Origin of the sequence: Paenibacillus agri (assembly GCF_013359945.1) — a bacterium.
Classification (GTDB): Bacteria; Bacillota; Bacilli; order Paenibacillales; family Paenibacillaceae; genus Paenibacillus_AQ; species Paenibacillus_AQ agri.
In genome coordinates, this window is record NZ_JABWCS010000187.1 from 1 (window position 1) to 57,671 (window position 57,671).

Here is a 57,671-nt window from a genome sequence, read left to right on the forward strand (position 1 = left end):
AATCAAAATGGCCCAGGGAGGCGTGCGGGGCAAAATGGTTGAGGGTACTAAATTATTGATGTCCGCCACGATTCTCCCGGCGATATACAAAAATAAAAGTGGATGGAGCCAGGCAAGAGGCGTGCCCAGCCAACGGCCAAATTGCTTCGGAAAGCATTCAACATAGGTAAGCCCCGGATTTAATTTAGTGACACTGACATAAATCAAGACAACACCTGTACCCAAAATAGTGGATATCAAAACAGCCAACCAGGAATCTCTCCCTGCGCCAGCCGCGAAACCAAATATGATGGTCGTTCCAATTTGATAAATAATCGAAATAGTAAGCAATTGGTGCCGTGAGATGGTTTCCATACGGTTGTCCCTATTCCTTAGTTAAATTTAATACAGCTATTTGTCTAATTTCTTTTCATCCCAGAACATGGAGTCGTTCACACGCCCTGTTCCGACGATTTTAAAATGAGCTTTCGTCTGGATCGCAACCTTTGGAAATTCCTCTTGCCATTGCTTGGAATACTTCTCATTCCATACTTTCTTATTGGCTCTATGCAAGAGGATCCCCAGTCCAATAACATCAGATTTATACTGCTTCTTTAACTTTTCTACAGTGCTCGTGACTCTTTTTTCAATCTCTTGCTCCAGCGCATGTTGCACTTTATTTAAACTTTGAACCTCTGTGAAGTTAAGTTTGGTGGAATTCTCAAATATTTCGCCTGTGATATGAACATTAATCTCAAAGCTTATGTTATCCCCTTGAATTTTGGGTTTAATGTTGGTTTTGGCTTTATAGAGCTGAGCACTTATTTTTCCGGATATCCTTTCATTGGGTGCCTTTTCATCGGGCATAGTGACGGTAATCGCAGTGTTTTTCACTTTACCCTTTATCCATAATAAAGTCTCAGCATCTCGCCGCTTCATCCATCCGATCAATTTATCATTATTGAAAATGCCTACACCCACCATACCGAATCCTGAGGGGTCGTTCTGGGATTGAGAGCTATCAAGGCCGTTTAGGGGCACAACTTGTACTTGTGTGCTCAACGGCTCGATCCCTTGTTCAAGCAGTCGAAAGATAAAATCCCGAACAGTGGCGCTCTCCATCAGCAAAGCCTTCTCCTCTTCCCTGATCTCCTCGACCGTAAAGATTTCAAAATTGGGAGGTGTCATTAATAAATCCTTCGCCTTCCCTTGAGTTGTAAGTAAAAAGTTACTTCCCCGGGCTTCCCTGTGTCTGCTGAAAAATTCCAGCGCAGGTGTAATCCCCGAGCGTGCGAATTTATCGCCCACAATGACCACACGATTATGAGAGAAAATCACAACGCGAGAAAGCTTTTTCTGAAGAAGATGATAGGCATCTAAGATCGTCTCCCCCGTCTCGGAGACGACGAGCGTCGCGCTATCACTTGCACCTCCTTTTTCACTGATTCCTTTGGTCATTTTCACCTTCAAAATTTGCAAGCTTAGTTGCAGCTTGTCGTCCTCGGCAAGGTCTATCGCAGTCCCGGTGACAATAGCCACGTCGTTCAACTCCACTCTGCTCCAGCAGCCCGATAGCGATATAGAGATTAGCAATGTGAGTATCAGAATCAGCGTTTTTCTCATTAGGACCTCTTGTGCGAGTTTATTATTCGCTTGTACGAGACGAATTTTTAAATCTTCGGAGCCGGTTGGCACGAACAATGACATCTTTAATTCCGCGGAAGCGCAGAGGTGCCAGAGGAGCCATGTAAGGATGACCGAAAGACTGGAGATTCAACATATGAAGCAGGAGCATCAAAAGCAGCATCAAAATTCCATAGAGCCCCAGTGTTGCTGCCGCAATCATCATAGGGAAACGAAGCAGGCGGAAGGAGAGCCCTAATTGAAAGCTTGGAAAAATAAAAGAAGCAATACCGGTCATGGACACAATAATAACCAGTGGTGAAGATACAATACCGGCCGCTACAGCAGCCTGTCCAATGACCAAAGCTCCAACGATACTTACGGCTTGTCCGACTGGCCTCGGAAGACGCACCCCCGCCTCCCGCAAGCCCTCGAATGAAACTTCCATCAGCAAAGCTTCCACAAATGCGGGGAAGGGAACGGTTTCCCGGGAAGAAGCTATACTGACCAATAGCATAGTCGGTATCATTTCGTGATGATAGGTCGTCAAGGCAATATAAAGCGAGGGCAAAAGTAGTGAGGAAGCAACGGCCAGCAGACGCAAAAAACGAATAAACGTAGAAACGAGATACCTCTGATAATAATCCTCGGGCGATTGCAGCAATTGAAAAAATGTTCCGGGTACAATGATTGCAAACGGCGTATTGTCAATCAGTATCCCTACCTTCCCTTCGAGCAGGTTGCCGACTACCCGATCCGGTCGTTCGGTAATCACCACTTGGGGAAAGGGCGATAACGAATTATCCTCAATCAGCTCTTCAATATACCCGCTTTCCAGAATTGCATTGATGCGAATACTGCCCACCCTTTTTTTCACTTCAGCAATTAAGTCATCCTTCGCCACGCCTTCCAGATAAGTAATGGCTATATTCGTATTGGACAACTGACCGAGCACAACCATCTCCATTTTAAGCTGTACGGTCTTTAGTCTTCTGCGAACGAGGCTGATATTTGTGCTCAGATCTTCTTGAAAGCCTTCCCTGGGGCCCCGAATCACCGCTTCGGTAGCGGGTTCTTCGATCGCTCTTTTCTCCCAGCCTTTTGCATTCATAATTAGAACCTGATTCCACCCGTCCATCAGTAACGCCAAATCGCCAGATAAAATATATCCAACCGCTTCTTGAAAATCATTCGCCCAGCTTACTTGAGAAATGAAGCTCAGCTTAGACTGGATCGTATGCTTGATATCATCCGTTAGCTTGACGAAATCCCCTGTAATACTGGACTCCATGAACTGTCTCATGATGTCCAAATCAATGGATTTGGTGTCGACCATTCCGCTCAAGTAAATAAGTGACCCTTTTTGCTCAACATTGATCTCAAAAGGACGATATTGAATATCCGCACACTTATCAAAAATAGCCAGAAATTGCTGGAGATTCTCATTCAAATCCCTGCTCAAGGTGTAATTGTGGGTATACGTGTCTGCTGGTGGTAAGTTGGGGGCCATTTCAGACTCATTCCTTTTTTTGGACAACTAATTTTTGTTAATATAACCAACCTGCTTTTTAATATGCAAGCGAATAGTTGTCTAGCGATGCTCACGGATACACAAAGAGTTATACCTTCAGCAACCGCCCAATACGCTCCACTTCCAGACTGAATTTTTTAGCAAGCCTTGCTTTGCCAAGATTGGATTTTACGATCTTTTGTATTCGTTTGTCCTCTGACCCGGCAAATTTGGCCAACAGTGCGAAACCAGCTTCAGGGGCCCGCTCTACAAATAGGCTGACCGCATACTCCAATCCTTTGGATAATACCCGGTAATCTTCTGTATTGTGGTTCATTTGGCCGGCAGTAATCTCCTCTAGAATTTGTTCTGATAATTGCAAGGCATACAGTACGTGGGAGGATTCTTTCAGAAGAGGCGGGTGGGCCAATGCCGCCACAAAGGCACGTTTCTCCAGCGGATTGGCCTGAGGACCGATTGAATTAAACAGAGATTGGATGACATTGAATTCTCTTACCCCGATCCGCTGGAGCGCCATAGCTGCCGCTTCGCGCATTCGCCATCTGGCATCATTCATAGCCGCTTGGCATTTTTCGAGGATGATCTGCTTTCTAGAAAGCTCTGCATAATAGTAATAGGCCCCCATCGCCTGCAGCGCACAGAAAGGTAGATATTCACAGGGATTATTGGTAGGCGCATCAGTAGCAGTGATGTTCACCCACTTCAAGATAAGGGTCCAAGCGTCGCTTGTGACCACACAAGATTCAAAAGCATTCGCAAACGTAGCAGCGATCTCCAGATTCGCACGTGGTCCCGGCAAATTGGATTCGCCCAACAACATCTCTTCAAGTTCAGTGAATTTGTTGGCATCCTGAAGATCATCATAAAATCTATTCTTTGTCTCTTTACTGTTCATACTACCCCTCCCGCATTGTAAAATAGCCTATTTCATCCAATATATATCCTATTCTATAGGAATCATTAGCATGGGAAAGGAGGTTTCTCATAGTCTCTCCACGATAAAAGTGTTCAAAAACCCAGCTATTTAGCCAAGGTTCATGAACACTTTTTAGCATTACATTTTCAATTCAATTTACAAGCGACACCCCCCGCCATCCACCATCAACGTCTGACCCGTAATATAATTGGAATCATCGCTGGCAAAGAAAACAACAGCGCGTCCGATATCGTCCTCTACATCTCCCACTCTTCGCATCGGGATCTTGGATAACGTTTCTTCAAAATGCTCCGGCATATGCTGCGCCCACTGTTGAACACCTGGAGAATTAGCAAATGGACAGATCACGTTGACTTTGATGCCGTGTGGTCCAAATTCATTGGCTACGACACGGGACAATCCCCGAACAGCTTCTTTGGAGGCGGCATAGGCAGCTTGGTTCAAGTCTCCATTAATTCCCGCTCCGGAAGCAAAGTTAATGATGTGCCCTTGAGTTTCCTTTAAATAAGGAAAGGCTTGCTGCATGAGAAAGAACGTAGGGAAGAATCCGGTTTTGAACGGCAGCTCCAGATCAGCTGGAGTGATCTCCATGAAAGGCTTCACGCGCGAAGCTTGGGCATTGTTAACCAGGATATCCAGCTGTCCAAAGACATCAATCGTCCGACTGACAATTTTCGAATGTGTACTGAAATCCGCCAGATCGGCATGAATAAAAATAGACTCCGGCCCAATCAGCTTCAGTTCCTCAATAGCTTGATTACCAGTCTCTTCGTTGTAGTCCACGATTACAACCTTTGCCCCTTCTTTTACAAAAGCTTTGGCAATTCCATTCCCTACGCCTGACGCCCCGCCCGTAATAATCGCTACCTTACTCTCTAGTTTTCTCATGTTATCACCTCAGGTTTTATTGTTATTGCTTGATGCATAGACAAAGTATAGTGGTAACCATTGACTGGAAAAAAGAGCGGATAATTTGTCGATTAACAAGCGTAACGGTATAATTCCATAATAAGCGTACAGAACCAGCACACAAGGAGATCATATTATGGAGCTTCAGCAGCTTAAATACTTTGTCGAGGTAGCCAATCAATTGCATTTTGGGCGTGCTGCCGAACGATTGCATGCTTCTCAGCAGTCCGTCAGCCATCAAATCGCACAGTTGGAAAGCGAGCTAGGCGTTCAACTCTTTAAGCGTACAACGCGTAAGGTGGAGCTGACACAATCCGGGGAAGCGCTGCTTGAGCAGGTTCATCTTGTCTTCAAGCATTTACAGCGAGGGATAGACGAAGCCGTACGGGCAGAGCATGGCCGCAGAGGCCGGCTTACGATCGGTTATTTTGGCATTATGCTCTACAGCATTTTACCAAGCGCCGTTCGGCTGTACCGGGAACGTTATCCCGAGGTTGAGATTGTTATGCAGGAGCTACCCTCTCACCAATTGGAGGAGAAGCTTCTTCAAGGCGAAATTGATGTCGGTTTTTCTGTGTATCTTAACGATAAGCATAGCGAGCTGAGTATGAATTGGCTTCCCTTTTCAACAGAGTCCATTGTCTTTGCCCTGCCGAAGCATCATCCCTTAGCCACGAAAAAAGAGCTTTCCCTGGCCGATTTAGAAAAAGAGCCCTTTGTTATGCTGAACCGGAACGATTCACCCGTGTTGTTCGATATTTTCGTCCTCTTCTGCCGTCAGACCGGCTTCAGTCCGAATATAGTACAGGAAGCTGCCAGTGATCAGGCAGTTATTGGGTTAGTAGCCGCTGGTGTGGGTACTGCTCTGGTGCTGGGCTGTATGAGCAGGCTGTTCGAAAATGATATTACTTATGTTCCGATGGCGGAGTCGATGTTTAACATTCAGCTCGCGATTTGTTGGCTCCATAGCAACGAGACGGCACAGGTAGAACAATTCGCAGAAGTCGTAAAAAGCTTTATTCCTTGAATGCTGATCATAGAAAAGCAAACAAAAAAGAATCCCGCCGATTCCACGAATGGCTGGGATTCTTTCTTATTTATGCCGCAATCATTTTCTTAAGCGCTGCTTCTTATCCATTGGATGCCATCTCTTCCGGCGCCTTCGTCCGTTTAACAAAAAGACCTAGCACGAGTGCAACGAGACAGATGTAAAAAGCAACCTGGAAGGCACCCTGCATACCTGATACCAATCCCTTAGTGGCTTCCTCAAGTCCTGTTGGATTGGCGGACGACTCCAAATACCGCTTGGTTCCATTTGAGAAAATACTGATGAACAGCGCTGTCCCGATGGCACCTGACACCTGCTGCAGTGTATTCATAATAGCCGTTCCGTGTGGATATAAATTTCTTGGCAGCTGATTCAGTCCTGTCGTCTGCGCCGGCATCATGATCATGGAAATACCAATCATCAGAATGACATGCAGCGTGATTAATGTTCCTTTGGACGTCTCTAAATCCATGCCTGTAATGAGAAAGAGTGAAATTGCCGTGATGATTAGACCCGGTACGATAAGCACTTTTGGGCCAAATTTATCAAAGAGCTTGCCGGAGATCGGCGACATAATCCCGTTGACAATACCGCCCGGAATGAGTGTCAACCCAGCGGCGAATGCTGTCATTAGCAATGCTTTTTGCATGTATAGCGGTAATATGATCGTCGTTGAGAATAAGGTCATCGTCATCACAAGCATGAGCACAGTCGTTAGCGCGAACATCGGATATTTGAATACCCGCATGTCCATCATCGGCTCTTTGACGACCAGTTGACGCCAGACGAACAGCAAGATGGACACCCCGCCTGCGGCAATGGTCCAGATCACCTCATGCTCTGACCAGGAGATCTCTCCCGCCTTGCTAAAGCCATACACAATCCCGCCGAAGCCTATGGTAGACAGCAGAATAGACAAGAAATCTACTTTCGGCTTGGTAATATCCGATACATTCTTCAAATAAATAAAGCCAAAAACAAGCGATACTACGACTAACGGAATGACCAGGAAAAATAACCAATGCCAAGACAAAGAGTCAATAATGAGTCCGGATAAAGTGGGACCGATAGCTGGCCCAAACATAAGCACGAGCCCGATCATCCCCATAGCCGCTCCCCGATTATCTGGAGGATAAATAATCAGGATAGTATTCATCATCACCGGGATTAAGAGTCCTGTACCCGCAGCCTGCACAATTCGCCCAATGAGGAGAAGTTCAAAGGAACCCGAGAATCCACAGATTATAGTGCCGACCAGAAAAAGCATCATGGCAGATAAGAACATCTGGCGCGTGCTAAACCATTGCTGCAGCAATGCCGTTACGGGCACCAAAATGCCAATAACCAACATATAGACCGTAGACAGCCACTGTATGGTCGAGGTTTCTACGCTGAACTGCTTCATTAAATCCGGAAAAGCGATGCCGATTAGCGTCTCATTCAAAATCGCTACAAAAGCACCGATGATCAGAGCCGTAATGATCGGTCCACGTTTAATCGTGCTTAAATCTACTTTGGATGATGTGTTACTTCCTGTGATCATCTTTTTGCCCCCTTACACTGTATTTGTTGGGATTACATACAAAGTATAAGGAGTATCATTAACTTGAAAAAGAATGTATATTTTGTTGATTAACAATTTAAATTGTATAATCCAAAGAATCTGCTCACCTGATTTCCGTAAAAATGTACATCACCGCACGAAAAAAAGCCGCGATATACGCGGCTTTAAGCTCATTCCCTTTTGCATCTTATCACAGTTCAATTACTTTAGTGGCAATATTGTTGCAGAACTCACTATCATGCTCTACAAAAAGAATCGTCGGTGCGTATTCATGCAGTAGCTCTTCAATCTGCATCCGGGAAATCACATCAATAAAATTAAGCGGCTCGTCCCAAATATGCAGATGGACCTTCTCACATAGACTTTTGGCAATCAGCACTTTTTTCTTTTGTCCGCCGCTATAATCCTCAATGTTCTTTTCGAATTGCACTCTGGAGAAATCCAATTTTCTAAGAATCGCTTTGAACAGGCTCTCATCTATGTCATTTCGCCTCGCGTAATCTGTCAAATTACCTTCTAGATGTGAGGTATCCTGGGATACATAGGAAATCTTAAGCTGGCTTCCTTTTCTAAAAGTACCGGTATAACTAAGCTCCTCCCCGCAAATCAATTTGATAATGCTCGATTTGCCGGAACCGTTCTTCCCTGAAAGCGCGATCCGTTCGCCCTGCTCAATGGTGAAACTGACATCCTCACACACCGTCTTCTCCCCATATTGGATCGAGACTCCAATCAGCTCGGCAAGCTGGTTTTTGTGATAGGTCAGCTGTGAGATCTTCAGATTTTCGGAGCTTTCAATATTTTTGAGCAGCTTGGAACGATCGTCAATGGACGTTTGCTGTCTTTGCTCAATGCCTTTAGAGCGTTTCATCATTTTGGCCGCCTTATGGCCCACATACCCTTTATCTAATTTGGAGCCGGAATTCCGGGTACCATTTTTCGATTTTTCCACTTTATCCGACCAATCACTAGTTCGTTTAGCTGCTTCCGACAAACGCCTAATATCTTTCCGCAGATGCTCGTTCTCAGCCAGCTCCGATTGATCCTGGCGCTGTTTGTTCTCCCACCAATCCGAGAAATTTCCTTTTTGAATCTCGATGTTGGTCTTGTTGATTGAGAGAATGTGATCCACGCAGTGATCCAGAAAGGACCGGTCGTGCGACACGAGGATAAATCCGCTTTTGCTGTTCAGATAGTGACTAACGAGCCGTCTTGCCTTCATATCCAAATGGTTGGTTGGCTCGTCAATGAGCAGGAAGCTATCCTCTTTGAGGAATAAAGCAGCCAGCAACACCTTGGTTTGTTCTCCATTCGATAAGGAATCAAAAGGCCGGTATAATATATCCTCGGACACCTCCAGCAATGAAAGCTCACGCATCAGCTCCCAATGCTGATAATCCGGGTAAATCTCCTCTACGACATCAATCGTATGGTACTCCTTGTGCTCAACGTGGAACGGAAAATAATCAAAGCTGACTTTAGCAGAAATCTTACCGCTATATTCGTATTTACCGAGCAAGAGGTTCATAAAGGTGGTCTTCCCTCTGCCGTTCCTGCCTGTAAAACCTAACTTCCAATCGGTATCGAGCTGAAAGCTTACATTCTCAAATATATTATCGTAGCTGCCCTCATGGGCAAACGTGAGGTTAGTAACATTAATCAATGACATACAACCATCTCCTTGTGTAAAAAATAAGAGCTACAAGAAAGTTACTTTCTCGTAGCTCAAATAAACACAACAAATCTAACCCCTTGAGGGCATAGATAAGAAGATATTGTTTGAGTGAAAAGAATACGTAACTTTCTTGCATCACAAATAAAACATGCGAAAAATCATCGCTTTTTTTGTTTTATCGCTTCGCAAGAATCCTACATATTCCTTTCAACCCCTGTCATCAATAATTAGGGCAATTTTAACATGCGTGTCGTTAAATTTCAACTTTTAAATCCGTTTCCTCTCCAACCTTACTCATAGCGATCTTTTTTTCGAAGCTCGGAATTATTTTTGCAGCAATAAAAGCAACAATCGGCACGGTCAGAACAACCCCGAAGCAACCGGCAATCCCCTGAATCACTTCGATCGTCACCATATTCATATTAGCGAGCTGGTTAAACGAAGTTTTGATCGCATACAGGATCATAAGCGAGGCAAGCGTAGTTCCGGTGATCGCCAGGATCAGCGTATTGGCCATCGTCCCCATCATATCCCGGCCAACATTGATTCCGGACTTGAACAGCTCTTTTTGCGAAAGATTAGGGTTCGTACTATAGACCTCATGCACCGATGCCGCAATAGAAATCGCCACGTCAATAATGGCACCAAGTGAGGATATCAAAATCCCTGCAAACAACATCCCGCCAAGCTGTAAGCCTGTCTCATCAGAGATCGTGATTAGTACGTCTACCTCGGCCGTATTATAACCGGAAATATGGACTAGAGAACCGAAAATATAAGCAAGCGCCCCTGAAATTATTACACCGCAAATCGTCCCCAAAATCGCAGCCCAGGACCTGGCGGTCCATCCGTTCAACAGCAATAAAGTGACACAGGTCGTAAGAATGACAATTAGCACAGAAGCGAGAATGGGAGAATAGCCCCTGTACAGCATCGGGATGAACAAATAGATAATGCATGCAAAGGTAAATATAATGCCCAATACTGATTTCAAGCCTTTTTTGCCGCCAATCCACCACAGCACCCCAAAGAACAGCAAGATCATTGCTGCTATATACGGAACTCTATAATAACTGTACACAGAGATTATGTAATAGGTCGCGTCGGCAGAATCGATATTAACGATAACGGTCTGCCCTTCTTTGGCAATCACATTTAGATACACACTGACGTTATTGGTAATCTGGTGGACCTCACCCTGATGTTCTCCAGTCAAAATTTTGATCTCAAGCTCTTGTGAACCGTTGTATAAATCGCCTCGTTCAGAATCTCTGGTTAAATTCTCGCTGATGACGCGTAACACTTTAGCTTTCTCGAATGTTTTGGAAGCAGTACTGCTCCCATGCTCGTTGTGCTTAATTTCGGAGGACTGATTGAACAGATACATGCCTAAAGAGATGCACAGAATAAGCCCGATGAAAAGCGTGACTCTTAATTTCTTTGATGCCAGCATACTCTACCCCCATTTGATGTCCATAAGCAGCGCTCAGATTACACCAATAATCTATCCTATCATTTCAGGATTAACAAGAAATATTTTTCATGCTTTCATTTCATGAGAATTTGATGATAATATGTGTGCGTCGGCGAATCTATCAAAATTGGTTGCGGGAGGACATCAAACTGTATGAAAAAGTGGCTCAGGCTGGTGGTACTATCATTTCTCATTTGTGGAGTTTGGTTAAGCTCAGGCATACCGGTCTCACTAGCCCACGGCAATGTGAGTGTAGCCTACTCGGACATTACACTGGAGCATAACACGATCAAATATGTACTCCAGCTAGATATGTATGACATGATGGCCGAGGTAAATCCAGATGATCCCGACCTTGCCTTGACGACTGCGGAAGTCTTGAATAAATTTTTCAGCAATCATCAGGCAGAGGTGAAGCACCTGCTGCTTACGAAGATACAACTGTATGCGGATGGTCTACCTCTGGAAGGAAAATTGACTCAGTTTCGCTATATAGAAAAAGAGAACGAAATGCAGCCTTTTGCTGAAGCCGTGATTGAGTATCCTGTCAAAAGGAACCCCCAGCAGTTCACGCTCGATTACAATCTCGTCTTTGACCGGGATCAATGGCATGTGAATTATGTCAATCTCACCCTTGGGGAGCTGAAGAAAGAGGCTGTGCTGATTGCACAGATTACGAAGCTGCAAGTCGGCGAGCTGAAGCTGCCCGGTATACTCCAACATTTTCCCCTACTAGGGGTAGAGCAATCTTTCCGCAGCTACGAATCGATTCTTGTGCTGGCCATCCTGATCCTTGGGTTTCAAAGCACCAAACCAGCGCTCCGAACACTCGCTATATTTGCCGCTACTCAGTCCTTAACTTTGCTTCTCAGCGGATTGCATGTCATAGCCCTACCTGATCGCTTGTTGAATGCCCTGATTCCGTTAAGTGTTGTCTTTCTGGCGTTAAGTATTTATTACAATCGGACTATGAAGGAGCTGCCCTGGATTGCAGGCGGACTTGGTATCATTCATGGCTTCAGGTATGCCAGCCCGTTAGTAGGACTTAGAGAAGACGTTGGGCATTTCGCCCTTTCTGTGACTGCTTTTTATGCCGGTCTTGAAGCTTCCGTGCTCCTCATTACATTAAGTTTATTAATTAGCATCAATTATTTTCGGAAGGTAAAATATTCCACAGCCTTTATTCTGGGCGCAGCCGCGCTTGTCGGACTGTTTTCTTTTACGATAAAGGTTTTCTTCTAAATCCTTAAACGGGGAGGCGTAATATAAATTCCGATCCGAGTACTCGCACTTTCACATGGAATTAATAGAGTCGAGCATCACTTTTAACAACTGCAAGTTATATTGGTACAGGTACTCTTACAGAAAACACCGTAAGAGCGTCCAAAATTGTCCAAGGGGTGGTTGTTAGATGTTAAAGAGGTTCAGTCAAAAGCAGCGCCGTGTATACACCGTCAGTATCTTGGCTTTATCCATGCTCCTGATCATCGCATTGTTGCCACCGGGGATCTTAGGCTTTAATACCAAGATCAGCCCACTTAATGTGGCCAGAGCTGCCTCCTTCCCTTACACGATCAGGGATATTGCACTTAACCCCGGGGCAGATGAGAGCAAATTGAACTTTGCTTGGCTAACCCCAGGCCAACCTGCAGCTAGTATAGTGCAAATGGCCAAAAAATCGGATTTGAATGGCAATGCTTTTCCGGAAGCAACCAAGGTAATGACCTTTACAGGTACTGCAATACCCGCCACTACAGTTACTGATTCGGTCTATTATTCCAACAAAGCAACGGCCTCCGGCCTGGCCAACCAAACGGAGTATGTGTACCGTGTTGGAGATGGCAATGAAGATCACTGGAGTCCCACCTACAATTACACCACCCAAGATCCTACGAACTACACCCTCATGTTTGTCGGCGATCCGCAGATCGGCTCCTCAGGCAGCGTAATCAATGATACTTACGGATGGACGAAAACATTAAACCAAGCCGTCAGCAATTTCCCCAACTTTAGCTTTATCATGTCCGCAGGCGATCAGATTGAGAATAAGTCCAGTACGTCTCTTGAAACAGAATATGATGCCTTTGAGAGTCCGGATGTACTCAGAAACCTGCCTATGGCAACTGTCGTCGGTAATCATGATGTCAACGTCAATTACAAATATCATTTCAATGTGCCCAACGAATCGACCCTTGGCATGATGAAGGATAACCGCAATAAAGATGTTCTTACCGATAACACCTATGGCGGTGACTACTACTACACCTACGGTGACACCTTGTTTATGGTACTTGATACCAACAATTCCAATGGTGCTGAGCATGCCAAATTCATGCAGGATACTGTGCAAGCTGTTCCCAATACCAAATGGAGAATCGTTACGTTTCACCACGACATTTATGGCGGCGGACAAGCCCACTCTACAGAGCAAGTAATCCTCAATCTGCGGGCAGCACTCTTCCCTACGCTTGATGCTTTAGATGTGGATATGATATTCATGGGTCATGACCACTCGTATGTCAGAACTTATGTCATGAACGGAGATAATGTTCAGGGCAGACAGTTGGTAGATAGCCAGGGCAGAGACGTCAACCCTAACGGCGCCACTTACGTTACTGCCAACTCGGCAAGCGGAAGTAAATATTACGAATTGAACACAACCCCGGAAAGATATTCTGCCAGCCGGAGCCAGCTCCATACCCCAACGTTCTCCACGATCAAAGTAACACCGTCCAGCATTACTGTAGATACATTCCGTTCAGATACACTGGAGAAACTCGATACTTACAGCTTCGTGAAAGAACCGGAAAGTGTAAAAGTGTATTCCAATACGACACAGCAAACAGATACTTCGGCAGCGATTGATTTCAATTATGCGATCAGCAACGCTAATGCCGTGAAGAATCTTGATACTACGTTTACGTATGACAGTACCAAAATCAAGTTCGATAGTGCTTCAGCAGCCTCAGCAACCCTGGGTACACTGACCATCAACGAAAAGCCGGGTGAGGTTAATATCAAAGCCAATCCCGAAACACCTTTCCGTTCCGAGGCCTATGGCAAGTACGAAGATTTGATCAAACTAAGCTTCAAACTTGTCAATCCGAAAAACCCTGCAGTAGCTAGCGTGAAGCTGAGTGCTTCAGCCCTTACTACGCAAAATAAACACATCGCTGTCCCATCCAACCGGGATGTGGAAACAGCCGCTGTGACAGTGGGTACGCAAGTTAACGGAATTACGCTAAGTAAAGATGCGCTTAACTTAAACGTTGGTGAAACAGCTAATCTGAGTGCAGTTGTCGCACCAGCAGATGCAACGAACCCGGCAATCAGCTGGATCTCCAGCAACGAGTCCATCGCAACCGTTGATGCCAACGGTAAAGTGACTGCCAAGTCGGCTGGAACGGTTGAAATCACTGCAAAAGCAGTTGATGGATCTAATCTTGTCAGTAACATCAGTAAAGTCATCGTAGCTGCACCTTCAGGTGGTGGTACACCTACAACTGCACCGACGACCGCGCCAACAACTGCACCAACTGCTTCACCTACGCCTGCACCAACAGTTGCACCGACAACTGCACCTACTTCTCCACCATCTAACTCGGGCAACTCGGGGCCAAGTACCCCAGCTACAGCAACACCAACGAAGACACCTGCACCTTCGCCAACTGCAACGCCTGCACCAGCAGCAAGCGCTACGGCGGCACCAGTTGTTACACCAGCCCCAGCAAAAGGAAACAGTAAGACCTTCACGGATGTTCCTGCAACCTACTGGGCTGCAGCCGCAATCAATGATCTGGTCTCTAAAGGTATTCTAAATGGAACAACTGCGACTTCCTTTGAGCCAGGTCGTAGCGTAACCCGTGCAGAATTCACGGCAATGCTCGTCAGAGCTCTTGGCCTCACAGACAAAGCGACTGTATCCTTCGCGGATGTTAAAAATGGTGATTGGTATGCGGATGCCATTGCAGCAGCGGTTAAAGCAGGGATTGTGCAAGGTACTAGCCCTTCCCTATTCGGCTCTAAAACAAATATCACCCGTGAAGAAATGGTAACGATGCTGATGCGTGGATACGAGAAGCTGCATGGCAAATCTTCTGTAAGCTCCAGTATTGCCTTCAACGATGAAGCGAAGATTTCAGCGTGGGCTACAGAATTTGTTAAAGAAGCAGCAGCACTTCAACTGATCAACGGTCGTGCCCAGGGTGTGTTCGAGCCTAAGGGAATCACTACTCGCGGAGAAGCGGCTCAAGTCATCTATAACTTGCTCAATAAATAATAAAAGACAACAGGGTTTACGGGAATACCGTTCATATGAACGGTATTTCTGTTACTCTTTACAGGGAGGACGAATCATGATCCGTATCCGTGCCGCACTAAAGTTTTCCTGTTGTCTGGTGTTAGTATTTGTCATTCTTCTAATGCCGTTCGAACGGAAAGTCGATGCTCATGCATACAGTGCTGGTTACACCACCATTACTTTCACTCAGTCAGCGTTGGAAATGACCTATGCGCTTGATGATTTATCGGTAATTGAGCTTATCGGCGGGGATAACAACAAGAATGGCAAGCTTGAGGGTAGTGAATTTACTGCCGTGAGTGACCGTCTGGAGTCTTTACTTAAAGAAAATCTGCTTCTCCTTATTAATAGTGAACCTCAGGAGTGGACTCAAGTTCACAGTTTGACATTGGAACAAGAATCAGGTGCAGAAAAAGCAGTGCTCAAGGTGTCCTTTCCTCCCGTACAAGCTACCCAATCCGTATCATTAACAGATCATCTGTATTCACAGGATTCCGCTGCCAACTACGTTAATTTGTTAACCATTCATTATGGCAGCTCCAATACTACGCAGGCATTATCCGGAAAGTATCGTGATTGGTCCATGCAGCTTAGTGACAAGGATTATGCGGGCTTGCCGCAAAATTTGCAGATTACTTCCGAAGCTTCCGACTCGACAGAAGTCCTCTCTGGATGGTTCTCTTTCTTCAAACTTGGGATGAACCATATTCTGAGCGGGTACGATCATTTACTGTTCCTGTTCTCTCTACTTCTCGCCAGACAGACATTCAAGCAGTATGCCGCTATGATTACCGCCTTTACCATCGCGCACAGCATTACTCTTACGTTGACGGTACTCGGGATCATCAGTCTCTCGCCAAGAATCGTCGAGCCGGCGATTGCGCTGAGCATTTGTTTCGTTGCAATAGATAATATGATTCGCAAAGAAGTCAGCTATCGCTGGGTACTGACGTTTCTATTCGGTCTCATCCATGGGATGGGCTTCGCCGATATTTTAACAGAGATGCAATTGCCAAAAAGTCAGCTGGCTGTCGATTTAGTCAGTTTTAACCTGGGTATCGAGGCTGTTCAAGTGATCCTGATTGCAATTCTGCTTCCTGTACTAGGATTGCTACATAAATGGAGATTCTCCAGGCGTGCGGTGCTCGCAGGTTCGTCGGTTGCTTTTCTATTAGGCGGAGTTTGGCTGCTGCAACGACTAGTTTTTGCCTGATAGCAAGGTTTTGTATACGAGATATTCGTCTTAAAACACAAAAGACCCGCAAGAAGGTCACTTTACTCAAAGTGTCTTTCTTGCGGGTCATTGTTAATGGTACCAAGCTGCTGCTTTCGCTAGAACGGCAGCTGCTTTTTTACGAACCAGCGCCTTTATAACGTCTTACCCCATAGTTCCAGGCCATCAGACCGATGCCCAGGAATACCAATCCAACTACAGGCGTTAATAGCGCCATACTCTTCATTTCGTCACGCTGCAGGAAGAGCGCTGCTGGATAGATTCCTACAAACGCAAACGGGATAATCCAGGTGAGCAGCACCTGAATCGCCCGGTTGTAGATCGTAACTGGATAACGGCCATAGGACTGAATGTTGTACATCAGTGGAAGAATCCCGGTCGGAGCATCCGAGTAGAACGACAGCGAAGTCAAGGCCGTATAGATCCCTGTATAGATCGCTACCGCGCTCAGTGTAAAGAGGATCAGCACCGGTATCGTCCACCACTCAAACGGCAGCCCAAGATTGGAACCGCTGATCGCCATGATGATAAGACCGATGAAAGAGCCCACTAACGCCGGTGGATCTATATTTTCCAGGAAAATCTGAAACAGGTTATGCGCCGGACGCGTCAGAATACGGTCCATCTCACCCTTGACGATATAGCGCTCACTGAAGCCCCACATGTTCACAAAACAGCTGAACACGCCGAAAGGCACCATAAAGAAGCCATAGACGAACACCACTTCGTTCTGATTCCAGCCGCCAAGGCTGTTGGTATGCATGAATATAACAAGAATGAAAATAAAGTTCGTTGCCTGAAACAACAAATCCGATATGACCTCTACCCAAAAGTCGGCTCGATAGGTCAGCCGGGTTTTCATATAATTTTTAAGATACTCTATGACTAATCCAAAGTAATACAAACTTCCTCAACCTCCCTGCACGAACAGACGCTTCCGCGCCGCATGGTATAGCCAGACAATCGGAATGAGCAGCAGCAGGAACCAGAGAACCTGAATCCCTAGCACATTCCATATTCCAACGCCCTGTACCCGTCCCGTGAACACGGAACCCGGCAGGTACGTGATTGCCTGAAACGGCAACACCTCAAGCACGGAGGACATCCAGCCCGGAAAGAGGCTGATCGGTACGATAAGACCCGAGAACAGATCGACGACAACACGTTTCATCCGCATCATGCCCTCATTATTTTCGACGAAGAAGGCCAGCAGACCCGTGATCACGTTAATCTGCGAATTGATCAGGAAGCTGAAGAACAACATGACCAGGAATCCGATCCAAGCAGACGGCTCTGTCGGCAGATTCACCGGGAACAGCAGCATGGCAATGGCCATACCGGGGATCATGAACAGCATAAACCGGAAGAGTCCCTCTCCAAGTCCCTGCATCATTTTAACCAGTACATAGTTATAAGGCCGTATGAATTGGATAGCGATACTACCATCCCGTATATCTGTCGAGATTTCCCTATCCAGATTGTTAAAGTAAAACGCACGCGCCATCCAGGAAACCGCAACATAGGTGGTCATCTGAGCAGCCGTAAAGCCGCCAAGTGCCTGTCCGTCGCCGTAGATTGCTTTCCAGGTAAAATAGTTGACCCCGATATTCAGTGTATAGATCAGGATCCCTGAGTAGTAATTCACCCGGTAAGCCAGCATCGTCAGAAAACGAATCCGAATGAAATCGAAATAGGCACCGAGCAGCAGCTTGCGGCTATTGCCCCCGGAGTCGGGCCTGCGGGTGGAACCACCCGGGGAGGAAGCAGCCACACCGAGCATTTTAGACATGAACAACCTCTTTCCCGTCCTGCTCGGCCCGCGCTTCTTCCGGTTTCTCGGCAGAGCCAGATTGGTAGATGCTGCGTACGATATCGTCCGTGTTCGTCTCAATGATCTTAATATCCGTGATGTCAGCCTGTCCGACCACGCGGCCCAGTACATCAGACACGTTCAAGTCTAGCGGAATCCACGCTTTGGCATTCAGATCGTTCTCCGCCGACCAGGTCACCGGCATGCCGTCCGTCCAATGATTGAGCTGTCCAAGCTTGGTAGCCGATCCGAATTGGAACAGTACTTCCCGGCCGGTCCCCCAGCGCTGCTTCAGCTCTTCCAGTCCTCCGTCATAAATGATCCGTCCGTCATCCAGCATAATGACACGTGAGCATAGTGCTTCAATATCTTGCAAGTCATGTGTTGTGAGGAGAATGGTCGTGCCATGCTCACGGTTCATATCCTTGAGGAAGTCACGAATCTCCGATTTCACAACAATATCCAGTCCAATTGTCGGCTCGTCGAGGAACAAGATCGAAGGGTTGTGCAGCAATGCCGCCACAAGCTCACAGCGCATCCGTTGCCCCAGACTGAGCTTGCGTACCGGACGATTCAACAGTTCTTGGAGCGCAAGCCGTTCCACCAGCTCGTCCAGCCGCTTCTTGTAGTCAGCTTCCGATACACGGTACACCTTGCGCAGCAGCTGAAAGGATTCAATAACGCCGATATCCCACCATAGCTGGCTACGCTGTCCGAATACAACGCCGATATTACGAACGAACTTCTCCCGTTCTTCATACGGCACATAACCACCAACCGAAAGTACGCCGGAGGTCGGCACAAGAATGCCGGTCAGCATCTTGATGGTTGTCGATTTCCCGGCCCCGTTCTCTCCGATGTACCCGCAGATTTCTCCTTCGGGAATCGTGAAAGAGATGTCCTTGACCGCAGTGACTTCGGTGTATTCCCTTTTAAACAAATCAGCGAAGGCCCCTTTGAGGCCCTCGCGGTTTTTCTGGACTTTAAATGTCTTTCTTAAGTCCTGCACTTGAATGGCAGCCATATTATACCTCGCTAAGCTAAGAGTTGAATGAACAGATTAATATTATAATGCACAACGCGGAAAAGCACTAGCCAAAATAAGCGGCTTCCAGTTTGTGTGTGGAAGCCGCTTAAAAGATACAATTATTAAACGATTCTAATATTGTCGCGTAGCTCGCCATTAGTATCATCGTTTAGGTGACCCGAACGGGTAACCTTAGTGCGCAGATACTTCTCATTGAAGGAGGAAACATCGCCCCAAAGCGGTACTCTTTTCACAACATTCATTCCCGCTGTCTTCAAGGCATCAAGCTTTCTAGGGTTGTTGGTAATCAAAGTGACTGGTTTGTGGCGCAGGTGCTGCAGCACGCTGATCGCATCGGAGTAGTTCCGGGAATCATCTGCAAAGCCGAGCTCCAGATTAGCCTCTACCGTATCGTATCCTTCTTCCTGTAAAATATAAGCCATCGCCTTGCTGAACAGGCCAATGCCTCTTCCTTCATGATTGGCGAGATAGAACAAGGCACCTGAGCCATGCTCTACGATCATTTTCATAGATTGATGCAACTGGAAGCCGCAATCGCAACGCTTGCTACCAAAGATATCCCCGGTATGGCAGATGCTGTGCATACGGATCAGCGCATCCTCAGAACCTTCAAAGTCACCGTAGACCAGCACGCTCGACTGTTGACCCTCGGCAAGATTCAGAGATGATAAACGTTTGATCAGGGCTTCTGTAGCTTCCGGACTGTCTTCTTGAAGCAGTTCTTCATCGGTAACTTTCAACCAGTTATACCATTTAAAAGTCACCGTCTCCCCGTCCAGATTGACTGGCAGAGTAATCGGGCCTACCAATATATTGGTGGACTCATCCATTGTAATCTTCTTAATTTTTTTTTGCAGAATAGAAATGATATCAGGTTTAATCATGAGTACACCTTCCTCGAGTTCATTTATAAGGTTATGTTTGTTAAACAGAATATTGCTGCAATTAGGCTGCGCTAAACAAGTAACTATTTGTAAGTTAGTTTATCATTGTAATATAACTTCGTCAAGTTATAATATATATTTTAATATTTATAATTACTTAATGTAAGTTTGTGATATAATGAATGCAGAGGTGATGCCAATGAATGATTTCGACATGTGTCCGCGCTTCGAGAAAGCCGTTGATCTATTGAGCAAACGGTGGGTGGCCCTGATTGCTTTCGTACTCATCCCAGGCCCTCGTCGATTTGGCGAAATTGAGAGCTGTCTTTCGAACCTCAGCGGTAAGGTCTTGTCCGACCGTCTGAAGGAAATGGAGAATGAGGGAATTATCGAACGCAAAGTCTATCCGGAAATGCCGGTACGAATCGAGTATTCGCTTACGGACAAAGGTCATGCGCTAGCCCCGATCCTTGGGGAAATCAGCAACTGGTCTTCAGACTGGATTGAGCTTGGTGTAAAGATTTGATTCCCCGTGGCAAGCAAAAGCGCCCTTTCTGACTTCCCGTCTTTACGGAAGCCAAAAAGGGCTGTTTTTGTTATTGGAGGTATTTCCTGCGCGCATTGCGTGCGCTCACAGATCCTTACGCCCAAATATCCACAGGCCCAGCAGAAATGCCACTATGGTATATCCGGCTCCATACATAACGAAAGTGCCTGAAGGAACATTGGCAAAACTGTTGATGCCGAATGCAGCAGTTTGCAGCGAAACTACACCCCCCAGTTCTTTCAAATTGAATAGCTCGGATAGCATCTTACGCTGCATCCCGTCTACCGGCATGAGCAGTGAAATGACTCCGGTCATATTTTTCAGCGAATTCATAATTTCAGGCTCCAGACCAATCGAGATTGACAGCTTTTCAATCATTCCCCCTAGCCAGCCCGCCCCGTATAGCATGGTCATAAATACACCGTTCCCCAAAGCTGAGAACCAGCCCGATCCCAACATAGATACCGTCACCAGCATGGGAACTGCTGATGCAAACAATAGAAACGACAGGATCCACGCGGTAGGGTCCATTGGTATAGCGGCATGAAATTTCGTGATCAGCATAATGGCAACATACAAGAGGAGAGCATAACCCAGACCCAGCATAATAAACCCCAGCCAGCGACCCAAATACCATTTCCAGCGCGGAAGCGGCCGGGGCAGCAACGCTTGCAGAACCCCTTGCTCCGCTTCTCCGGCTATAGCTGAAAACGAACTGAAAATGGCCAGAAATGCTAGCACAAATGAGCCGAAGAAAAATCCTAGCGTCAATATAATTGTACCATTGGTAAACTTGGCGATCAGCAATTCCGAATTGCCCATTCCCCATCTCCCCTCGGGAATCCCATGTTTACCTAAGCTGGATGCCACAAACCAAAAAGCCAACAAAAAGATGAGGGTCATTAGCAACGTTAATACCATGACTCGCTTACGCAGCATTTCTTTCCATGTCATCCCCATAATGATGCCCATTATCGCTCACCCCGATGGTTCAGCCCCGACAGGGCGTTCACGAACCATTCTTCCAGACGTTCTTTTTTACGGGAAACTTCATATAGGGTCATCCCCTGCTCCATAATCAGCGAATTTAGCCAACCCACCTGCTCCTCACTATCTAGCTCTGCTTCCAGCCATACCACACTGCTGTCTTCTGCTTGTGCTGGTGAAAAGGTGTTTGCGTCTCTCTTCACGTCGATGGCCGCTTTGATGACAAGTCCGGTTCTCTCTTCCAGCCAAGACAGCAAAAAAGGCGAATAACCGCCCACTTTAAAAAGCCAGCTCATTCGCTTATGAAGCACCTCGGATACACTGCCGTGCCGCAGGATAACGCCGTTATTCAGCAGCGCCATCCGGTCGCACAGCATTTCAACATCCTCCAGCAGGTGGGAGTTGAGAAATATAGTCTTTCCTTGATCCTTGAGCCTCTTCAAGATGCTGCGCACTTCACTGCGTCCAATCGGGTCCATGGCCGAGGAAGGCTCGTCCAGAAAGACAATTGCGGGATCAGCCACCAACGCACACGCTAATCCCAGCCGCTGCTGCATCCCCTTGGAATAATGCTTGACCTTGTCCCGGCTTCGGATACCAATCCCGACTTCTTCCAGAACCTCACGAACTCTCCGCTCTATGGAAGAGGACTCCACTCGGCTGAGCCGGGCATGCAGCTTGACCACTTCTTGTCCAGTCAGCCATTCCTGATAGCGGTACAATTCCGGCAAATACCCGATCAGCGACTTGGCTTCCAATGTACCGATTCTCTGTCCCATTAGAGAGGCGCTACCGCTAGTCGGTGAAATCAGCCCCACGAGCATTTTGACAAAGGTGCTCTTGCCCGCCCCGTTGGGGCCGAGGAAGCCGAAGGCTTCCCCTTTCCCTACAGTAATGGTAACATTTTGGCAGCCACGGCCGTTGTCATACGTCTTGCTAAGTCCCTGGGTTTCGATCGCGGCAACACTCATGATTGGATCAACTCCTGCAGTTTAGCCATCAATTTCTCTTTACTATTGAATGTGTTCCCTCCATTAAAGTTGAACAACTGTCCGTCCTTCACCCAAACGGCACTGTAATTCTTATAATCTTTGCCCATAACGATCGTCTGCAGCATAACCGTTACACCAGATACCTGAACTTGTTCGCTATTGTCGTTAACAAATACCGGCATCGGAATTTCACCTGACAAGATTCCTGTTTGCTGCAGACTGCTCTTTAAGCTTTCCGGGAGTAGCGGGAAGTTGATCACGGCTTCCAGCGCTTCCTCTACTTTAATAGAAGGATCTACCGTCAATACCGGTGTCTTCATCTGCTGCAAGCTTGCCCAATCATTTTTACTTTCTGCAAGGTTATAGTTTACAATTTCAGGGATATGCAGCGTAATCGGCTTACCATCCACCGATTCAGGCAGCAGCTTCACCGCTCCTAATCGTTTCATGACTTCGTTTGTTTTTTCAACATTTAGACTAAGCTTAATCTCCTGCGAAGATGAAACAAACAGCTGTGCATGGTTATTCCGGAGTGCAGCGCTCAAGGGAGAATAACCTAACGCCTCCTGTATTTGTGCCGGGGTCATGTCTCCCGAAACCATGCCGGGCGTGCTCTGGAATGATCCAAAATCATTGACAGCTTCATGGATGTTTTCTCTGTCGGTGAGCTTGTAGAACATATTACGCAAGTCATCCTCATTGACAGCTGTAACGGTTTCCATGCGGAACTGGTTCAGGAGCGAGGCCATGGCCGTGTTGCCGACAGGGGTAGCTAATACTACGGCAAGAGCAGCGACACCGGCTGCTGCCACCGCCCATTTACTGCGCCGGGTCATTTTCCGGCGGCGTAATGGCACATTATTGTGAGTAGAGCTATCCGATTCCGTGATTCTCTCCTCTTGCGCGATCTCTTCAGCCGTTATTTCAGGATTCATGCTTATTACAGGCCCCCCTTCTTCTTTCTCTGAAGTCAGTTCCCATTCATTCCAGCGGGGATTTATTGGCTCTCCGGCAAGGGTGGCTTGCAATCTGGCCCATGCCTCATCCGTTGCTTGTTTCTCTCTATCGTTGTTCAGGGGAAGTTTCGTCATCGGTTTCACCCTCCTTAATTTTAAAAAAATTCTTTAATCGATTTGTGGCTGGGATTTGGTTGCCGTCTTCCTCAATCTTGTCGTAGCCCGGTTAAGCAACGTACCAACTACGGGTGCCTTCACCCCTAGCTCACCGGCGATTTCTGCATAACTGTAGCCCGAGTATTTCAGGAGCAGTACCTGCCGGTCACGTTCCGGCAATTCATCCAGCCATTCCCGTACATCCTCCTGGTCCAGCTTTCGGAGCATCACATCTTCACCTGTCGGGGGCGCGGCTTCACTGCCTAAGAACAATTCTTGCTTGTCCTGCAATCGGCGTTCCCTGGCCTTCTTGGTCATGTAGTCATATCCGATCCGCGTAAGCACCCTGTGGAGCCATGCACCAAGGGCTGCAGGATCATCCGGTGGATTGCGGTACAGCCTCAGGAACACATCCTGTGCCAAATCGTCCGCAGCCGCCTCGTCTCTGATCAACGCCACCAATTTACGTCTTACAATGGGATAATGTTCATAAAATATATTTTGAAATATTTCTGATTCCGGAATTTTCATTTTGTTTATACCTCCTTATCCGCTGCAGCTATAAGTAAGACGGCTGTCGGCTATTTTTTGTATCAGAAGGATTAGAAAAAAATCATTTTTATCTTAACACATGCAAAAAGACAGCCCCTTTTAAAGAGCTGTCTTTTACTTTTCCCAGTTTTATGCTGGAATAAGCTAGAAATCTTCACAATTTGCTATTGAATTATCTAGTAAAATATAGTAATTTTAAGTAGGCAAGTAAACCAAATTGAGAGGCGGAATTAAAATGGAAAAAATGTGTATGGAAATGATGATGAGCATGTGTATGGAGGACATGATGGCTAAGATGAACACCATGAAGATGTGCATGGAGAAGATGTCTGAAATGAACATGATGGACATGGATATGGACATGATGATGAAGAAAATGCAAGACTGCGATGAAATGATGACAATGTGCATGACCATGATGCGTGAAGGAATGCAAATGTCTAAGTAATTCCATTGTCTGATTTATTTTTCTTAATCAAGTGAATCCCCAAAATTCACTTTACAAGAAGACCATCAAGTCTTGGCAGAGCAGACAACTGCATGCCATTTTTTTATGTTCACCTATTGCTCTCGTATCTCTTCCTCTGCTATCTAATACCGATATATTTACTCTGAATCCGCTTCGCTAGTCTAATCCGTTCCAGCTTTAGCTCCCAGATCTTCTCTTTCAGCGAATTCTGATCCTCTGTAGGTTCATTCTCACGCAGCTTGTTGAACAACTCCACCAATACTGCATTCACATCGTCAAATTGTACCCACAATTCCCGGACACTTTCTTCTCTTTGCTTCTGAGCGGAAGCTGCGGGAAGGTTCTTCAATCGCTCAATGATGTCAGCCTGCCACTGTCCATCGTTAATCGCTTTGGCGTAATTTAAAAGATCCAGATAATCATCGACTGACATGTGTACCGACTCCTTACTCTCTGTATACCAAGTATTATACTCGGTATTAAGGAAAATGCAATGCCTTATCCATAAAAAATTGTAAAATCTTCTTTTCTACATAAGACGAACTTAAGATCCTAACTTAAGGCTCGGTCGTCACTCCGGTGGAATGTTTGGACTTCCGGCCGCTGTTGTCTCCAGATTTCTTTCCATTGTACCGCTGTTTGCGGTTGAAATCCGAAGACAGCTTAGGCTTCCGACGCGAGCTTTCCTGCGGAAAGCTTTTAGGCGGTCGCTACCGCTCCTACAGTTCCAAACTTCCCCTTTCGTTCCTTCTCACTTTTTGTTTTAATTTCTTTTATTCGTCTTATGTAAAAAAGACCGGCCCCTCCACACGGAAGAAACCGGACCTCACATCAATGAACCTATTACTTTCCTTGTTTATTATGCCAGATTAAGGCATGTAATTGTGGCAATACCCGCACCCGGTTCAATGCAGGATCGGCGATCACCTTGTTGAACAGCCATTCCAGGCGCCTTAGCAGCCTTCCCGAGATGTCGCCAGCCTCCTTAACATCGTCGTTACCCGGCTGCAAGAAGAGCTGTACATCCTCATACCGCCGATGAACCGATTTGGCATACTCCAAATCTTCCTCCCCAAAGACCACGACCTTCAGATTATGTGTCGCGCGTCCATGCTCCTTCATGTTCCTCAGAATATGGTCCAGTACGTCCCAATCGGTCTTCATCCCCGAGCTTGGCGGCTTCGGACTGATGGTTAAGACATCCACATCGTAGAACCAATCCTGCCAACGGCTACCCTGGGTTTCGATAGCTACCTGAATGCTTTTTCTATGAAGAAGATCGATGAAATGCTTCATCCCCTCACCAATCAGCGCCGGGTTGCCCCCAGAAATCGTTACACTGTCAAAATTGCCGTCAGCCAGAGCCATCAGCTCTTCTACAATCGTTTCCGGTTCCAGCAGGCGGAGCTTGTCTTTAGCTGACCCATCCCAGGTAAAAGCCGAGTCGCACCAGCTACAGCGGTAATCACAACCGTAAGTGCGTACGAACATCGTTTTCACCCCAATAACTGCACCCTCGCCCTGAATGGTAGGGCCAAAGATCTCGATGACCGGCAGCTTACTCACAGTCACACCCCCCATAAAGGCGGTAAGACGGACCTTCTATCGGAATATCTTCCGACAATACTTCCGCCCATGACGTTGGTGTTTCCCAGAGCTTCACAGAGTACAACGGCAGCCCGGCTTTCTTCAACTCATAGGCCGCGTAGGATGACAAATTCTCGGCTGTCGTGCGGAATGAGAGTTGTGCAACCTTAGAGCCAGAGCTGTACAGCGACTCAAGTACAGGTTCATTGCCTGTAGCGAGAAAAGCATGATCCAGACGATCAATCAGTACCTCCTGCACCCTCGCCTTGATGTCGCTAAAATCAACGACGAAGCCTTCGTCAGAATGCCCCTCCTGCACGGAAGGAACACCTTTCAGCACAACCTCCAACTTGTAGGTATGGCCGTGAAGATTGCTGCATTTCCCCTTATGACCGATAAGCTGGTGGGCAGCGTCAAAGGTGAAGATTTTGCATACCGAAACCTCGTTCAGCATGAGTCACCCTTCTTTCGCTCCCCTTCGTACTGCGTCAGCCCACGGCTGCGCAAGAGGCACGCGGGACAAGTCCCGCAGCCACTCCCAATGATCCCGTTGTAACAGGTCAGCGTGCGCTCACGAATATAATCAAAGTGGCCCAGATCGTCTGCCATTTTCCAGGTTTCCTTTTTATCCAGCCACATCAGCGGGGTATGAATCACGAATTCGTAGTCCATCGACAGATTTAGCGTCACATTCAGCGATTTCACGAACACATCACGGCAGTCCGGATATCCGCTGAAATCAGTCTGACAGACCCCTGTTACAATATGGTGGTAGCCAAGCTGCTTGGCAAGAATTGCCGCAAACGACAGGAACAACAGATTACGCCCATCCACAAAAGTACTTGGGAGCTCATTCTCTGCTCCTTCTTCAATGGCGATATCTTCCCGTGTCAATGCGTTGGGTGCCAGCTGATTCAGCAGTCCCAGATCAAGGATATGTTGCTTTACTTTAAAATCAGCGGCAATCTGCTGTGCTACTTCAATCTCAGCGGCATGCCGCTGGTTATAGTTGAACGTGACCACTTGGACCTCATCATAGTGTTGAAGTGCCCAGATCAGACAGGTCGTGCTGTCCTGGCCGCCGCTGAAGACGACCAATGCTTTTTTATTCATCTTCGAAATCTCCTTTTTTACAAAATAGGGTTAGCGGTTATCCACTTTCTCCGGGTAGAGATCATGATTCATGAGACGGTGTTCTGCCATTGCCTCATACTTCGTTCCCGGACGTCCCCAATTGCAATAAGGGTCAATCGAAATGCCGCCCCGCGGGGTGAATTTCCCCCATACTTCAATATAACGCGGGTCCATCAGACTGATGAGATCGTTCATAATGATATTGACACAATCCTCATGGAAATCTCCATGGTTGCGGAAACTGAACAAATACAGCTTCAGCGATTTGGATTCCACCATCTTTTGCTCCGGGATGTACGAGATGTACAGTGTGGCAAAATCGGGCTGGCCCGTAACAGGGCACAGACTGGTGAATTCCGGGCAATTGAACTTGACGAAATAATCACGTCCCGGATGCTTGTTATCGAACGATTCCAGCACCTCTGGCGCATAACCAAAATGGTATTGTGTTCCCTGATTGCCCAGCAGTGTAACTTCCTTCATTTCATCTTTCAATCTTCCTTCGGACATGACAAAAAATCCCTCTCTTTTCCTTCGGCCTGCGCCGGAATTGGAAAGAAGAACGAGATTTCGAAAACTTGGCTCTACTAAGAATAAACGAGTTCTGACCTACGGACAGAGTTATCCCGTTTATACGCGGAACATCATTCGCTATGGCATCTGACGTCCCTTAAGGGTCTTAGTTTTTTATAGAGGGAGTTTGCGAACCTCTCCTGCGCACAATGACGCAGACTTCTTCTTTAACTGATATCGTGCGTCTTGAACTATACCATGGGGTATGCGGGATGACAAGTGTAAAAATAATAATTAATAATATTAATCATAAATGTGATAAATTTATTTTTCACCACAAAAATGACGGATTCATTTTTGGCGAACAGGGTAACTTATAGCCTATAGATCATCTTCTAAAGGATGGGATCAGGTTATGGAACAGCAGGTACAACAGCTCTCGGATTGGCTGAATACACAGGTGAACAAGACGATTCTAATTGAGAAGCAAGAGCTTTCGGATACGGACACCATTCATTTCAAGCTGGAAGGCGTCGATTACCGTGATGCGGATGATGTCATTGATGATTATCTGGACAGTGCATTAATTCTTAGAGGCTCGGGAAGCACCCTGAATAGAGATGGCGAATTGGTGCGCTTGCCTCAGGCAAACTACGAAATTGCAGTCAGCGGACTGCGGCTGAATCATTCCGATGCAGAGGCCGCAGAGGTGCAGACAGACCGTGCCCACTACACCTTGTCTAAAGAATGATCCCTCAAGCTGCGCAATCAACTTAGGTTAATCGGTAGCAAGGAACAGGTTCCACGACAATAGGATGACTAAAGAGGCTGCGGATAAAAGCCCGCAGCCTCTTGCCAGTCCATATCTACTACTCTTCACCGATGATCTCCACTTCGGTTTCCAGCTCTACGCCAAATTTATCCATCACGGTTTCTCTGACATGTTGAATCAGACCGATATAGTCGCTAGCCGTGGCATGATCTGCATTTACGATAAATCCAGCGTGTTTACGGGACACCTCGGCACCGCCGATGCGGGTTCCCTGGAGTCCGCTTTCCTGGATTAGCTGCCCGGCAAACCGCCCTGGAGGACGCTTGAAAACACTGCCGCAAGACGGGTATTCCAGTGGCTGTTTCGATTCCCGGAGGAATGTCAATTCATCCATAACGGACTTGATGGCTGCAGCTTCCCCCGGCTTAAGGGCAAACCGTGCCTCCAGAACAACGTATTCACCGCTGGAGAAGATGCTCTTCCGGTATCCCCATTGCATTTGGTCACCTTGAAGCGTTATTAGTTCGCCAGCCTTGTTCAAGACAACGGCGCTGTGGAGTACATCCTTGACCTCACCACCATAGGCTCCTGCGTTCATGTAAAGAGCGCCCCCTACTGTACCAGGGATACCACAAGCAAATTCCAGGCCCGCCAATTCCTGATCCAGCGCATAACGCGATACATCAATGATTTTAGCGCCACACTCTGCATACAACAGTCCATCCCGCACTCCCATGCCCGTCAGGTCTGAGGTTTGTAGCACAATACCGCGTACTCCTCCGTCACGGATAATGACATTGGAGCCATTGCCAAGTACCGTTAGCGGAATACGCTGCTCACTTGCATATGTAACAATTTTTTGAATTTCTTCATAAGTAGCGGGAGCTGCCAGTATATCTGCCCGTCCCCCCATTTTGGTAAATACCCGGTCCTTTAATTCCTCATGACTTTTAACGACGCCTGCTGTGACAATAGCTTGCAGATCGTCCTGAACTTTGCTGATATTCATATTGCATACCCCTTTGATGGAATAGAAATAAACCCGCTTGACGGGAATTAAACATGTAACTATAATGATTACAGGTTAAACATTAAAAATTAATTTTCATTATGGAAAGGAAGTTAACTTATGTCAACTTTAGTTATCGTCGCGCACCCCAACCTCGAACAATCCAAGATCAATAAATACTGGCAGGAATACCTCAAGGCCAACACGGATGTTACCGTGCACAATCTTTATGAGACATACCCTTCAGAGGTTATCGATGTAGAGCGTGAGCAGAAGCTGGTAGAACAGCATGACCGCATCGTGCTTCAATATCCCTTCTATTGGTACAGCACACCGCCACTTTTGAAAAAATGGTTCGATTCCGTGCTTACCTACGGCTGGGCTTATGGCGAGAACGGCAACAAGCTGCATGGCAAGGAATTGCAGATTGCTTTGTCCACCGGCGGTCCTAAGGAAGCTTATACACCAACCGGCTATAACAAATTCAGTCTTGAAGAGCTGCTTAGACCTATTGAAGCTACTTCCAATCTCATTGGCACAAAACTGCAGCCTTACTTCATTCTCAGTGGCGCAATGACCATCACAGATGAAGAAATTCATGCTTCTGCAATACAATATGCCAAGCTTATCACTACCTAAGAATATAGGGTAGATGATCAGGCAACCACAACTTTAACAACGAACAGGCTCCCTTGTCAATGACGGGAGCCTGTTCTTCTATACATATATTGATATTATGGATAATTTTATGACGATATAACCAATTTCCCTTGATGGCTTGCTACAGTCCAACAGCTTTGTAAGCTGCAAGTTCATATGGGAGACACAGCGGCACGCCCGTGCGCGGATCAGGCACGATATCGCACTCGATTCCGAATACTTCACGCAAGACCGGTGTGGTCATTACGTCGGCAGGTGCACCTTCACTAATCACTGTGCCGGACTTGATCGCCACCATATGCTGAGCGTAACGGGAAGCATGGTTCAAGTCATGGACTACCATGATGATAGTACGGCCCTTCTCTTCATTCAGCTTTTGCAGCAATTGCAGCACTTCCAGTTGATGTGCCATATCAAGGAACGTTGTAGGTTCATCCAGGAACAGAATATCCGTCTCTTGCGCCAATGCCATAGCAATCCAGGCACGCTGACGTTGTCCTCCGGAGAGACGGTCAATCGGGCGGTCATGGAAGTCCGACATCCCCGTCTCAGCGATCGCATTAGAGATAATTTGGCGGTCTTCCGGTGTCAATGTACCGAAGCCTTTCTGATGCGGATAACGACCGTAGCTGACCAATTCCGCCACAGTGAGTCCGTCCGGTGCTGTTGGGTTTTGTGGTAAAATCGCCAGCTGGCGGGCCACTTCTTTGGTGGAGAGGTTATGAATGGATTTGCCATCCAACATTACACTGCCGCTCTTTGGCTTCATGATCCGGGCCATCGTCTTCAGAATCGTGGACTTTCCGGAGCCGTTAGCCCCGACAAGCGCCGTTATTTTCCCTGTTGGAAGCGTGAGGTTCAATCCCTTAACTATAGTAGCTTCCGAGTACCCGATGCTTAGCTGTTCTGTATTCAAACGTTCTGACATGATCTTCACTCCCTGTAGTTTTTCGGGGTATACCCGTTAATATTGGAATTGTAAAATAAATTAAGCTCTTGATTTGGCAAGCAAGTATAAAAAATAGGGTGCGCCGATTACAGCCACTACGACGCCTGCCGGCACTTCCGCCGGCTGCATGATCCAGCGGCCGATGGTATCGGCAGCCAGTAACAGGAGTCCGCCTGTAAGGGCAGCGGCCGGCAGCAGCACCTGATGCCGCGGTCCCACCAGCCTGCGGGCCAGTTGTGGTGCTATCAGACCTACGAAGCCGATACCACCGCTGACCGCCACACAGGAGCCTGCAAGGGCAACGGCGGCCGCGAGCAGCAGCAGGCGTTCACGCTCCACCGGAGCGCCAAGCCCGGTGGACATCTGGTCGCCCAGATTCAATACATTCAGCACCCGGGCTTTATAGAACGCGAACGGCAGAAGAACGACAATCCACGGCAGCAGCGCCAGTACAAAGCGCCAATCGCCACCCCAGATCTTTCCGGCCATCCAGGTGGCCACGAATTGATAATTCTTAGGATCAAGTCTCAGCGCCAACACAATCTGGTAGGCGTTGATGCCAGCGGCAACCGCGATCCCGATCAGCACAAGCCTTGCCTGGGACAGCCCTTCCCGGCGAAAAGCCAGGATATAGATTAGCGCGGCTGTAAGACCGGCGCCCAGCAAGGCTAGCAGTGGAAGCACGTAGATCGGCGCCGCCGTTGTAGCTGGAAAGAAAGAAATAAACAAGATGACCGCAAAACCAGCACCTGCGGTGATCCCTAAGGTAGAAGGTTCAGCTAATGCATTGCGCGACAAGCTTTGCAGTATACAGCCGGAGACTGCAAAGCCCGCCCCGACGAGCAGCGAAATCACGATACGAGGCAACCGGAAATCAAACAGGATTAGCTTCTGTTGATGATTTCCTTGTCCGCCGATCGTTTGCAGCACCTCCAGCGGTGAGAGGCGCATAAAGCCTGTATTCATGCTGATGACGAACACAGTGGCGATAAGAAAACCAAGCAATGACAGAACCGTGATGTTCCTTGTTCGTCTCTGCTTCTCATAAGAACTGAGGATGGGCTTGCTCATGACACTGCCCCCTTCCGTCTGCTCGCCAGGTAAATAAAGAACGGTACACCGAGCAGCGAGATTAGAGCGCCGATCGGCGTCTCATAAGGTGCATTCAGGAGTCTGGCTCCAATATCTGCAAAGATCAGCAGCAGACTGCCGAGTACAGCTGAACAAGGAATCACCCAGCGGTAATCAATGCCAACCAGGTAACGTGTAATATGAGGAATCAGCAGACCGACAAAAGCAATTGGGCCTACAGCCGAAACCGCCGTTCCGGCAAGCACCACAACTGTGAGCATGCCTCCGGCCTGCACCAGCCTTGTATTCTGTCCAAGTCCTGCTGCCACCTCGCTGCCGAGGCTGAGCAGTGTAATGGAACGAGACATCATCATTGCCACGATAAGAGCAACGAGGATTGGCGGTGCCATGATTTTAAGCTGACCCCAGGTCGTTCCGGCGACCCCGCCGGCCAGCCAGAACGTTAAATCCTGAGACAGGTGGAACAGGATCGCTACTCCCTGGCTGACAGCGAGCAGGAGCGCACTTACGGCAGCTCCAGCAAGTGTAAGCCGAATGGGTGTTAATCCATTGCGGGAGAGGGAGCCAATCCCGAATACTAGCAATGCTGCTAAAGCTGCACCAATAAAACAGAACAGCATAATCAAAGTGAAAGGCATCGAAGGTGTAAAAGCAAACGCGAAGGCCAGCGCAGCTGTCGCTCCGGCATTCAGACCAAGCAGGCCTGAATCCGCTAACGGGTTACGGGTCATCCCCTGCATCATAGCTCCAGCTACGGCAAAGCAGGCTCCAACCAGTGCCCCAGCGAGGGAACGCGGGATGCGCAGCTCCCATATCACCTGATGCTGCCTTATGTCAGGGTTAAAATGAAATACTGCTTCCCATACTGTCGATAGTTTAATATCCGCAGCGCCTACTGAGATCGAGAGCGCGAGTCCGAACAGAATACCTCCCAGCCCAATGATCAGAATGAGGATGGCCGCTGTCGGCCGCGATGTAATGGGAAGATCAGATGTCCTTAACTTGGTGCTATTTATCGAATCTGAATCCTGGGATGAAACCATTCAATAACTTGTCTCCTTAATGAGTAATAACAAGAATCATTCTCATTATCGCAAATATATGAAGTATGTACAATATCCCGATAAAGAGATCTACAAAAATTGCAGTAGATCATTGAAAAACTTATTGTTTAACGAGAAACTTCAATATATCGTCAATGGTTTTGGAATCTGCAGTAGCTCCACTATACAACCAGGTGCTGTTGGAACTCAGCTCATAGACATGTCCTGCTTTGACTGCAGGGATACTTTTCCAGGTCGCGCTATTCAAAATTTCTGAACTGTCCGATTTGTCACTGTTCACCAGGAAGATATGATCAGCTTTCAGTTCAGAGAGCTTCTCCAGAGAGATCGGATTCCACGTCGCCCTCTGATCTGCCGGAATTTCCGTCACCAGGTTTGGTGAAGCCAGTCCCAGATCCTTATACAACACTTCCCCACTGGCACGTGTCTCATCTACTAGGTAGAAATTCTTTTGCACCAGCCACAAAGCAGCAGCAGACTGTCCGCCGGCAACACTGGCAAGCTTCTCTTTAGCTTCTGCGGCTTTCTGATCATAATCTTTGATCGCTTGCGCGGCTTCTGCGCTCTTGCCGAGCAAATCACCAATAGTCGTCAAGGCTTTGCGCCAGTCTTTGTTCACGGCATCGCCAAGCACATACGTAGGTGCGATTTTGTTATATTGATCATATAGGCCGTTCTGAACGGCGGATTCTGAATCCACGATGATAAGATCCGGCGCAAAGCTCGTCACCGCTTCAAGCGGAAGATCATAGCTGATCGTCGGAACCTCTTTTAATTCTGGAGACAGATACTCCTGTATTCCGTTCGGAACCGACCACTGCGCTACAGGTTTAACCCCCAGTGTAACCAGGTGATCTTCAAGATAGGAAGCAAGCACACGCTGCGGGTTAACTGGAATGCTGACCTGATGACCCATAGCATCCGTTACGGTTTTCGCCTCCCCTTGACTCGGGGCTGCAGTAGCTTCAGCAGAAGGAGCTGTCGTTGATCCAGCAGTGCTATTAGCCGCGTTCCCGGCATTGTTATCGCCACAAGCAGACAAGATCACCATGAGAGCCGCTAAACCCGCCATCGCCAGCTTTGTACTGCCTGATTTATTTCTTTTTAATGCAAACATTCAAGATCCCCCTTGTATCTGCTTCCATTCCTATTCTATATAAGACGAACTTAAGATCCGAACGTAAGGCTCGGTCGTCACTACGGTGGAATGTTTGGACTTCCGGCCGCTGTTGTTTCCAGATTTCATCTAAATAACCGCTTCTAGCGGTTGAAATCCGGACATCAGCTTAAGCTTCCGATGCGAGCTTTCCTTCGGAGAGCTTTTAGGCGGTCGCTTTCGCTCCTACAGTTCCAAACTTCCCCCTTCGTTCCTTCGCGCTTTTGTTACTTTCTTTTGTTCGGCTTATAAAGAGTCATTACCTCTTATCTTAACTCTTTTAAATGATATTGATTCTCATTATCTATGTCAACATAAATATTGAAAATTATGCACGGTTCGTGTCTGTTTGACACAAACAAAACAAAACAAAATAAAAAAGAAGCCGCATCGCGACTTCTCTTCAATGTACAGCTACTCCCCAGTTACTTGTTCAAATGATAAGGCACTGTAGCAACCACGACATCCTTCTGGTTCATTAAATAGGAACGAATTAAAAAGCTGGTCTGGTTGTGCAATAGAGCCTGCCACCAATGTTTCGTTATAAATTGCGGAATCAGGATCGTAATGTGATCTGTCGAAGCGGTCTTCCACTCCACCGTATCGATGAACTTAAGCAGCGGGCGGATAATGCTGCGGTATCTGGAGCGCAGGACGATCAGCCGCACACCCGGATTCCATTCTTCCCACTTCTGCTCCATCCGGTGAATCTCCTCTTCATCAAAACCGACATACACTGCAACTACATTTTCCGTTAACGACTTGGCATAGCTAAGCGAATGCAGTACAGCACGAGTAACGCCAGCTACAGGCACAACTACGGTGCTACCTTTAATAACTGGTTTATCTTTGTCGAGAACGATACGAAGCTGATCCGCTGTATTCATGTAGTGACCATGTATGCGGTAGAACACGAACATTACGATTGGCAGGAAGATAAAGGCCATCCACACACTGGAGAATTTGGTGATGATAAAAATCAGCGTAATCGTTAATGTCGTCAGCATACCAATTGTATTGACAGCAAATTTACTTTTCCAGCCTGTCGGCTTCAATTTGTACCAGCGAACCATCATGCCGAGCTGCGACAATGTAAACGGAATGAACACACCGACAGCATACAGTGGAATCAGACCTTCTGTATTCCCGTGGAATGCGGCTACCAGTAGTGCAGACATCACACCGAGGAAAATGATCCCGTTCGAGAAGCCGAGCCGGTCTCCACGAACCATGAACGCATGCGGCATGTATTTGTCTTTGGCGAACATGCAGGCAAGCAGCGGGAACGCTGAGTAAGCCGTATTGGCTGCCAGGAACAGAATAACAGCAGTAACCCCTTGAATGAAGAAATACAGCACGCCACGGCCAAAAGTGGATTCCGTGATCTGGGATACAACGGTCGCTTTCTCGTCAGGCACAATGCCATACCAGTAAGCCAGGACGGTTATGCCTGTGAACATAATCCCCAGAATGAGGCCCATAGCCATCAGGGTTTTTGCCGCATTTTTCTCAGCAGGCGCTTTAAAATTCGGAATAGCATTGGATACTGCCTCGACCCCCGTCAAAGCAGAACAGCCGGAGCTAAAGGCCTTCAGGAGCAGGAACAAGCTGACATTGGATACCGCAGTCCCGATCTCGGGAACATGGGCATGCGCACCGCCCGTAGCATATTTTATGACCCCTGAAATAATTAAGACGAAAATAGAAATAACAAACAGATATACCGGAACAGCAATGAAGGATGCGGATTCTGTTACGCCGCGTAAATTAAGTATTGTTAGGATGATAATTACAGTAACTGCAATAAGAACGGTATGACCATGCAAGCTTGGAAAAGCCGATGTGATCGCATCTGTACCTGCCGACGCACTTACGGCAACCGTCAAAATGTAATCCACGAGCAAAGAGCCACCAGCCAAAAGCCCGGTTGGAACGCCTAGATTGTTCTTAGCTACGATATAAGCACCGCCGCCTTGTGGATAAGCAAAGATCGTCTGCCGGTATGATAAAATCAGAATCGCCAGCAGTCCCAATACGGCAAGTGCAATTGGCAGTGAGTACCAGATCGCAGTGAACCCCGCAGCGACCAGTACAATCAGGATTTGTTCCGTTCCGTAGGCCACAGACGAGAGCGCATCTGAAGACAGAACAGCCAGTGCTTTCACCTTGGATAACTTTTCATGATCGAGTTCGTTGGATTTCATCGGACGCCCGATCAAAAGTCGTTTTACTTTGCTTACCATTGTAGAAACAGTTCCTCTCTTTGTGAGTTGAATCGGTCATACCGCGCGCCGTTTTCACGGGTGGATTTCATAAATGCAGGCACAAAAACAAGCATACGGAAATGATCCGCATGCCTTTGGCATGGTCATTATCCCACCTTTGCTTACGAGGTTAGCTGGCGGATTCGGGCTGTGGTAGCCCTACGGTCCCGGCCGGATAAGCCGCTTCCGATTCACCCCTTTGGCATCGCTTTGCCAAGATTGGTTCCCCCGTTTTTCCTAGGAAAATTCAGCGCATATTCAACTTCTCACAAGGTCTAATATTAGTCTACAAAGTGCATCCAGTAAAGCGGTGAAAAAAATGAAAAAAGAATGAAAAAACATTCAAAACCCGCAAATTTTATATCGGGAACTGTCCGCTCTTTCATTCTCTTCTATTATCCCTTCGGCCCGTGTTTTTATAACATTTTGGACGTTATTTGTGACGAATCAGCAGGGAATATTTATTGGTTGTACTTGCTTATGCTTCTTCTGTTTCCTCATCCAGTGGCTTACGGCCGAACCAGAGCAAAACCGTGATCAAGGCAAAGGCGATTAGCGCCATAAACGGAATCGTGATAAAACCAAAATAATTCAAATAATCCTTGTTGCAAGGAACTCCCACCGTGCAGGGAATAATCTTGCTAAGCGCAGGAATTTTCTGTTCTGCGTAATGATACAGTGAAATGCTTCCCCCGATAATGCTCAGTGGCAGCACATAAGGAATAATACGCTTGTCTCCCCGGTACGTGGCAATGCCTAGCAGAAATAGCTGGGGATACATAAAGATGCGCTGGAACCAGCAGAGCTTACAGGGCTCATACTTTAGAACCTCACTTAGATAAAGGCTGCCTGCCACGGCCACTACTGACACAAACCAGGCCAGATAAAGAGCGTTGCGGCGGCAAAATAGGGAGAATTTACTCATTTCACTTGGCCTCCGCCGCTTTAGCTGCAGTATTCACTTCCGCCGAAATAGCATCAAAGTTAAACGGCTCTGCGGATTTCACACCATTAATGAAGATGGTTGGCGTATTGTTAACCCCTGCATCGGAAGCTGTCTTGATGTCACGCTGCAACTCGTCATAATACGTACGTTCCTTGATATCCTTGCGCAGCAGCTCCAGATCAATGTTCAGCTTTTCCTTCTCAGCTAAGCCAACCAGATAATCCTCAGTAGCCCACTTGTCATCTTCATTTCCTTGATTTGCATATACGGCATCAAAGAACTTCCAGAACTCATCAGCATTCTGATGATAAATGGACAAGGCAGCAAGTGAAGCTGTTTCGGAATCAGGACCGATAAAGGCCATATTTACAAAATAAAAAGAGGCTTTTCCTGAATCAACCAGCTCTTTCACGATTTGCGGTTTGATCAACCCCGTGAACTGGGCACAAGCGGGACATTTGAAGTCTCCAAATTCAACAATTTTGACCGGTGCATCCTCTTTACCCAGTCTTGGCAGTTCACTGTAATTGAAGCTCGTTGGCTCTGCCGCTGTGGTGGTGGAGGAAGTATCCTTCGCTGCCATCATAAATAGGGCTACAAAAATAATGACTACAAAGACAATCGTACCAATAATAAACATTGTGTTCGTCTGTTTCTGTTTATCTTGCTTGGTGCGGTATCTCTCCTGCTTGCTCAATTGAGACGCCGCTGGACTCTTCTTCTTAGGTTTGCTCAAGGATCGTTCCTTTCTGTCCGTTACGGACGGGCATAGTATAATATTTTAAAATTATATAATTAAAGAACTCACCTTGGCAATCAATACTATTGATTCGAAAGCATGTGCCATGGAAAAATAACGATCAAAAAAAGCATAGCGCCGCTAAACGACACCATGCCCTTGTGCTACTAATCTATTGAATGCCTAAGCCCCTGCTTCTTCGGCGAGAATCTCTACCTTAAGCAGTTTGATTCGGGAGATCCGCTTATGGTCCATTTCCTCAACACTAAACAAATGATTGTCAAATATAATGGACTGGCCCATCTGCGGCGGATTCACTTCCAGTTTGGAATAGAGCCACCCACCCAGGGTATCATAATCATCAGTCTCCATATGCAGGCCCAGAAGGTCGTTGATCTCCTCGATCAGCATTAAGCCATCAATGGAGTATTCATCCTCCCCCAGCTTCTCCACGCCAGGGCGCTCTTCATCAAATTCATCCTGAATTTCCCCTACGATCTCTTCCATGATATCTTCCAGAGTAACCATCCCCGAAGTTCCGCCGTATTCATCAATGAGGATCGCGATCTGAGTCTTAGCCCGCTGCATGACCTTGAGCAAAGCACTGATCTGGATTGATTCCGGTACGGTAAGGATCGGGCGGATCAATTCATGATACTGGGGAACACGTTCCCTGATCAAGTCCTTAATGTGAATGAAGCCAAGAATATGGTCCTTGTCGCCATCACAGACTGGATAACGAGTTCGCATGCCTTCAAAGGCAATATTAATGTTCTCTTCCACCGATAGATGGTTATTCAGACAAATCATTTCCGTACGCGGAATCATGATCTCTCTGGCCATCGTATCGGCAAATTCAAAGATATTATCGACCAGTGTCATTTCAGTGTTGTCGATCAGACCGCTTTTATTGCTCTCCTGCATCAGAATCCGAATCTCTTCTTCTGTATGAGCCGTTCCAAGCTCAGATGGAGGCGTCAGCCGGAAAAGTCGTAGCAAGCCACGCGCCAAATTGTTGACAACCCAGATGAATGGATACATCAGCTTGTAAAATACATTCATCGGTCCTGCAGTTAGCAGAAGTACAGCTTCAGCCTTGTTGACAGCAATCGTCTTCGGTGCAAGCTCGCCAAGCACAATATGCAGTACTGTAATTAGCATGAAGGCAATAATCAGAGAGATAACATAAACTGTCGTTGCGCCAAAGCCCAGACTAACCAGCAGCGGCCCAACCAGCGTCGCAATTGCCGGTTCACCCAGCCATCCCAGCGCCAATGATGCCAGGGTAATTCCAAGCTGACAGGCAGATAGATAAGCATCTAAGTTGTGAACAATAGGTTTTGCAGACAGCGCTCTTTTGCTGCCCTCCTCGATAAGCGAATCAATGCGCCCGCTGCGCACTTTCACCATCGCATACTCCACGGAAACAAAAAATCCGTTCAGCAGCACCAATAAAATCATTAAACCTACATTTAATATACCGGGTAAAGGGTCGCTCAAATTATGCTCCTATCCACCGTTCTCACACGGGGCGGATAGGCCCACCTCCTTCGTTTTTTCAAAATGACAGCATGTAAATCGTCAGTCTTCTGCATCAATTCCCCAATGCTTTCAGCTCCTGTCTATAGTCACGAATATAAATATATACATTATTATATATTTATAATCTACACAGTCAAACCGCAGCGTATGACGGCATAATGAGGTTTTACCACAATTCTTTGACTTTTACTGATGAATTTGAGCTCTCATGCGTGTTCAGGCCGTTTCCAGCCGTTTCAATAATAAAAGCCTCTCTCCGGCAGCGCGGAGAGAGGCTTAAAAATCCGTTTTAGCGATAGTAACGCGTACCGGGATTACCGATAACACCAGGATACTGATAAGTAAGAGGTTCGTCGAAAGTCGCATAATCGAAATTAATCATAAGTAACATGATGCGCTGTCCCGTTGTCGGGTCACTGATGATGATGTGGTCGCGTCCAGCTGCTTCCAATTTACCCTTAAAGATTTTGGCGTTCCAGTCCTTATTATTCTCATAGGTCATGTAGAATGTGCCAACCTTGCCCAAATTCAGCCGTAAAATGTTCTCGATGTAAGATTGTTCAAATACAGTTGCTGGAGCCGAAACTACTGTTCCTGAGGGAGTCATTGGACTTCCGCTCGATACTTGGGGAGGTACCGCTTGCATTGTGCCACCCATCGTACCCATTGTTCCCATTGGGGCCATGTTGTTTGACGTACCCATAGTGCCTGAAGATACACTTCCGATCGTGTAAGTAACAGGACGGTAAGGTTGTTGAACGATCATTGATAAATTACCTCCTAAAAATTAATCGGGAGCTTGCGCCCCCGGGCTTAATACACCGCTGGACAGTCTCCGCTGGTCGGAGAAAAGAAGCAATGGGCCTTAAAGCGGCCGGTGTTACTCTGGTTGTACCAGGTGTCAGGGCAATCGCCTGCCGGACGGAAGAACCAAAGAGCATTACTGGCAGGCCAGGTCCGTTCGCCCCCGATGGCTCTCTTCGCCAGACGGATATCGGCATCTCTCGCTCGCTGGTAGAAGTAGCTCTTAGTCGGCGCTTCAAAACCTCCCGGACTTTGATACACCATATCATCGATATTGCGGATGTTTTTGAAGTCGAGGCAATTGCCCAAAATGCGGTTGACGCCGACATTGCCTACCATCAGCATCCCAAGATCTCCATCCTCTTCGGCTTCCGCTCTCATTAGCCGCGCCAGTACTCTCACATCTGCCGAGTTCGCTTTAATGACGGCCACACGCGTCCCTCCTTGTAATGGCTACTTCGCAGAACAGCAATTTCGCTCTTTACTGCACGTTGTATTGTATGTGCATCCGCCCAAGAGGTGACAGTCCGTAGGTAATTTTAGCTTCCCAATAATAATTTTCAGGAGTTCATACTAAGGCTCGTAGATCATTTTGCGGGTCATCCCGCCATCAATCACAAGCTGGGCACCCGTCACGAAGTTATTGTCTTCTGCGCTAAGGTACAGACAAGCACGGGCAATATCCTGAGGAGTGCCGACCCGCCCCGATGGGTGCTGTTTATGGTCGATTTCACGCAGCTCGTTGTATTCCTCTGTTTCAATCCAGCCTGGACTAATACAATTTACTGTAATACCATCCGGGCCTAGTGAGATCGCCATGGCATGTGTAAGCGCGCTGATCGCGCCTTTGGAAGCTGCATACGCTTCTGTATGTGCTTCAGACATCAGAGAACGTGTGGAGGAGAGGTTGATTACGGCCCCTCCTTGCGGGTTCCCCTTCATGATTTTCGCGGCCTCACGGGTTGCCAGAAAACAGCTTCTGGCATTCGTATTCATCACCTTGTCCCAATCCTCAACTGACAGCTCGTACACAGAAGCTGTATGTGGATTGGCAATTCCGGCATTGTTGATCAAAATATTAATGGTACCAAAGGCTTCGACTGTACGACGCATTAGAGCGACAATATCGGCTTCACGGGACACATCGCATAAGACGAAGAGCGCCTTTCCCCCATGTCTAACAATTTCATTCACCGTCTGGCGTCCCTTCTCCTCTTCCAGCTCAGCAACGACCACGTTCGCGCCTGCACTGGCATAACTCATCGCTATGGCCCTGCCGATCCCACGTCCCGCCCCTGTTACAATAATAGTCTTGTCCTTGAAGCTCATCCCTGTCACGTTCCTTTCATCTATGTAAATTTGTCGACATTATAAATATCCCCCTGCTCCGTAAATCAGAAACAAGGGGATTGTACAGGAAGCGTAGGAGTATTGCAACGGCTACCTAGAGATCTTCAAGAATGCCCGGCAGATGTAAAAGAAGGTTGGCGCTGGAATCCGTGATACCTGGTGCCCTGATAGCTTAGCTGCCCCCGGTCTCCTTCCACACTCATTCCGTATTCGGTGCCGTTCACCTTGAACTCCATTCGTGTTCCATCCTCCAACTCGTAGGTCAAATAGTAGTACGTCGTACTGGTCCGGCTCGATCCGCCTTCGTCCTGAAGCTGCTGGTGTCTGATTTCACTTCGTTTGCTCACGATATGGGCAGAGGTGGTCAACATGGGCGAGCTATTGTTCCGGCTCCATTGCAGTAGCCCTCTGCCTGCAGATATAGCGACAATGCCAACCATCACCACGAGAAAGATCGGTATCACTGTTCCGGCAAAATCAAACATCCATGAAGGATCTGGGCCCATTCCCATGACATATTCCTCCTTATTCCCCGCGAGATTCCTCCGGCAGCCTACTCCGGGCGTTCCTGTACATGTATATGCCTGTTCCAGCTCATACAGCATCAAGAGTTGCTTCACGGCAGAAGAAATATGTGCCACATCTATAAAAACACAAAAAGACCACTTCCTCCTCTTATCCTACAAGAAATGAAGTGGTCTCCAGTTATTCGATTTTACTGCCATCTTAAGCATGTACTAAGTCTAAAAAGTGCTTGGTTTCATCTTCTTCGATTGGTAGCATTCCGTTCTCTGCCCAGCAGGCTCTACATTGTTCTTCGGTCTCACACAAGTGGGCGTCATCACAGTTGTAGCACAATTGCAGAAGGTTTCTAGTCATATAATCCGTTTCAAAAGTTGTCATGGTAATCGCTCCTATCGGATGGTTAGTTTGTGAAAAAAATAACTTTCTTTCTATGTGTTAAATATATCACAAGGTATCGTGTTTGTCATGTGATTTTTTTCACATTTATGAGGAAAATTTTAAATAAGTTTTTTAGAAAAAATAATACAAAACAGCAGGCTCGCTAGGAACCTGCTGTCTATCGCTTCTTATAATATTATAACACTCGCCAGCTTGCCCCGCCGTTCGTGGTCTGCAGAAGAATGGACCGCTTGTCCTCTTTCTTCTCGATCAAGAGCCAGCCAACCTCTGAAGAGAAGAATTGCAGCTTGACGATCTCCGGATACTCCTCCAGCTTGGACTCTAGTACACTGCTTGACTTGAGCGCAGTCCAGGTCGCTCCCTGATCCTGCGTCTGGTATAGTGTGCTTCCATCCAGAATCCAACCGGTCGATAGATTCAGGAAGGTAGGCGCGAGATGACGGTTCCCGCCCGTCCTGCTCTTAAAACCAAAAGCCCTGAACTTCCAGCTTTCCCCGCCGTTAGCAGTGAAGTAGCCGTCGTAAGTAATGCTGTTGTCCTTATCCTTCTGGCAACCAACAGACATCCAGCCTGTCGTTCTACCTCCACCGAAGAATTCCGGCCTGCCGGTAATCACCCGGTCACAGCCATCAAATCGCTCGTTGACCAGGAACGGTGCGCCTTGCTGCCAAGTCTTCCCACCATCCTTGGTTGTATAAATCTTAGGCAATGCTCCTGTCTGCAGGGTGACGAAGCCATGCATGCTATCTCTAAAAATCATCCCCGTTGTTACACCCGCCATAGGAATCGCCGGATTCGGCAGCTTAGGGTTGTATTGTTCATTCTGCATAACATTCTTCCAGGTCGCCCCGCCGTCTACCGTGGAATACAATGCTTTGCTTTCTTTGGTGGCCGTAGTGTCCCATGAGGTCAAAAGCCAGCCGTAGTTTGGAGAATAAAAGTACATCGACGAAATTGGATTCGCATCCGGTAACGAGGATACTTTCCAGGACTGTCCTCCATCCTTGGTCCGCAGCACGATCGTTTCCGTCATGCCGTACGCGCTCCTGATGATCCAGCCATTGCTTGGATCGGTAAAAAATATTTCTTTGCCATAGACTGGGTTAGAAGGAAACTGTACATTGGCGGAGGGCGAAATATTAGCCCAAGTCGTACCGTTATCCTTCGTTATATACATACGCAGCTCATTCTTGGTTACGCCCCAGGCCAGTCCCTCGGATTCGCTGAGTAGCTGAAAATCTGTCAGACGGGTCTGAATCTGATACTTAGGATTATTCTCCGCATCCATATTCCGCGCATCCGGTGTAATCAATGTAATCGTCTGCCCTTCTTCCGGGGGCTCCGTAGGCTGCGGTGTCTGAGCAGGCGCCGCCGTTTTCGACATACAGGCCGACAGGATCAGCATGGACAGCAGGAGTAGAAGCACAACACTCAGAACCTTAGAACCTTGAGTTTTGGACGGCAATGCGCTCTCTCCTCTCAGTTAATAGAACTACATGATCTTTCCGTACATTAGTTATCGTTCCTGGATTAGTCTCCGTTCAGCTTGCTGTTGCGATAGCCGTATAGTGCATAGATCAGCAGGCCGATGACCAACCAGATTAGAAATCCGATCCAGGTCGCGCTCCCGAGATTGTACATCAGATAGCCACAAGCCGCAGCACTGAGCAGCGGAAGGAAAGGTACCCAGGGTACCTTGAAACCCCGCTTCAAGGTGGGTTGACTATAACGTAAGGCAATGACGCCAATCGAAACAACTAAGAAAGCAAACAATGTTCCAATACTAGTCAGATTCGCCAGGCGGCTAAGCGGAACAAATCCGGTCAAGATAGCGCTGACTATCCCCATCATCCAGATACTGCGATTTGGTTGCTGTGTCGTCGAGTTGACCTTAGACAGGCTTTTCGGAAGCAAACCATCACGTGAAATTGCATAGAGCAGACGAGTCTGTCCATACATCATAACCAGCAGCACTGTAGTCATTCCTGTAATGGCTCCCAATGAGATCAATCCGGCAATCCAATTCTGGTCAACAAGCCGCAGTGCATAGGATACCGGGTCGCTTACATTCAGATCGTAATAAGGAACAATACCGGTTAGGACCAGGGACACGGATATGTACAACACCGTACAGATCACAACGGATGAGATGATCCCAATCGGTATATCTCGCTGCGGACTCTTGACCTCTTCAGCAGCATTGGAGATCGCATCGAAGCCGATATAGGCAAAGAACACGGTCGCTGCCCCATTCATGACCCCATGCATACCGAAGGGGAGGAAAGGCGACCAGTTCTCCGGTTTTATATAGAAAATTCCCGTGAAAATGAACAATAAAACTACAGCCAGCTTTATTACGACCATAATCGCATTAAAACGAGCCGTTTCTTTCGCACCACGGGTCAGCAGCAAGGAGATCAGTAGAATAATGACGACTGCAGGCAGATCGATAAAAGTACCTTTGTCCGCATTATACGCCCCGGAGAGCAATGTAGGCAAATGCAAGCCGAAGCCTTCCAGCAGCCCCTGAATATACCCGGACCAGCCACTACCCACTGCAGCAACTGCTACTCCATACTCGAGCACCAAATCCCAACCAAGAATCCAGGCAAGCAGCTCGCCAAAAGCAACATAACTGTATGCGTAAGCACTCCCGGACACGGGTAATGCGGAAGCCAGCTCGGAATAACATAAGGCGGAGAGCACGCAAGCAATGCCTGCCAGGATAAAGGACAGAATAATTCCCGGTCCAGCGTGCTCGGCTGCTGCAACTCCGGTTACGACGAAAATTCCTGTTCCGATAACTGCCCCTACACCAAGCGCCGTCAAATCAAAGGCGCCCAATGTTTTGTTCAATTTGTTAGTGTCGCCGCCCAGAACTGCGGTCAGCGATTTTTTTCGAAATAAATCCATTCTTACTACTCTCCTGTCAAGTAAATAAATTATACAACAAAGCGCCAGGAGAAGCTGTCCGCAGCCTATCACCCAGACCTACAAAGATCATGCCACATGTAACAGCCCCTCTTGCACTAGCGGTTTCTCCAAAAGCTTTACCACTGAATACGCCGGCGAAATAAGCCATAGCGCCATTAATCAAGAGGTTACCCGCTTCTAGGGTCTCGGTATCAGTATAAACAGCACAGCAGCTCCCATAAACAACATTGTTGTGGAAAAAGTAAACATGTCCATTCTCTTTTATCCTTAAATTGTACGTTGACAAATCCGCTTTCGGATGTTGGATTAACAGCAATCCTCTTGAAAACACTACCTGTAACGATTATGATGGATAAGATTGGACACAAAAAATTCGCAATTCGGAGGAGATGGAACAATGGCCCCCCCAAAGCCCAACCGCGTAGTCGTAATCGGTACAGGCGCCGTCGGAACGACAACCGCCTATACTTTGTTGTTGCGCAGACGGATGCAAGAACTGGTATTGATCGACGTTAATCATCAGAAAGCGCTCGGTGAAGCGCTTGATATGAATCACGGCATGCCCTTTGTCGGCGGCGTGAAACTATGGGCAGGTACTTATGAAGATTGCCGTGATGCGGATATCATTATTGTGACCGCCGGCGCCTCCCAAAAACCGGGTGAGACTCGGATTGACCTGCTAAGAAAGAACATTTCAATTTTCAAAGACATCATTCAGAAAATAACCAAATACAATCAACATGCCATTTTGCTGATTGCTACGAACCCGGTTGATATTTTGTCCTATGCGACATTGAAAATAAGCGGTTTTGACCGTAGACGCGTTATCGGCTCCGGTACCGTTCTTGATAGCGCAAGATTCCGTTATCTGATCGGACGCCACAAGGAGATTGATCCGCGCAGCATCCACGGCCAGATCATTGGAGAGCATGGCGACTCCGAGCTTCCAGTATGGAGTCTGGCGAATGTGGCCGGGATCGAGCTTGGCTTTGACGAAGAAGAACGCAAGGAAATTTTTGAGGATACCAAGAACGCAGCCTATGAAATCATCGACGCCAAAGGGTCCACATCCTATGCGATTGCCCTGGCACTCGACCGGATTGTCGTTTCGATCCTTCATAATGAAGGTGCGGTCCTGAACGTCTCGACACTGCTCAATAATTACAATGGGGTCTCGGATGTATTCCTTGGTGCTCCTTGTATTGTTGACCGTTCCGGCGTGCGCGAGGTTCTTGATCTTCCACTGAACGAAGAAGAACAAGCCCTCTTCCAAAAATCCGCTGAGAAGCTCAAGTCCGAAATCGCGAAGCTTGAATTATAAGCTTTTGTACAAGCTGCTGCCAGTCTTTTGACTGGCGGCTTTTTGTTACTCCTCTATTCTTCCCAGGTGCCGTCGTCATCCCCCGACCATTTTTATCCACCAAGCGCTTGGTCTCCACATAGTTCAGAACATATTTGGAGAAAGCTTCAAAGTATCGTACTTGGAAGGACTGATGAATCTACCATTCCTCTTTCAATCCTCTTTCACTACTCACCCATGCCCTCTTCAAGCCTATAGGGATAATCGATCGATCTCATATTTCAAGCGCTTGTTGCCAAGTAACGGACACCAGAGACCTTATTGCCTATTGATTCAAGCAATTAGGAAGCTAACGGACTCCAGTGCCCTTATGAGCAGAAATGCTGTTCAAAATCCACTGTTCGGGAGGAAATAGCGTCTCCTGTGTCCACTACATGTTCTAGGAGTGCCTTCAGCTGCAAATAACGACGATACGGTCCGTTAGCGCCCATGCGTGAGCTTCAATCTCTGTAGATTCTAGAATGAGTCTAATTCCAAGGCATCCCCAAAATGAGTTTCTATAGCCTGATTGAAAAGTATCCCCGTTCAATCATAAGGTTAACATAATAATTATTATGTAATTATGTCAACAGCAAACAGCAAACGACTACCGCTGCGGTAGCGAGATTTGCAGTTTTGCCATGGCTTCTTCCTTCTCCCGGCTCGTAATATGCGTATACACCGTTGTCGTCTGGATCGACGAATGGCCCAGCAGCTCCTGAAGCGTCCGCAAGTCTGCCCCTTTACGAAGTAACATAGTTGCGAAGGAGTGACGCAGCTTGTGACTGGAATACGGTCGCCGCTGGGATGCCGGAATCTCATCCTGAAAACGGTCGAATGTGTCAGTAGCGATCTGCTGAATAGCCCGGATAGAAAGCCGCCGTCCTTTTTGCGAGATGAACATGGCCTCCTCTTTGTTGCGCCAAGGCGCAAGCCGCTCGGTCAAAGCCTGATCCAGAAAAGGCGCAATGTCTTCCGGAACCGGAATATTCCGCCACTTCCGCCCTTTTCCGAACACTCTAAGCGAACGTCTTTCTACATTATAGTCTCCCATATTCAGCGTATGGACTTCCCCTACCCGCAGACCCATATACGACATCAGCAAAAAAATGGCCAGGTTGCGATGTCTGTACTTGCCTTCTATGGCAGACATAAAGCGCTGCAGATCGCCTTCATCAAGGTAAACGGGCTCCCGGTTTTTTTCTGTTTTGGATTTCTTGATGCCTGCTGCGGGATTGTCTCTATGCAGCTCCAGTTCGATCAGCGCCTTGAAAAAGCAATTCACCGAAGCATGCTTACGGTTACGGGTGGCATCACTGACCCCGCGTTCGCGGACCGAGGTCAGGAAGGAGACGACATGCAGCTTCTTGACCATATCTAGTCTTTTGCCGTTCAGACTACCCAGAAACTCCCTCACATCTGCAAGATAGGATTTCTGCGTATATGGGGTGTATCCGGCATCCTTCATCCAGATGAGGAAGGCATGCAATTCTTCTTCGTATTCTTCATTCAAGTCGTCCACGCCTATGGAGCCCCTCTCTGTGATTTCGACAATCTATTGTACCATAGATTTCCCCGCGCGAAAGTAGCCTTTCTTCCTAGAGAATGTGTCCTGCACGTCTGCTATCGCTGTATTCCACTCTATCCCGTGCTTCTGAACCGTCAATAGAAATTCAGCCAACGCTGGTGATTTCCACTTTTTATGATGATAAGCAATTTGGGTAGCTACACGCTGAGATTCATCATTCCAATTTAATTTGGCCATCTTGCCTTCAGCAAGCTCGCTTCGCACGGTCACCAGCGGTACAAATGATAAACCCAGTCCAGCCATTACACACTGCTTAATCGCCTCGATGCTCCAGAACTCCAGATTGGGATCAGGAAAAACGCCATGGCTGTTCAAATAATGTTCGAACAAAGTCCGGTAGGTACACCCCGTCTCCGTATGAAGAATAGTTTCATCTTTCAAGTGGAGTGGCTCTACTTCTTCAAGGAACACCAGCGGGTGATCCAGCGGAGCAATAAGCGCCATCTCTTCATGGATCAAAGTTTCAACATACAGATCTTTATACTCAGTCTCAGGCTGCAGTAGAAAGGCTATATCCAACTCTCCAGAACGCAAGAAGTCGGTCAGTTCCCAGCAAGCTCCCGGCTTGAGAATAATCTGGACCTGCGGATAGCGGCCACGGAATTCCCGGATAATCCCCGGTAGTCGAAAAGCCGCCAGCGATTCGGGCGCACCGATCCGCAAGGTGCCTGTGATCTCACTGCCAGCGCGTAGCGCATCCTGAGCCATGGCATGCATTTTGGAGATTTCCTGGGCATACGGTAGCAGACGGCGTCCTGCATCGGTCAGGATGATTTTTTTGCTGATTCGGTCAAATAAGGGCTGACCCAGTTCCCCCTCCAGCGCCTGAATCTGTGCGGTAATACTAGATTGTGCGTAATCCAGCTTCTGCGCCGCACGGGTGAAACTACCGGTCTCCACCACAACCAAAAAGGTAAATAAATGACGCGATTCCATGTGGCCTCCTGTCTATGAATTCAACCATCGGTTTTTCAGATGGATAAGATTCGATAATTCTGTTTTTCCAATGGGTTTATTATCTGATACTCTATAACAAAACACAAGGAAAGCAGGATCAATATTAATGAAGCAAACGTTACAACGTCATATTGGCATGCCACAAGCAATCGCACTATATATAGGAGCCGTACTTGGTTCTGGTGTCCTAATTGTCCCCGGACTAGCTGCGGAGATGGCGGGTCCCGCCTCCCTGCTGGCCTGGGGATTCATGACACTCCTGATCCTACCAATGGCACTATCCATGGGGCTACTCTCCGCCAAGTTCCCCAATGCCGGGGGTGTATCCCACTTTGTCACCTTGGCCTTCGGACCAAAGGCAGGCGCTCTGGTGGGCTGGTTCTTCCTTATGTCCGTCCCGATTGGCGGCCCTGTCGCGTCCTTGACCGGAGCGGGTTATATGACTGCCGCCATGGGCTGGGACAACAATGTTAGAATCGCTCTGGCCGCTGGCATGTTAGCCATTGGACTAATCACCAACTGGATCGGCATGCAGTTAGCCGGTAAAATTCAGGTGGCCGTCGTCATCGCCATCGTGACCGTGCTTGTATTCTCTTTCGCCGCGGCGCTGCCCCGAATGGAGAGTGTTCATTTTACACCTTTCGTGCCACATGGCTGGATGAGTGTCGGGCAGGCCGCAGCCATCTTATTCTGGTGCTTTATTGGCTGGGAGGCGGTCTCCCATCTCTCCGAGGAATTCAAGGACCCGCAGCGTGCCGCTGTAAAAGGGGTCACGATTGCTGCGATTATCGTCGGCATTCTGTATTTCCTTTCGGCATTAGCGACCGTGGGCACCCAAAGCTACCTTCAAGGCGGCTCTGACGCATCGCTCGTCTGGATCATCAGCCAGCCGCTCGGCCGCTGGGGCGGATTCATTGCCGGACTTACCGGCATGTTCATCTGCACGGCGACTATTATCGCTTATTCCGGCGCAGCCTCCCGGGTTGCTTTCGCCTTAGCACGACAAGGTTATGCGCCCAAGTGGATGGGAACGCTGTCGACACGGTATAACACACCCACTGGAGCTATCGGCTTTCTGTTGGGATGTTTTGTGATTGTCTTCGTACTGTATGGAAGCGGCTTGCTGTCCATTACGACGCTAATCCAATTTCCGAACGCAACGTTTATCCTGACCTATATTGGCGGCTGTGCAGCCGGAATTCGTCTTTTGCGCGGCAATCGGTTAGGCGTAACAATCAGTTGGATTTCTTTAGTGGCGACACTCGCTGTCTTCCCGTTTACGGGTTGGGCGATCGGTTACCCCTTGATCATTTCACTATTATTTGTCTGGGTGGTTTACCGTAAGAAAAGTAGTGATGAGCTCAATAATTCAGCAAATATTAATTAGATCAAAAAGCTCCCCATACAGTACCAGGCTTTTGTCCTTCGCCTGACCACCGTATGGGGAGCTTATTAATTTTACAAATATTTTTTCCGGATTAGTCCAATGTTTTTTTAAATCTCATACAAGCAATCGATAACATTGCCAAAGTAAAAATACATAAGACCGTTACCTGCGTAATTAAAAACTCAATACCCACACCCTTTACCATTATCCCTCGGGTTATTTCAATAAAATATGTTAGAGGAATTAAATAGCTTAGTGTATCAATAACTACAGGCATTGCTTCCCTCGGAAAAATAAAACCAGACAGTAAAACGCTAGGCAACAATATTAATGAGGTGTAATTCATGGCTTGCACTTGAGTTTTAGCGATTGTTGAAATAAGAATGCCTATAGATAATGTGCATAGCACAAAAAGAAAACACAACCCTAGAAATAGCGGAAAACTACCGGAAATGTGTACTCCAAACAGCAAGATACAGATAATTAGCGAAAATAAAAAACCAATATAACCAATTACAATGTAAGGTATTAGTTTGCCAAAAATCAGCTCACTTGCTTTTACAGGAGTCACCATTAATTGTTCGATGGTACCTTTCTCCCGCTCTCGGACTAGCGTGAACGCAGACAACATAATGGTGATGTTTTGTACAATCAAAGCAATTAATCCTGGAATACTGAATACGGAGTTTTCCATCGTAGGATTATATTTAATATCAGTAGCCAATACCAACGAATTAAATCCAGAGCTCTCTCCAATTCCAAGAAGATTCATACGTTGCCCGGTTATATCTGCAATGTAATCTTTCCAGACTAGAGATGCACTATTAAGAGCCGTACCCGCGATGGTTGGATCTGTTCCATCAACCAGGAATTTCACCTTGGCAGCCTCTCCTGACTGTAACGCCTTCTGAAAATTAGGAGGAATCACTATTCCAGACCGTACTTTACCAGCATCAAGTAAATCAGACAGCTCAGATATTGAAGCCACATCTTTAGCGACAGTGAATGATCCTGAATTAGAGAAGAGACTAACCAACTCACGACTCTCCTGTGTTTTACTCTGATCAAAAACAGCTAGGGCAATATGATCGACATTGTTTTGTACAGAGTACCCGAATAAAACAATCCAAACAATGGGGATTACAATAGGGACCTTTATACTGACCGGATCTCTTATAATCTGAAAAAACTCTTTTTTCACAATAGACCAAAATCTCTGGAAGCTGAAGCGATTACGCATTATAGCCTCCTATCCCCGGAGAACTTTCCTCCTTGTTCATTCTGTCAACATAGCGAACAAATACATCCTCTATTCCCTTAGCACGTTCTTGTTCTAAAAGATGGATGGGAGAGACTACGTCACCTATAATTTTCCCGTTATAGATGAATCCTATTAAATCACAGCGTTCTGCTTCATCCATATAATGAGTAGTAATCAAAAATGAAGTCCCTTGATCTGCAAGTTCTCGAATGATCCCCCAGAACTCTCTGCGAGAAATAGGGTCAACACCTGCAGTTGGTTCATCAAGTATCATTAGCTGTGGTCGATGAATCATTGCACACCCCAGTGCCAGCCGCTGCTTCCATCCCCCTGAAAGGTGCCCTGCAATCTGTTTCTCTCTTCCTTCAAGTTTGGCCATGCTTAGCAGTTCCCTTTTCCTCACTTCACGGGCAGACTTATTCAATCCATAGATCCCGGCATAAAAATCCAGATTCTTCTCCACACTCAAATCTTCGTACAAACTAAACTTCTGTGACATATACCCTAAATTCTGACGAACAAAATCAGTATTTGTTTTTACATCTTTTCCGAGAACCCGCAAGTTTCCAGCCGTAGGGAGCAGAACACCACACAACATACGAATTGTAGTCGACTTCCCAGACCCATTGGGGCCCAGAAAACCAAAGATTTTGTTCTTTGGAACTGAAAAGCTAATGTTATCCACCGCAGCATAACTTCCGAAATGTTTGCTTAAACCTTCCACTTCAATAGCATATTCCATAACTTCCCCCTATTCCAAAGGAATAATTGCATCAGCAGTCATTCCGGGTTTTAAATTTTGTCCCTTATCGACCTGAACTATAAATTTAAATGATGAATAATCGTTGTTATTTGAATTTTTAATGTTCTCAGATGAAAAATCAGCTTCTTCCGCTATGAATGTGATAGTCCCTTGTAGTTTATCATCATTTCGTCCCTTAATTTCCAAATCTACTTTTTGATTCAATTGAATGCGATCTAGATATGCTTGTGGGATATAGAAGCTTACTTTTCTTTCTTCGGGACCTGCTAAGATAGCAACTGCTGTTCCAACACTGATTATATCTCCGATTTGAACGAATCTATTTGTATACACGCCTGTTACGGTTGCAATAATCCTATGTTTCTGAAGCAGAAGATTTGCTTGATCCAATTGAGCGGTTGCAGCATCGACGTCTGCAGTTAGTTGGGCGATTTCACTTGCGGACCCGTCATTATCATTTTGGGCCTCTTTCAATTTCTCTTTTTTACCACGAACAATCGCTTCCTGTTGGTTTACTATTAACTGCTGCATGGAAGAATCGAGTACGAATAGCGATTCTCCCTTTTGAATCGAGTCACCTTCTTTTTTTAACACCTCGGTAAGCGTTCCACTCACTTCACTTCTGACCGTATAATTATCACCCTCCACATTACCACTTAATCTAAGTTTAGACTCAGTAGAACAGCCAGATACTAGCAATGCATAGAAAATGAAGGTTGCTGTAATAAAAATTTTCGCTAACCGAGCATTCAGTATAGAAGTAATCATCATCTTCCTGCCTCTCTTGATCATTGTGCCTACCTCCCATCATCATTATCAGATAGTATTTCAATTTCCCCGCTCATCCCGTCCATTCTTATCATTTGCCCCGTCTGCAATCGACTAGTTGCATTTATAGCTCCTACAATTGCCGGTATTCCATATTCACGCGCAACGACAGAACCATGAGTCATCATCCCACCGACCTCCATTATCAATCCGCCTGCTATGAGGAATAGAGGTGTCCACGCAGGATCTGTCGCAGGACAAACGAGTATATCTCCAGGTGTTAGCTGAACTTCTTTAGGATCATGCATCACACACACCCTTCCCTTCACTATACCAGGTGAGACGGGATTGCCAGACAACTTCTGTGAAACCTCTCCACTTCCAAGTTGCTCATCGTAAAAAGCAGTACCGTCACTAAGCAGTAAACGCGGAATTCGTTTCCGCCGGTTCTCTTGCAAGTATCTTTCTTTTCGATCCTCAATTAGGTTTTTCCATTTATTTGTTGCTTCGGAGTTCTCGTCTTCATTTACGATTAATTGCTCCACTTCATCAATATGCAAATAAAAAATATCATCTACGGCTGCAAGCAGATCTTTCTTGGTCAACACTGTTCCAATACACATTAAATTACTGCGAATCTTATCCAAAAAACAAATAATTGCAAACTTCGGTGTTTCACGCAACCCCCCCAACAAACGCAGGCGCTTCGAGGATATCAGAGCCAACCGTCTTTTCAGACTCCCGGACAAACCTTTTTTGAATGATGACTCCAATTCACGCTCTGCTTCTGCCGCCTTCATCACACCCATTTGATAGAGTTCAACAGGAGAAGACTGATTATCCTTGACCTCTAGATAACTTTTTAATACATGAAATACATGTGTTGGATCCTCTGTCCATCTTTTTCGTCCAATATCAATTTCTGCAATTCCCCGCATTCCATAATTTTGAAAAAAATCCATCAGTAGCCTCTGCACCTTATTTGGTAGTCGATTATCCAAATATCGATTTGAAAGTTCAGAATCAGTCAAGAGACGGATACATTTGTAACTTTCTTGATCCTCCTTCACAGCTAAAGCAATATTCCATAATTGAAAATCCATTTCCGAAGTAATGTTATTGGGCAGACTTCGCGTAAGATCCAAAGAAATTTGCATCCCCCGAGGCAGTGTCGAAGTAAGTCTAAGGAGCAATTGCATTGGAAGATGTCCAGACAGAGTCCCAGGTAGCAAATGGCGAAATAAGAGTTCAGGCAGAGCTGCTGAATACTCTTTTACTTGCCGTAATAGATCGATTGGCTTATCTTGATCTCGTTTGGCAATATTGGTTAATGCTGACTCAATATGTCTCTGTAATTTATCAGGCGCGGTTTTGACAAAAATTAAATTTCTAGCTGTTTCTATCCACATTTGCCCTAGTTTCCACAGAAAACGCGGCTTTAACAGAAGCTTTATGGCTTGTGAGGAAGAGTTCAGCCACGGGTCTCCTTCTCGAGTAATCCTATTTAGTATTGAATGAATTGTCGGGTCTAAGGAAGACATGATCGTCAATATAATTCTGCGTCCCAAGGTGTCACGCACGAGTGGGGTAATATTTACATAAAAACGTTCTGCTGCTATATAAAAGGCTCGCTGTTTCAAAGTTAGCTCTCTAAATCCTAAATATCCGGATATATTTCCGATGATATCTGATAAAATACTTTGCCCCATTGGAGTAAAGGGAGTCATAACCCCTTGCCAGGAAGCAAAGGAGAACCAAACCTGGAGTGACTTCTCCTCCTCTTTCGAGTGTTCCTTGTGGTAGGTTTGCGGGATTGGAAACAAAGAAGTTATTGAACGAGACTGAACGATATAAAAGACACCCTGATCATTTAGAGCCCACTCTACATCCTGAGGATGTTTGAAGTAATCTTGAATCCGCTCTCCTACCATGACTAATTCCATGATTTCAGAGTCGTTAAGTGTTGGTACAGATGAACCCTCTACTTCTTCAACCTCTTCAATGCCTCCTTCTGGTTTGCCACGAATAATTAATCCTTTCTCACCCAAATACGTTGATACAATTTCTCTAGAGGATACGTCTACTACAAAATGATCCGGGTCTACCTGTCCTGAAACTAAGGACTCTCCTAAGCCCCATGTGGCATCGATCACAATTTCCGTTCTTTTTCCCGTCAATGGATTTGCTGTAAAGAGCACTCCTGAAACCCTGCTTGGAATCATCTGTTGTACAACTACCGCCAAAGCCTGGTCTTCATGAACAACAGCATTTCTATTGCGATAATCTATCGCTCTTGCTGTCCATAGACTGCTCCAACATTGAACAACATTAGAAAGCAAGGAATCGATCCCCGTCACATGTAAAAAGGTATCTTGTTGCCCGGCAAAAGACATATTCGGAAGGTCTTCAGATGTTGCAGAAGATCGCACCGCAACCGGACAACAATCTCCAGCATCCGTCTGCTGATTTAGCAGCTCGTAAGCCTGCTCAACTTCTTTAATGATCTCAAGAGGAATCTCTCCAGCATCAAAAAAGGCTCTAATCTTCGCTTCAGAAGACTGCGTGTTAAAAAGCACAGTTTCATTTACTGTTAGTGCGTCGTTGATTTTCTGAGCCAACTCATTGCTCTTTAAAAAATGCCAATAGGCATCAGTTGTAATACAAAAGCCAGGAGGGACCTGAAAATCACCTTTAATCAAACGTCCAAGATTGGCAGCTTTCCCACCAACCAGACTTAACGCTTCATCATCGATCACATCTAAAAATTTAATGTATTTCAAAATGCTCCCCGCTTTCCACGTTAGATCACTTTACAATTCCATTGAAAAAAATATCCAGGATTCCCGCCGTACTATACGTTTGTTTCTCACCAAGTCCAACTAATCGAATCGAGGCATATGTTCCTTGTATAAGGTTTAGCAGAACTATTGCAGCCTCTTGTGAGTTTATTGCTCTAAATATACCTTCTTCTATTCCCTGATCAATTGCTTGAGATAAGAGTGATAGGTAGCGTTCATAGATTGGTAGTAATTCCGGCTTATTCTTATTCCAAAGTGCCGGTAATTCCTGCCGCACCAACTGTATTACTGAAGATGACTCATACAAAAAAGAAATGGTTATTTCAGCGCCGACAGTTAGTCTCGCTCTAGGATCGGCTATTTCGCTTATAGATTGTGCAACTTCGTGAAATTTAAAGATAGTTTCTACCAACAGCTGTTGCACAATAGCTTCTTTGTCTGGAAAGTAGTGATAGATTGTCGCTTTCGCCAATCCGGAATGTTCAGCAATCTCTCTTACCGAAGTTCCTTTATAACCCTTACTTTTAAAAAGCATATTGGATACTTCTAGTATTTTAGCAAAAGAGTTATCTATGGGTTCTCACTCCTTAGGTTAAACTTGTAATCGACCGACCGACCGCCCGATCGGTCGGGATGATTTATTGTTATTTTATTTCCATTTTGTGCTATTGTCAATATCAAAAAAGGTATTTATTG

Annotated in this window: 53 protein-coding genes and 2 riboswitches; of the genes, 10 read left to right on the forward strand and 43 right to left on the reverse strand. The window is 46.7% G+C overall.

Going from position 1 to position 57,671, the window contains the following annotated elements; translation table 11 throughout:
* From HPT30_RS03635 to HPT30_RS03655, 5 genes are all read right to left on the reverse strand, one after another.
* On the reverse strand, positions 1-354 hold a 354-nt coding region (locus tag HPT30_RS03635; protein WP_175370135.1), incomplete at its 3' end, for a GerAB/ArcD/ProY family transporter.
* A gap of 36 nt (positions 355-390) precedes the next feature.
* On the reverse strand, positions 391-1,686 hold the full coding sequence (locus HPT30_RS03640) for a Ger(x)C family spore germination protein (RefSeq protein WP_312876289.1): 1,296 nt from the start codon (positions 1,684-1,686) through the stop codon (positions 391-393).
* Complete coding sequence (locus HPT30_RS03645) at positions 1,625-3,112, reverse strand: spore germination protein (protein ID WP_175370137.1); 1,488 nt, start codon at positions 3,110-3,112, stop codon at positions 1,625-1,627. The genes HPT30_RS03640 and HPT30_RS03645 overlap by 62 nt, the downstream gene beginning before the upstream one ends.
* 109 nt (positions 3,113-3,221) lie before the next feature.
* On the reverse strand, positions 3,222-4,028 hold the full coding sequence (locus tag HPT30_RS03650) for a hypothetical protein (protein ID WP_175370138.1): 807 nt from the start codon (positions 4,026-4,028) through the stop codon (positions 3,222-3,224).
* 177 nt (positions 4,029-4,205) lie between these two features.
* The gene (locus HPT30_RS03655; protein ID WP_175370139.1) at positions 4,206-4,958 is read right to left on the reverse strand and encodes an SDR family NAD(P)-dependent oxidoreductase; all 753 of its coding nucleotides are present in this window, start codon (positions 4,956-4,958) and stop codon (positions 4,206-4,208) included.
* A 157-nt stretch (positions 4,959-5,115) separates the two neighbouring features.
* Between HPT30_RS03655 and HPT30_RS03660 the strand changes: the two genes are divergently transcribed.
* On the forward strand, positions 5,116-6,006 hold the full coding sequence (locus HPT30_RS03660) for a LysR family transcriptional regulator (RefSeq protein WP_175370140.1): 891 nt from the start codon (positions 5,116-5,118) through the stop codon (positions 6,004-6,006).
* A gap of 103 nt (positions 6,007-6,109) precedes the next feature.
* Here HPT30_RS03660 and HPT30_RS03665 read toward each other — a convergent pair whose 3' ends face one another.
* From HPT30_RS03665 to HPT30_RS03675, 3 genes are all read right to left on the reverse strand, one after another.
* Positions 6,110-7,570 (reverse strand): DHA2 family efflux MFS transporter permease subunit, encoded by a 1,461-nt coding sequence (locus HPT30_RS03665; RefSeq protein WP_175370141.1) that lies wholly within the window; start codon positions 7,568-7,570, stop codon positions 6,110-6,112.
* Positions 7,571-7,781: 211 nt separating this feature from the next.
* Positions 7,782-9,260 (reverse strand): Lsa family ABC-F type ribosomal protection protein, encoded by a 1,479-nt coding sequence (locus HPT30_RS03670; RefSeq protein WP_175370142.1) that lies wholly within the window; start codon positions 9,258-9,260, stop codon positions 7,782-7,784.
* Positions 9,261-9,519: 259 nt separating this feature from the next.
* Positions 9,520-10,719, reverse strand: coding sequence for a YibE/F family protein (locus tag HPT30_RS03675; RefSeq protein WP_175370143.1), 1,200 nt, complete (start codon positions 10,717-10,719; stop codon positions 9,520-9,522).
* Between the two features lie 174 nt (positions 10,720-10,893).
* Between HPT30_RS03675 and HPT30_RS03680 the strand changes: the two genes are divergently transcribed.
* The 3 genes from HPT30_RS03680 to HPT30_RS03690 all read left to right on the forward strand — a co-directional run bounded on the left by HPT30_RS03680 (position 10,894) and on the right by HPT30_RS03690 (position 16,253).
* On the forward strand, positions 10,894-11,982 hold the full coding sequence (locus HPT30_RS03680; protein WP_175370144.1) for a HupE/UreJ family protein: 1,089 nt from the start codon (positions 10,894-10,896) through the stop codon (positions 11,980-11,982).
* A gap of 169 nt (positions 11,983-12,151) precedes the next feature.
* Positions 12,152-15,019 carry an S-layer homology domain-containing protein gene (locus tag HPT30_RS03685; RefSeq protein ID WP_175370145.1) on the forward strand — a complete coding sequence of 956 codons (2,868 nt, stop codon included), beginning with the start codon at positions 12,152-12,154 and terminating at the stop codon, positions 15,017-15,019.
* Positions 15,020-15,095: 76 nt separating this feature from the next.
* Positions 15,096-16,253, forward strand: a complete 1,158-nt coding sequence (locus HPT30_RS03690) for a HupE/UreJ family protein (protein WP_175370146.1) — start codon at positions 15,096-15,098, stop codon at positions 16,251-16,253.
* Between the two features lie 139 nt (positions 16,254-16,392).
* Here HPT30_RS03690 and HPT30_RS03695 read toward each other — a convergent pair whose 3' ends face one another.
* The 4 genes from HPT30_RS03695 to HPT30_RS03710 all read right to left on the reverse strand — a co-directional run bounded on the left by HPT30_RS03695 (position 16,393) and on the right by HPT30_RS03710 (position 20,016).
* On the reverse strand, positions 16,393-17,136 hold the full coding sequence (locus HPT30_RS03695; protein ID WP_175370184.1) for an ABC transporter permease: 744 nt from the start codon (positions 17,134-17,136) through the stop codon (positions 16,393-16,395).
* A gap of 48 nt (positions 17,137-17,184) precedes the next feature.
* Complete coding sequence (locus HPT30_RS03700; RefSeq protein WP_175370185.1) at positions 17,185-17,979, reverse strand: ABC transporter permease; 795 nt, start codon at positions 17,977-17,979, stop codon at positions 17,185-17,187.
* A 76-nt stretch (positions 17,980-18,055) separates the two neighbouring features.
* Positions 18,056-19,108 carry an ABC transporter ATP-binding protein gene (locus tag HPT30_RS03705; RefSeq protein ID WP_175370147.1) on the reverse strand — a complete coding sequence of 351 codons (1,053 nt, stop codon included), beginning with the start codon at positions 19,106-19,108 and terminating at the stop codon, positions 18,056-18,058.
* A 125-nt stretch (positions 19,109-19,233) separates the two neighbouring features.
* Positions 19,234-20,016: a GTP cyclohydrolase II gene (locus HPT30_RS03710; protein ID WP_175370148.1), complete on the reverse strand. Its 783-nt coding sequence runs from the start codon at positions 20,014-20,016 to the stop codon at positions 19,234-19,236.
* Between the two features lie 199 nt (positions 20,017-20,215).
* Between HPT30_RS03710 and catR the strand changes: the two genes are divergently transcribed.
* A complete protein-coding gene (gene catR / locus HPT30_RS03715; RefSeq protein ID WP_175370149.1) occupies positions 20,216-20,542 on the forward strand; it encodes a catDE operon transcriptional regulator CatR in 327 nt (108 codons plus the stop codon).
* 105 nt (positions 20,543-20,647) lie between these two features.
* On the opposite strand, the gene HPT30_RS03720 is transcribed toward catR, so the two are convergent.
* Genes HPT30_RS03720 through HPT30_RS03735 form a run of 4 tightly spaced genes read right to left on the reverse strand, consistent with a single transcriptional unit; the run spans position 20,648 to position 24,185 of the window.
* Entirely contained in the window at positions 20,648-21,535 is an 888-nt protein-coding gene (locus HPT30_RS03720; RefSeq protein ID WP_175370150.1) for an ABC transporter permease subunit, read from the reverse strand.
* A complete protein-coding gene (locus tag HPT30_RS03725) occupies positions 21,535-22,521 on the reverse strand; it encodes an ABC transporter ATP-binding protein (RefSeq protein WP_175370151.1) in 987 nt (328 codons plus the stop codon). The genes HPT30_RS03720 and HPT30_RS03725 overlap by 1 nt, the downstream gene beginning before the upstream one ends.
* Positions 22,518-23,633, reverse strand: coding sequence for a hypothetical protein (locus HPT30_RS03730; RefSeq protein WP_175370152.1), 1,116 nt, complete (start codon positions 23,631-23,633; stop codon positions 22,518-22,520). Before HPT30_RS03730 ends, HPT30_RS03725 begins: the two co-directional genes overlap by 4 nt.
* A gap of 33 nt (positions 23,634-23,666) precedes the next feature.
* Complete coding sequence (locus tag HPT30_RS03735; protein WP_175370153.1) at positions 23,667-24,185, reverse strand: sigma-70 family RNA polymerase sigma factor; 519 nt, start codon at positions 24,183-24,185, stop codon at positions 23,667-23,669.
* Between the two features lie 256 nt (positions 24,186-24,441).
* Here HPT30_RS03735 and HPT30_RS03740 point away from each other — a divergent pair, with 256 nt between their 5' ends.
* Positions 24,442-24,654: a hypothetical protein gene (locus HPT30_RS03740; protein ID WP_175370154.1), complete on the forward strand. Its 213-nt coding sequence runs from the start codon at positions 24,442-24,444 to the stop codon at positions 24,652-24,654.
* 139 nt (positions 24,655-24,793) lie between these two features.
* Here the strand turns inward: HPT30_RS03740 and HPT30_RS03745 are convergent, their stop codons facing one another.
* The 5 genes from HPT30_RS03745 to queF form a co-directional block, all read right to left on the reverse strand.
* Complete coding sequence (locus HPT30_RS03745) at positions 24,794-25,108, reverse strand: hypothetical protein (protein ID WP_175370155.1); 315 nt, start codon at positions 25,106-25,108, stop codon at positions 24,794-24,796.
* Positions 25,109-25,518: 410 nt separating this feature from the next.
* Positions 25,519-26,241 (reverse strand): 7-carboxy-7-deazaguanine synthase QueE, encoded by a 723-nt coding sequence (gene queE, locus HPT30_RS03750; protein ID WP_175370156.1) that lies wholly within the window; start codon positions 26,239-26,241, stop codon positions 25,519-25,521.
* Positions 26,234-26,716, reverse strand: coding sequence for a 6-pyruvoyl trahydropterin synthase family protein (locus HPT30_RS03755; RefSeq protein WP_175370157.1), 483 nt, complete (start codon positions 26,714-26,716; stop codon positions 26,234-26,236). The genes queE and HPT30_RS03755 overlap by 8 nt, the downstream gene beginning before the upstream one ends.
* Positions 26,710-27,375, reverse strand: coding sequence for a 7-cyano-7-deazaguanine synthase QueC (gene queC, locus HPT30_RS03760; RefSeq protein WP_175370158.1), 666 nt, complete (start codon positions 27,373-27,375; stop codon positions 26,710-26,712). Before queC ends, HPT30_RS03755 begins: the two co-directional genes overlap by 7 nt.
* Positions 27,376-27,405: 30 nt before the next feature.
* A complete protein-coding gene (gene queF / locus HPT30_RS03765; protein WP_175370159.1) occupies positions 27,406-27,906 on the reverse strand; it encodes a preQ(1) synthase in 501 nt (166 codons plus the stop codon).
* 163 nt (positions 27,907-28,069) lie between these two features.
* Positions 28,070-28,113, reverse strand: a riboswitch (PreQ1 riboswitch).
* A 211-nt stretch (positions 28,114-28,324) separates the two neighbouring features.
* Here queF and ymzB point away from each other — a divergent pair.
* Positions 28,325-28,660: a protein YmzB gene (gene ymzB, locus HPT30_RS03770; protein ID WP_175370160.1), complete on the forward strand. Its 336-nt coding sequence runs from the start codon at positions 28,325-28,327 to the stop codon at positions 28,658-28,660.
* Between the two features lie 118 nt (positions 28,661-28,778).
* Here ymzB and murB read toward each other — a convergent pair whose 3' ends face one another.
* A complete protein-coding gene (gene murB / locus HPT30_RS03775) occupies positions 28,779-29,690 on the reverse strand; it encodes a UDP-N-acetylmuramate dehydrogenase (RefSeq protein WP_175370161.1) in 912 nt (303 codons plus the stop codon).
* 120 nt (positions 29,691-29,810) lie between these two features.
* On the opposite strand from murB, the gene HPT30_RS03780 reads away from it, so the two are divergent.
* Positions 29,811-30,329, forward strand: coding sequence for an NAD(P)H-dependent oxidoreductase (locus tag HPT30_RS03780; RefSeq protein WP_175370162.1), 519 nt, complete (start codon positions 29,811-29,813; stop codon positions 30,327-30,329).
* 142 nt (positions 30,330-30,471) lie between these two features.
* Here the strand turns inward: HPT30_RS03780 and HPT30_RS03785 are convergent, their stop codons facing one another.
* The 14 genes from HPT30_RS03785 to bcaP all read right to left on the reverse strand — a co-directional run bounded on the left by HPT30_RS03785 (position 30,472) and on the right by bcaP (position 46,093).
* Positions 30,472-31,278: an ABC transporter ATP-binding protein gene (locus HPT30_RS03785; protein WP_175370163.1), complete on the reverse strand. Its 807-nt coding sequence runs from the start codon at positions 31,276-31,278 to the stop codon at positions 30,472-30,474.
* 60 nt (positions 31,279-31,338) lie between these two features.
* Complete coding sequence (locus HPT30_RS03790) at positions 31,339-32,370, reverse strand: FecCD family ABC transporter permease (RefSeq protein WP_175370164.1); 1,032 nt, start codon at positions 32,368-32,370, stop codon at positions 31,339-31,341.
* On the reverse strand, positions 32,367-33,434 hold the full coding sequence (locus HPT30_RS03795) for a FecCD family ABC transporter permease (protein ID WP_175370165.1): 1,068 nt from the start codon (positions 33,432-33,434) through the stop codon (positions 32,367-32,369). Before HPT30_RS03795 ends, HPT30_RS03790 begins: the two co-directional genes overlap by 4 nt.
* Positions 33,435-33,555: 121 nt before the next feature.
* On the reverse strand, positions 33,556-34,572 hold the full coding sequence (locus tag HPT30_RS03800) for an iron-hydroxamate ABC transporter substrate-binding protein (RefSeq protein WP_175370166.1): 1,017 nt from the start codon (positions 34,570-34,572) through the stop codon (positions 33,556-33,558).
* A gap of 464 nt (positions 34,573-35,036) precedes the next feature.
* Positions 35,037-36,854 carry a potassium transporter KimA gene (gene kimA, locus HPT30_RS03805; RefSeq protein WP_175370167.1) on the reverse strand — a complete coding sequence of 606 codons (1,818 nt, stop codon included), beginning with the start codon at positions 36,852-36,854 and terminating at the stop codon, positions 35,037-35,039.
* Between the two features lie 125 nt (positions 36,855-36,979).
* A riboswitch (cyclic di-AMP (ydaO/yuaA leader) is annotated at positions 36,980-37,138 on the reverse strand.
* A 215-nt stretch (positions 37,139-37,353) separates the two neighbouring features.
* Entirely contained in the window at positions 37,354-37,800 is a 447-nt protein-coding gene (locus tag HPT30_RS03810) for a disulfide oxidoreductase (protein WP_175370168.1), read from the reverse strand.
* A 1-nt stretch (position 37,801) separates the two neighbouring features.
* Positions 37,802-38,557, reverse strand: a complete 756-nt coding sequence (locus HPT30_RS03815; protein ID WP_246316917.1) for a DsbA family protein — start codon at positions 38,555-38,557, stop codon at positions 37,802-37,804.
* Positions 38,558-38,743: 186 nt separating this feature from the next.
* Entirely contained in the window at positions 38,744-40,060 is a 1,317-nt protein-coding gene (locus tag HPT30_RS03820) for a hemolysin family protein (protein WP_175370169.1), read from the reverse strand.
* A gap of 331 nt (positions 40,061-40,391) precedes the next feature.
* A complete protein-coding gene (gene gerQ / locus HPT30_RS03825) occupies positions 40,392-40,868 on the reverse strand; it encodes a spore coat protein GerQ (RefSeq protein ID WP_175370170.1) in 477 nt (158 codons plus the stop codon).
* 47 nt (positions 40,869-40,915) lie between these two features.
* The gene (locus tag HPT30_RS03830) at positions 40,916-41,338 is read right to left on the reverse strand and encodes a cell wall hydrolase (protein ID WP_066361399.1); all 423 of its coding nucleotides are present in this window, start codon (positions 41,336-41,338) and stop codon (positions 40,916-40,918) included.
* Between the two features lie 141 nt (positions 41,339-41,479).
* Positions 41,480-42,235, reverse strand: a complete 756-nt coding sequence (locus HPT30_RS03835) for an SDR family NAD(P)-dependent oxidoreductase (protein WP_175370171.1) — start codon at positions 42,233-42,235, stop codon at positions 41,480-41,482.
* Positions 42,236-42,360: 125 nt separating this feature from the next.
* The gene (locus HPT30_RS03840; protein WP_175370187.1) at positions 42,361-42,762 is read right to left on the reverse strand and encodes a DUF2500 domain-containing protein; all 402 of its coding nucleotides are present in this window, start codon (positions 42,760-42,762) and stop codon (positions 42,361-42,363) included.
* A 593-nt stretch (positions 42,763-43,355) separates the two neighbouring features.
* On the reverse strand, positions 43,356-44,645 hold the full coding sequence (locus HPT30_RS03845) for a VPS10 domain-containing protein (protein ID WP_175370172.1): 1,290 nt from the start codon (positions 44,643-44,645) through the stop codon (positions 43,356-43,358).
* Positions 44,646-44,710: 65 nt separating this feature from the next.
* Complete coding sequence (bcaP, locus tag HPT30_RS03850; protein WP_175370173.1) at positions 44,711-46,093, reverse strand: branched-chain amino acid transporter BcaP; 1,383 nt, start codon at positions 46,091-46,093, stop codon at positions 44,711-44,713.
* A gap of 418 nt (positions 46,094-46,511) precedes the next feature.
* Here bcaP and HPT30_RS03855 point away from each other — a divergent pair, with 418 nt between their 5' ends.
* The gene (locus tag HPT30_RS03855; RefSeq protein WP_066361404.1) at positions 46,512-47,435 is read left to right on the forward strand and encodes an L-lactate dehydrogenase; all 924 of its coding nucleotides are present in this window, start codon (positions 46,512-46,514) and stop codon (positions 47,433-47,435) included.
* 625 nt (positions 47,436-48,060) lie between these two features.
* Here the strand turns inward: HPT30_RS03855 and HPT30_RS03860 are convergent.
* On the reverse strand, positions 48,061-48,921 hold the full coding sequence (locus HPT30_RS03860) for a tyrosine-type recombinase/integrase (RefSeq protein ID WP_246316920.1): 861 nt from the start codon (positions 48,919-48,921) through the stop codon (positions 48,061-48,063).
* A gap of 87 nt (positions 48,922-49,008) precedes the next feature.
* The gene (locus tag HPT30_RS03865; protein WP_175370175.1) at positions 49,009-49,977 is read right to left on the reverse strand and encodes a LysR family transcriptional regulator; all 969 of its coding nucleotides are present in this window, start codon (positions 49,975-49,977) and stop codon (positions 49,009-49,011) included.
* Positions 49,978-50,104: 127 nt separating this feature from the next.
* Here HPT30_RS03865 and HPT30_RS03870 point away from each other — a divergent pair, with 127 nt between their 5' ends.
* Positions 50,105-51,385 (forward strand): APC family permease, encoded by a 1,281-nt coding sequence (locus HPT30_RS03870; protein WP_175370176.1) that lies wholly within the window; start codon positions 50,105-50,107, stop codon positions 51,383-51,385.
* A 91-nt stretch (positions 51,386-51,476) separates the two neighbouring features.
* Here the strand turns inward: HPT30_RS03870 and HPT30_RS03875 are convergent, their stop codons facing one another.
* Genes HPT30_RS03875 through HPT30_RS03895 form a run of 5 tightly spaced genes read right to left on the reverse strand, consistent with a single transcriptional unit; the run spans position 51,477 to position 57,549 of the window.
* Positions 51,477-52,625 (reverse strand): ABC transporter permease, encoded by a 1,149-nt coding sequence (locus HPT30_RS03875; RefSeq protein ID WP_175370177.1) that lies wholly within the window; start codon positions 52,623-52,625, stop codon positions 51,477-51,479.
* A complete protein-coding gene (locus HPT30_RS03880) occupies positions 52,618-53,388 on the reverse strand; it encodes an ABC transporter ATP-binding protein (protein WP_175370178.1) in 771 nt (256 codons plus the stop codon). Before HPT30_RS03880 ends, HPT30_RS03875 begins: the two co-directional genes overlap by 8 nt.
* A gap of 9 nt (positions 53,389-53,397) precedes the next feature.
* Positions 53,398-54,201 carry an efflux RND transporter periplasmic adaptor subunit gene (locus HPT30_RS03885; RefSeq protein ID WP_175370179.1) on the reverse strand — a complete coding sequence of 268 codons (804 nt, stop codon included), beginning with the start codon at positions 54,199-54,201 and terminating at the stop codon, positions 53,398-53,400.
* Between the two features lie 5 nt (positions 54,202-54,206).
* Positions 54,207-56,957, reverse strand: a complete 2,751-nt coding sequence (locus HPT30_RS03890) for a PEP/pyruvate-binding domain-containing protein (RefSeq protein ID WP_175370180.1) — start codon at positions 56,955-56,957, stop codon at positions 54,207-54,209.
* Positions 56,958-56,982: 25 nt separating this feature from the next.
* A complete protein-coding gene (locus tag HPT30_RS03895) occupies positions 56,983-57,549 on the reverse strand; it encodes a TetR/AcrR family transcriptional regulator (RefSeq protein ID WP_312876290.1) in 567 nt (188 codons plus the stop codon).
* Positions 57,550-57,671 lie beyond the last annotated feature (122 nt).

Bases quoted from the DNA above. Each gene is read 5' to 3' on its own strand.
- HPT30_RS03640 (WP_312876289.1), bottom strand. From the start codon at position 1,686: ATGTCATTGTTCGTGCCAACCGGCTCCGAAGATTTAAAAATTCGTCTC.
- HPT30_RS03645 (WP_175370137.1), bottom strand. From the start codon at position 3,112: ATGGCCCCCAACTTACCACCAGCAGACACGTATACCCACAATTACACC.
- HPT30_RS03650 (WP_175370138.1), bottom strand. From the start codon at position 4,028: ATGAACAGTAAAGAGACAAAGAATAGATTTTATGATGATCTTCAGGAT.
- HPT30_RS03655 (WP_175370139.1), bottom strand. From the start codon at position 4,958: ATGAGAAAACTAGAGAGTAAGGTAGCGATTATTACGGGCGGGGCGTCA.
- HPT30_RS03660 (WP_175370140.1), top strand. From the start codon at position 5,116: ATGGAGCTTCAGCAGCTTAAATACTTTGTCGAGGTAGCCAATCAATTG.
- HPT30_RS03665 (WP_175370141.1), bottom strand. From the start codon at position 7,570: ATGATCACAGGAAGTAACACATCATCCAAAGTAGATTTAAGCACGATT.
- HPT30_RS03670 (WP_175370142.1), bottom strand. From the start codon at position 9,260: ATGTCATTGATTAATGTTACTAACCTCACGTTTGCCCATGAGGGCAGC.
- HPT30_RS03675 (WP_175370143.1), bottom strand. From the start codon at position 10,719: ATGCTGGCATCAAAGAAATTAAGAGTCACGCTTTTCATCGGGCTTATT.
- HPT30_RS03680 (WP_175370144.1), top strand. From the start codon at position 10,894: ATGAAAAAGTGGCTCAGGCTGGTGGTACTATCATTTCTCATTTGTGGA.
- HPT30_RS03685 (WP_175370145.1), top strand. From the start codon at position 12,152: ATGTTAAAGAGGTTCAGTCAAAAGCAGCGCCGTGTATACACCGTCAGT.
- HPT30_RS03690 (WP_175370146.1), top strand. From the start codon at position 15,096: ATGATCCGTATCCGTGCCGCACTAAAGTTTTCCTGTTGTCTGGTGTTA.
- HPT30_RS03695 (WP_175370184.1), bottom strand. From the start codon at position 17,136: ATGAAAACCCGGCTGACCTATCGAGCCGACTTTTGGGTAGAGGTCATA.
- HPT30_RS03705 (WP_175370147.1), bottom strand. From the start codon at position 19,108: ATGGCTGCCATTCAAGTGCAGGACTTAAGAAAGACATTTAAAGTCCAG.
- HPT30_RS03710 (WP_175370148.1), bottom strand. From the start codon at position 20,016: ATGATTAAACCTGATATCATTTCTATTCTGCAAAAAAAAATTAAGAAG.
- catR (WP_175370149.1), top strand. From the start codon at position 20,216: ATGAATGATTTCGACATGTGTCCGCGCTTCGAGAAAGCCGTTGATCTA.
- HPT30_RS03720 (WP_175370150.1), bottom strand. From the start codon at position 21,535: ATGGGCATCATTATGGGGATGACATGGAAAGAAATGCTGCGTAAGCGA.
- HPT30_RS03725 (WP_175370151.1), bottom strand. From the start codon at position 22,521: ATGAGTGTTGCCGCGATCGAAACCCAGGGACTTAGCAAGACGTATGAC.
- HPT30_RS03730 (WP_175370152.1), bottom strand. From the start codon at position 23,633: ATGACGAAACTTCCCCTGAACAACGATAGAGAGAAACAAGCAACGGAT.
- HPT30_RS03735 (WP_175370153.1), bottom strand. From the start codon at position 24,185: ATGAAAATTCCGGAATCAGAAATATTTCAAAATATATTTTATGAACAT.
- HPT30_RS03740 (WP_175370154.1), top strand. From the start codon at position 24,442: ATGGAAAAAATGTGTATGGAAATGATGATGAGCATGTGTATGGAGGAC.
- HPT30_RS03745 (WP_175370155.1), bottom strand. From the start codon at position 25,108: ATGTCAGTCGATGATTATCTGGATCTTTTAAATTACGCCAAAGCGATT.
- HPT30_RS03755 (WP_175370157.1), bottom strand. From the start codon at position 26,716: ATGCTGAACGAGGTTTCGGTATGCAAAATCTTCACCTTTGACGCTGCC.
- queC (WP_175370158.1), bottom strand. From the start codon at position 27,375: ATGAATAAAAAAGCATTGGTCGTCTTCAGCGGCGGCCAGGACAGCACG.
- queF (WP_175370159.1), bottom strand. From the start codon at position 27,906: ATGTCCGAAGGAAGATTGAAAGATGAAATGAAGGAAGTTACACTGCTG.
- ymzB (WP_175370160.1), top strand. From the start codon at position 28,325: ATGGAACAGCAGGTACAACAGCTCTCGGATTGGCTGAATACACAGGTG.
- murB (WP_175370161.1), bottom strand. From the start codon at position 29,690: ATGAATATCAGCAAAGTTCAGGACGATCTGCAAGCTATTGTCACAGCA.
- HPT30_RS03780 (WP_175370162.1), top strand. From the start codon at position 29,811: ATGTCAACTTTAGTTATCGTCGCGCACCCCAACCTCGAACAATCCAAG.
- HPT30_RS03785 (WP_175370163.1), bottom strand. From the start codon at position 31,278: ATGTCAGAACGTTTGAATACAGAACAGCTAAGCATCGGGTACTCGGAA.
- HPT30_RS03790 (WP_175370164.1), bottom strand. From the start codon at position 32,370: ATGAGCAAGCCCATCCTCAGTTCTTATGAGAAGCAGAGACGAACAAGG.
- HPT30_RS03795 (WP_175370165.1), bottom strand. From the start codon at position 33,434: ATGGTTTCATCCCAGGATTCAGATTCGATAAATAGCACCAAGTTAAGG.
- HPT30_RS03800 (WP_175370166.1), bottom strand. From the start codon at position 34,572: ATGTTTGCATTAAAAAGAAATAAATCAGGCAGTACAAAGCTGGCGATG.
- kimA (WP_175370167.1), bottom strand. From the start codon at position 36,854: ATGGTAAGCAAAGTAAAACGACTTTTGATCGGGCGTCCGATGAAATCC.
- HPT30_RS03810 (WP_175370168.1), bottom strand. From the start codon at position 37,800: ATGAGTAAATTCTCCCTATTTTGCCGCCGCAACGCTCTTTATCTGGCC.
- gerQ (WP_175370170.1), bottom strand. From the start codon at position 40,868: ATGATCGTTCAACAACCTTACCGTCCTGTTACTTACACGATCGGAAGT.
- HPT30_RS03835 (WP_175370171.1), bottom strand. From the start codon at position 42,235: ATGAGCTTCAAGGACAAGACTATTATTGTAACAGGGGCGGGACGTGGG.
- HPT30_RS03840 (WP_175370187.1), bottom strand. From the start codon at position 42,762: ATGGGCCCAGATCCTTCATGGATGTTTGATTTTGCCGGAACAGTGATA.
- bcaP (WP_175370173.1), bottom strand. From the start codon at position 46,093: ATGGATTTATTTCGAAAAAAATCGCTGACCGCAGTTCTGGGCGGCGAC.
- HPT30_RS03855 (WP_066361404.1), top strand. From the start codon at position 46,512: ATGGCCCCCCCAAAGCCCAACCGCGTAGTCGTAATCGGTACAGGCGCC.
- HPT30_RS03860 (WP_246316920.1), bottom strand. From the start codon at position 48,921: ATGAAGGATGCCGGATACACCCCATATACGCAGAAATCCTATCTTGCA.
- HPT30_RS03865 (WP_175370175.1), bottom strand. From the start codon at position 49,977: ATGGAATCGCGTCATTTATTTACCTTTTTGGTTGTGGTGGAGACCGGT.
- HPT30_RS03870 (WP_175370176.1), top strand. From the start codon at position 50,105: ATGAAGCAAACGTTACAACGTCATATTGGCATGCCACAAGCAATCGCA.
- HPT30_RS03875 (WP_175370177.1), bottom strand. From the start codon at position 52,625: ATGCGTAATCGCTTCAGCTTCCAGAGATTTTGGTCTATTGTGAAAAAA.
- HPT30_RS03880 (WP_175370178.1), bottom strand. From the start codon at position 53,388: ATGGAATATGCTATTGAAGTGGAAGGTTTAAGCAAACATTTCGGAAGT.
- HPT30_RS03885 (WP_175370179.1), bottom strand. From the start codon at position 54,201: ATGATCAAGAGAGGCAGGAAGATGATGATTACTTCTATACTGAATGCT.